We start from the raw sequence: 55,666 nt of genomic DNA on the forward strand, positions 1-55,666 counted from the left end.
GAGCGCCGTGGCGCTGTCGCTGTCCATCAGCCAGGCGTGGGAGAGTTTCATGCGCAGGGCGTCGTAGACGATATTGCCGATTGCGGCGCGATCGCCGGATCCGGCAAAACGGTGCGCCAGTCCCCAGTCCTTGAGGGCGTCGGCCACGGGACGCTTGCGCGCCTCAATATCGGCAAGAACCTCTATGGCTCCGGCGAGCCTGCCACCCAGTCGCATCTTTCAAACTCCATTTTCCGCCGTGGTAGCGGTGATGGCCGTCAAGAGCAAGCCGGGATGCGGCGGCAGGTGACGATTGCTGACCAGATGCGAGGTCGTGGCCGATACCGGAGGCAGAAGCGCCATTCCCGATCATGCCGGATCAAACCCGGCCGGAACAAACTCCGGACAGGCACGTTTTCGCCGTCAGCTGACGACGCGATAGCAGATGCTGGCGGTTCCCGAGCGGATCATGCCGATATGGGAGGCGGCAGCTTTGGAAAGATCGATGACGCGGCCGCGAATGAAGGGACCACGGTCGTTGATGCGGACGACAACCGTCTTGCCATTACGCTTGTTGGTGACGGCGACCTTGGTGCCGAATTTGAGGTTCCTATGAGCGGCCGTCAGATATTTGGCGTTCATCCGTTCGCCGGACGCGGTGCGCGAGGAAAGCGCGTACCAGGATGCACCGCCGCAGCCAGATCCTGCAGCGTGGCTTGGTGTTACCGATGTAAGAGTTGCCCCCAAGGCAAAAATAGCTGCCATTGCAGCAGACGCGAATTTGATCTTGATCAAATCGACGACCCCTTCGTTTGAAAATTAGTTAAGTCTTACGAAGTATCCGCTTGTCGGGGGAAAAGATGGCGAAAAAGTGCTTCAACCTTTAACGTTGCATTAGGAAATATTGACGATCTACAAAAAATTAAAACTGCGAAATTTTGAAATTCTGTCACATACTCGCAGAAGTGCTTTGAAATCAGGCGTTAGTCTGAAAACGCCGTGCCAGCGGGCTCCCAGCCCCGGCCGCGATATAAAAAATGATTCAATTTTTTTAAAAGCGCCTTAATTGGTCGATTTGAAAGCTAAAAAATCGTAATATCTCGTTCAGGTTGCATATCGACGCAAGAGCAAAGACTCATATTCTTGCCAATTTTTCAGATTAAAATCGCTGGAAATTAGCAATGTTTCAGCGTTTAAATCTTATACGTATCGGAATAGATCATAGTCTTTCCATGATCGCTTATACTTGAAAGATCATCCGCGCCAATGGCCGCCATTCCATAATTCCGCTAGCGAAATCCGATAGTCTGGAAACCGAAAGACGAAGCCGAGATCGCGCAGGCGCGCATTTGAAACCCGTTTGTTCTCGCCATAGAACGACCGCGCCATGGGAGATAGTTCGGCCTCCTCGAAGGGGATTTCGGGCGGCGCGCTGACACCCATCAGCCGTGCAGCCTCGGCAACGATATCTTGCGGCGGCGCCGGCTCATTGTCGGTGACGTTAAAGATGCCACCGATCGATTTCTCCGCCAGAAAGAGTGCCGCGCCTGCGATATCCTCCACCCGGATGCGGTTGAAAACCTGGTTTGGCTTGATGAGGCGGCGGGCCGTACCGGCTTCGAGATTGCAGAACGCATTGCGACCGGGGCCGTAGATACCTGCAAGCCGCAGCACCGCGACCGGGATATTGCTATCGCGGCCAAAGGCAAGCCAGGCCTTCTCCGCTGCCACACGCTCCACGGAGCGGGCGGAAACCGGCTCCAATGAAGTCTCCTCCGTGACCCATGCGCCGCCGTGATCACCATAGACGCCGACTGTCGAGAGATAGCCTGCCCATTTCAGGTTCGGCATCAGTTCGGCAAGCGGTGGCGTTTCGGGGCGCATCATCGGACCCCCCTCACGGCCCGGCGCGATGGACTGGATCAGGTGCGTCGTCCGCTTCATCACTGTGGCGAGTTCCGGCGAGATGTTGACGCCGTCATAGACAAGCGCATCGATGCCAAGCGCGCGAAGGCCGCCGAGTTTGTCTTCCGACCGCGTCGTTCCAGTGACCGATTGCGCCAAGGGCAAAAAGGCCTTGGCAATGGCCGAGCCGGAAAAACCGGCACCCAGGATCAGAACATGCATCAGACAACTCCTCCCAGTTTCCATTCGGCGAGCACCTCGTCGTCAGTCTCGCCTTGCCGTCTTGCCGCAAAATCCAAGAAATCGCCAGCCTTCATCAATCGTGAAAGCGCCCAGACCGCCATGCCGCGCACCGTTGGCGACGTATCCTTCGACAAAGTCGCGCAGACATCAATCAGCCCCGCATCGCCGGAATTGCCGGCGGCGATCAGACAGTTGCGCACGAACCGGTCGCGGCCGATGCGCTTGACCGGTGAGCCGGAGAAGAATGCACGGAATGAAGCATCATCGAGCATCAACAGGAAGGACAATGGCGGTGCCCTCAAATCTTCGCGCGCCTTCAGTTTCATCTCGGAGGCTGTGGCGGCGAACTTGTTCCACGGACAGACGGCAAGACAGTCGTCGCAGCCATAGATGCGATTGCCGATCAAAGGCCGCAGGGCCGGATCGATCGGCCCCTTGTGCTCGATCGTCAGATAGGAAATGCAGCGGCGCGCGTCGATTTTGTAGGGTGCAGGAAAGGCATTGGTCGGGCAGGCATCGAGGCAGGCGCGGCACGAGCCGCAATGATCCCGCTCGGGTTCGTCAATCAGCAGGTCGGCCGTGGTGAACAGGCTGCCGAGAAACAGCCAGGAGCCGAATTCGCGACTGACGAGATTGGTGTGCTTGCCCTGCCAGCCGAGCCCCGCCTGTTCGGCCAGCGGCTTTTCCATGACGGGCGCCGTATCGACGAAGACCTTGACGTCTTCGCCCGCCCTCGCGGCAAAACGCGTCGCCACCTCCTTGAGCTTGCCCTTGATGACGTCGTGATAGTCGCGGTTCTGTGCATAGACCGAAATGGCCCCACGATCGGACCGTTCGAGAATGGAGCGCGGGTCCTCCTCAGGCCCATAATTCATGCCGAAGAGCACGACGGAGCGCACATCGCTCCACAGCGCACGGGGATCGGCGCGGCGATCCGCCGTCTCCGCCATCCAGTCCATTGTGCCGTGATAACCCTGGCCAAGAAAATCGGCGAGCCGTTCCGGTGCCTGCGGAATGGAGTCCGGGCGCGTTATGCGGCAGACGTCGAAACCTTTGTCACGGGCCTCGTCCTTGAGGAAGCTGGTGAGCGCCCGGCGCCTCTTGTCGAGTTTTTCCGCCCGGAGCGCATCGCCGGGCACGGGGCTCTCTTGTCGCTGGCGCATGATATTGACCGAAAACCGATTCATGAGTTCCCGGCATCATGCCCTAAAAATCGAGATCAGCGTAGTGCGATACGGGGGTAACGCCGCGCACGCGCTCCGCAAGCAGCGGCCTGAAGGATGGCCGGGATTTCAGCCGCTGGTACCAATCCTTCACCGCCGGAACCTCCGCCCAATCGATCTCGCCGAGATAATCGAGCACGGAGATCGCGCTAGCGGCGGCAAGATCCGCATAGGACAGCCGGTCACCGGCCAGATAGGTGCGCGAGCCGGCAAGCCAGCCCAGATACTTCAGATGCTGGCGAATATTCGAACGCGAGGTGCGCAGCACCTTCGAATCCGGCGCGCCGCCGCCCTGGTCCGGCGTCATCTGCAGCTTGAAAATGCGTTCACGGACCAGCGGCCGCGTCACATCGGCTTCCATCTTCTGCAGGAACCATTCGGCGAGACGGCGGATTTCCGCGCGCTGGAACGGGTCTTCCGCCAGAAGCCTCCGGTCGCGCTTGAGAACACCATTGGTCTCGTCGAGATATTCGGAAATCACAGTCGCGCCACAGAGCGCCCGCATGCTGTCATCGACATAGACCGGCAGGGTGCCTGCGGGATTGAGCGTCAGGAAATCACGCCGCTTCTCCCAGGGCTGCTCCTCAGCCAGTTCCGTCTGATAACCGTATTCCGAAAGGATCAGGCGGACGAACCGTGAAGAGGTGGACATGGGGTGGTGGTAGAGAGTTGGCATGAGATATCGGGTTTCGTCAGTTCGATTGGGGGGGATGGTTTGTCGCGGCGGTTTGGTCTGGCCACGACGCGTTTGAAAAAGCTATAGGAACTTGCTGCCGCAAACACAAGCGAATCAGCCAATGCCCTTCGATGGTCCCAGACCTTAACCCCCAATGCTTCAGGGATACTTAATTCATGGCCGATCAATCGATCATCAGTGCGCTTGTTCTCGGTTTTGTCGAGGGCCTGACCGAATTCATTCCGGTGTCCTCGACCGCGCATGTGCTGCTTGCCGGGCATTTCCTCGGCTTCAAATCGCCGGGAAACACTTTTGCCGTCCTCATCCAACTCGGCGCCATCCTTGCGATCCTGCTCGTCTATTTCCAGCGGCTCCTGTCGATCGCGACAGCCCTGCCCTCGAGCGCCAAGGCACGGCAATTCGTCCTGTCGATCCTTCTCGCCTTCCTGCCGGCTGCCGTCATCGGCGCCTTTGCGCATGGTTTCATCAAGAGCGTGCTGTTCGAAACGCCGATGCTGATCTGCATCGTGCTGATCCTCGGCGGCGTCGTCCTCTTTGCGATCGACCGTTTGCCGCTGAAGCCGAGATATCACGACGTCATGGACTATCCGCCGTCGCTCGCCTTGAAGATCGGGCTTTTCCAATGCCTGGCGATGGTCCCCGGCACCTCCCGCTCGGGCGCGACGATCGCCGGCGCGTTGCTGATGGGGACCGACAAGCGTTCCGCTGCCGAGTTCTCATTCTTCCTCGCGATGCCCACCATGCTCGGCGCCTTCACGCTCGATCTCTACAAGAATCGAGCCGCGCTGAACTTCGATGACGTGTCGCTGATCGCCGTCGGCTTTATCGCCGCGTTCCTGGCGGCGCTGGTCGTCGTGCGCTCGCTCTTGAACTTCGTCTCCAGTCGCGGCTTTGCACCGTTCGCCGTCTGGCGCATCGTCATCGGCGCGGCTGGCCTCGTCGGCCTCTGGCTGGTCGGCTAACCGCAATAAAAAACCGCATGCATTCCCTTGCGAGACTGCATGCGGTTCCCTGGCCCCCGCCATAAAACTGCGCCGCCTCAAAATGAGACGGAAATTCCTATTCGGCGAGCTTGCCGATCGAGGCCGTGGTGCAGGGGTCGACGCCATAGGCCGGCGCACAGCTGTGATTGCTGGCGACCGTCTTCGGCGCAGCGAAGGATCCAGCCAGAACGATAAGTGCCGCGCACGCAAAGAAAATTGCGATCGACTTGCCCATGAAAAATGTGCCTCTCAAGATGATATAACGGCGCCGTTTCCTCTGAACCGAGGGGGGCGGCGCGGCTGTTGTCTATGCGCTGGAACAGCCGTTATCAATATCGATAGATGCTGAATCTACGGTAAAGAACAATCGCTTTTTTGAAGTGCGGCAGAACTGCAACGCTTTGGTTTGAGGCGGGCAAAAAGAAGCCGCCGGTGGGGCCGACGGCCTTCATTGCAACCCGATTTTGACGAGGTCAAGGCGCAGTCAAGCCGCGCCGCCGGACCGCGTATACTGTCCCTGAGGACGGTAGCGCACCATGTAGGATGGCAGGATCGCTTCGACCGACGTCGGCTCGATGTCGAAAGCCTGCAACGTTCGGCCTTCGGCCTGTGCACTATCGGAAACGACGTTGTCCCTCTTCAGCAGGATGACCTGGTCGGGCGTGATCGGCGGCGCCACGAAGGGCACCAGCGAGGCAATGGACCCCATCAGCGAGGCAATGCCGAAGGGAATCGGCAGCAGCGTGCGCTTGCGTCCGATGGTCTTCAGCATGATCTCGAGACAGTTTTTGAAGGTCAGGACTTCCGGCCCGCCGAGTTCATAGATTTTGCCCTTGGTAACCTTGCCCTCGATTGCCTTTGCAACCGCTTCGGCGACATCCGCGACGTAGACCGGCTGGAATGCCGTCTTGCCGCCGCCAACCAGCGGCAGGGCCGGCGAGAAGCGGGCCATTTCAGCGAACTTGTTGAAGAAACTGTCCTCGGGTCCGAAAATGATCGACGGACGCAGGATGACGGCTTCGGGAACGGTTTCCAGGATCGCCTTTTCGGCCCGGCCCTTGGATTTCGCGTAAAGCGATTCGGCATTGGCATCGGCGCCGATGGCGGAAATATGCGTCAATGTCGCGCCGACACCACGCGCGGCCTCGGCCACGGCGCGGGCGCCAAAATCCTGAACCGAATCGAAGGTATTGCGGCCGCTTTCGAACAGGATGCCGACGCAATTGACGACATGATCGGCGCCGTGCACCGCCGCATCGACCGATTGACGGTAACGCAGGTTGGCCTGAACCAATGAGATCTGGCCGACATTGCCGAGCGGCTGCAGGAAGCCGGCGAGATCCGGACGGCGGACCGCGACGCGGATGCGGAAACCGCGCTTTGCAAGCGCCCGCACAACATGACGGCCGACAAATCCGGACCCGCCGAAAACGGTAACGAGCGGGGGGAGATTGGACAAGGTCATGGCGCAGGCACTCCTGATCTTCAGCATGGCGTAGGTGAGCTACATAGCCCAATCATCGGGCGACGGGAAGGCTTATCGCAGCGGCTTTTCTGCCGCTTTCCGCCGCAGCATGGGACGCCGCTCAGACGCCTTCGACGACCACCATTTCGGCGTCGGCTACTTCCTGCCGGATCGCGGCGGCGATCTGGTATTCGGGGGAATTATAGCACTCTACGGCCGCCTGTAGCGACGGGAATTCGATCACCACGTTGCGGGCCCGAACATCGCCCTCCAGGCGCTGGAATGCGCCGCCGCGGGCAAGAAAATTGGCGCCGTATTTTTCAAAAGCCGGCTTTGCCGCCGCGACATAATCCTTGTAGCGCTCGGGATCGCGGACATCGACCCGCGCAATCCAGTACCCTTTCGCCATGACCGTCTCCCTATTTTCACCGCAACTTCCGCTTCTTCCGTCAATTCACTTGACCGGTCAAGGCGGGGGCTCTCTTTGCAGAATGGGACCTTCGAAGGCCGCTGCGCGAGAAGAAAGGCAAAGAATCCCGGCAGCCAAGTCCGCCGTCTGGCTCAACTCACGCAATGGTGCCCAGCGGTACTTGGCAGCAGGGCAACACGAATCGTTAGAGCGCGCCTCTCATTTCATCGAGAATGGCGAGCGCTGCTGCCCTTGGATCGGCGGCCTTGACGATGGGGCGGGCGACGACGAGGTGGCTCGATCCGGCGGCAAGCGCATCCGCCGGGGTCATGACCCGCTTCTGATCGCCCCTGTCGCTGCCGGCCGGACGGATGCCGGGGGTGACGATCGCCATGTCGGGACCGACGATCTTGCGCACCGCGGAGGCTTCCTCGGCCGAGCAGACGATACCGCCCATGCCGGCCACCCGCGCCTGTTCGGCGCGGCGAAGCACCAGTGCACGCGGATCATATTCATAACCGGCGTCGATGACGTCCTGCGCATCCATCGACGTCAGCACCGTAACGCCGAGCAAGCAGAGGTCCGAGCCGCGCGCGGCCTCGACGGCCGCCTTCATCGCTTTCGGATAGGCGTGCAGCGTCAGCATCGACATGCCCATCTTGACGATGTTCTCGACACCCTTGGCGACCGTGTTGTCGATGTCGAGCAGCTTCATGTCGAGGAAGACCTTCTTGCCGTCGGCGGCGAGGTCGCGGGCGAATTCGAGCCCTCCGGCGAAGGCCAGCTGATAACCGATCTTGTAGAACAGCACGTCATCACCGAGCGTTTTGACGATCGTCTCGGCTTCGCCGATGGTGGGGATATCAAGGCCGACAATCAGCCGGTCGCGCGCGCTTGCAGTCATTGTTGCCATCCTTGCCAGAGCTCAAACGGCCCCCAATCGCATGCAAGGGACCGGTCCGCAAGGGCAAATGCAAAGAGATTTCCGCCACCGCCTCGTTGGTCATGGCTACGCGCGATTGGCAGGCCAGCGAGATGGCATTTCAGCAATGTGCCGACGCCGCCGTGCCCGACGAAGGCGATCGGTTTGGAACAATCGTGCTGGTCAAGAACGGAATACACCGCCGAGACAATACGGGCTTGAGCGTCGACGGCGCGCTCCCAGCCGTGAAAACTCTGATCCGGATGGGCGAAGAACCGGTTGGCCGCCTTCTCGAATTCGTCCGGCACGAGAAATCCTGTCGCCGAGCGATCGTTCTCGCCGGCATGTTCCAGCACCTCGACCTCAATGCCGGCCGGCCTTGCGAGGATTGCCGCCGTTTCCAGCGCCTTGGTCTCGTCGCTCGACAGAATGCGCGTGAGCTGTATTGCCCAACCACATTGCGCGGCCATCTCCGATCGCGCTGCGCCAAGCTCGGACAATCCCCAACGCGGAACCGGCACATCCGGGTCGATGCGAACCTGCGGATGCGTGACGTAGATGCCGAACATCAATCTGTCTCAATGCGTCTTGCGGTAGACCCACAGTTGCGCAGGCGGAATGTTGCGCACGACGAAGTCATAGTGGGAGATCTGATAGCGATCCGGCATGGCGACGACCGGCGACAGCGGGCCATAGGAGATCTGGACGACCGGCCGACCAACCGGAATGCGTGACAGCAGATCCTCGATCAGCGACACCCTCATATGCATCGGGAAGTTCAGAAGCGGCACGGCGGAAACGACGCTGTCGAACTGCTGGTCCTTGCGCGCGCCCAGCGTCTTTTCGAGATCGAAGGCGTCGCCATTGATGAAATCGACGCCGGGATAGGTCTTGACAAGGTGCTGATAGAAATCCGTGGAGAATTCGACGGAGACCAGGCTCTGCGGCTGCACGCCATTCTGCAAGATCGCCTTGGTGATGACACCGGTGCCGGGGCCAAGCTCGAGAACGGGAAGGCCCGAATGCGGATTGACGACGCTTGCCATTCGTCGGGCGGTTATTCCAGATGTCGGCACAATCGAGCCGACTGCCTTCATATTGCTCCGCCATCCCTTGAAGAAACGAATTTCCTCGTCAAATTTCTTGCCAAGACGCTCTTTCAGACGAAAATTCATGCGCATCTCCACCAATACGTCGCCCGCGCCCTGAACAGTACATCATGCCTGTCGTTGCAGCGCAGCCGTCTTCAATCACGACTTGATTATGTGTCGCTGACTGCGACAAAAACAAGTCGTTTCGCGTCATTAAATCAACATGCCAACAGCTCACTTGCCCGCCAGCGCGTGAACACGCTGCAACAGCCTTGTGGCACCAACAGGTGCATGTCGACCCGGAACGACAACGGCCGGAAATCGTCCCGGCCGTCGCTTCAAACCTGAGATGGCTCTTGAGGCCTAGACGCGCATCGGCATCAGAACATAGAGCGCGTCGTCGCCTGCCATGTCACGGACCAGCGTCGGCGAGCCGGGATCGGCGAGCATGAAGACGGCGTCGGTGCCGGAAAGCTGCGCGGTGATATCGAGCAGATATTTGGCGTTGAAGCCGATTTCCAGAGGATCGCTATCATAGCCGACCGGCAGTTCTTCCGTCGCACTTCCCGAATCCGGGTTGTTGACGGTCAGCGTCAATTGCCCGTCCGAAAGGGCCAGCTTGACGGCACGGCCGCGCTCGGAGGAGATCGTGGACACGCGGTCGACGGCCTGGGCGAAGGACTGGCAATCGATCTTCAGTTCCTTGTCGTTGTTGGTCGGAATGACGCGCTGATAATCGGGGAAGGTGCCGTCGATCAGCTTCGAAGTCATGATAATCGAGCCGATGGTGAGCCGGATCTTGGCATCGGAGACCTCGACCGTGACAACCACATCCGGATTGTCGACCAGCTTCTGCAGTTCGCTGACGGTCTTGCGCGGGATGATGATGCCCGGCATGCCTTCGGAACCGGCCGGCGCTTCCAGATCGGCGCGGGCGAGACGGTGGCCGTCGGTGGCAACAGCGCGCAGCTTGAGCTGGCCCTTGCTTTCGATCGTGTGGATATAGATGCCGTTCAGATAGTAGCGGGTTTCCTCCGTCGAGATCGCGAACTGGGTGCGATCGATCAGCATCTTCAGGTCGGTGGCCTTGATGCGGAAGCTATTTGTGAACGTTCCGGCGGTGAGATCCGGGAAGTCGGACTGCGGCAGGCACTGCAGCGAGAATTTCGAGCGGCCGGAGGCGACCGTCATCGCCGTACCCTCGGCATTGGTCGCCAGCAGGACCTCGGAGCCGTCCGGCAGCTTGCGCACGATGTCATAGAGCAGATGCGCCGGAACCGTCGTCGCGCCAGCCTGCTCGACCTGCGCCGGCGTCGCTTCGGTGATTTCCAAATCGAGGTCGGTTGCCTTCATTTCGAGGCTTGCACCATCGGAGCGCAAGAGCACGTTCGAGAGGATCGGGATGGTGTTGCGCCGCTCGACCACGCGGTGAACGTGGTTCAGCGACTTCAGGAGATTGGACCGCTCGAGAGTAATGCGCATGGGATGCTACCGCTTTCAACCATCGCCGGAGTTCGCGTCCGGCTTCTACTTTTAGACTGCCCCACGGGCTGTAAAGATGTGGACAGGCAAAATGGCAGAAACAAGCCGTGAAAAGCAAGGGGTAACGGCGACCGGACCCCAGTAATGTTCGCCACGGCCGGAATTCGCCGCTCTTGCCGAAGCTCGACCGCTCACCCATAAAGGTCAGGCGCCGGTTTGACGGCGAACAGCGGTATAAGGGTACGCAGTTTTGGAAAAGCAGGCATCGGGCGAAACACAGGCAAGCGAGAAGCACAAAAGCTACCGGCTGCACACGATCACCGTTCCGGCCCGCCCGCTGGAACCGGCGCTCTATCTTGTCGCCACCCCGATCGGCAATCTCTCCGACATTACCCTTCGTGCGCTCGAAACGCTGGCCGGCGCCGATGTGCTTGCCTGCGAGGATACCCGCGTTACCCGCGTGCTGCTCGACCGTTACGGCATCGTCAACCGGCCCTATGCCTATCACGAGCACAATGCCAACGAGGTCGGTCCGAAACTGCTGGCGGCACTCGACGAGGGCAAATCGGTCGCTCTCGTCTCCGATGCCGGTACGCCGCTGGTCTCCGATCCCGGCTATCGTCTCGGCCAGATTGCTATCGAGGCCGGCCACCGCGTCGTTCCGATCCCGGGCGCTTCCGCCCCACTTGCAGCACTTGTCGGCTCCGGACTTCCCAATGATGCTTTCCTCTTCGCGGGCTTCCTGCCCTCCAAGGACAAGGCGCGCCGCGACAGGCTTGCGGAACTCGCCACCGTTCCTGCCACGCTGATGTTCTTCGAATCCCCGCATCGGATCGCCGCCACAATCGTTGCCGCCCATGACGTGCTTGGCGGCGAACGCCGCGCCGCCGTCTGCCGCGAACTGACCAAGACCTTCGAGGAGTTCCGCCGCGGCACGCTGGCCGAGCTCAAGGCCTTTTATGACGAAGGTGCCACCGTCAAGGGCGAGATCGTGCTTGTCATCGGCCCGCCGGACGCACCGGCGGCACCGGAGGCGGATGACGTCGATGCCATTCTCTTGAAACTGGTCAAGGATATGCCGACCGGCAAGGCGGCGACCGAGGCAGCCAAGCAGACCGGCCTCAACCGCAGGGACCTTTACGACCGATTGCTGGAGCTCAAGGGCCGGGATGAACCGTGAGCCGCCCGACAGGAAAAGATTGAAGGCGCTCAGGCGCGGCTCGCTCGCCGAGTACCGCGCGGCCCTGTCGCTCCTGATGAAAGGCTACCGCATCGTCGCCTTCCGCTATCGCACCAAACTGGGCGAGATCGACATCATTGCACGCAAGGGCAATCTGATCGCCTGCGTCGAGGTGAAGGCCCGCCGCTCGCTGAACGATTCCGTTTTTGCGGTTTCGGATTTTGCCCAGCGACGCATTCGCGCGGCAAGCGATCTGTGGCTGGCGAAACAGCCGGATTTTGCCCATCTTTCGGTTCGTTACGACATTATTTCCGTTATCCCCTGGCGTTGGCCGATCCACCTTCCCGATGCCTTTTGAACAGCTGCGCACAGTTGTAATTGAACCGACACAAAAGCGTTATCGCCACGTCATGAAAGGCCAGTAGCCGGTTCCTCACCTTAACCCTGGTGAAAGGAACTGCCATGATCAGGAAATTCACGATGACCGGCCTCGCGCTGGCCTTCTCCGCCACCTCCTCGCTCGCCGCGACCAACATCAGCTGGTGGCACGGCATGGCCGGCCGCAACGGCGAAGTCATCAACGAAGTCGCCCAGAAGTTCAATGCATCGCAGACGACTTGCGCGCTCACCCCGGTTTCCAAAGGCACCTACGAGGAAGCGCTTGCTTCCGGCATCGCCGCTTTCCGTTCGGGCGAACAGCCGAACATCCTGCAGGTTTTCGACGCCGGTGCAGCGACGATCATCAACGCCAAGGGCGCCGTCATTCCGGCTGAAGACCTGATCACCAAGGCAGGCTACACGTTCGACCGCAACGCCTTCATCGACGGCGTTCGCTATTTCTACGCCGACAGCGAAGGCAAGTTCGTCGGCATGCCGTTCAATTCTTCGGCCCCGATCATGTACATCAACGACGAAGCCCTGAAGAAGGCCGGCGTCGAAGCGCCGAAGACCTGGGAAGAATTCGAAGCCATCGCTCCGAAGCTCAAGGAAGCCGGCTTCATCCCGCTCGTCCAGTCGCAGCTGACCTGGCAGTTCACCGAGAACTTCTTCTCGCGCAACAACATCCAGTTCGCCACCAACAACAACGGCTATGACAGCGTCGTCGATACTGAGCTGAAGGTCACCGACCCGAACCTCGTCATGATGTTCGAGAAGCTGAAGGCCTGGAAGGACGAAGGCTATTTCGGCTTCTACGGCGCCGGCTGGAACGACAACCAGAAGATGTTTGAAGAAAACAAGGCGGCCCTCTGGATCGGCTCTTCGGGTTCCTTCGGCGGTCTGCAGAAGACGGCGCAGATGCCGTTCTCGGCAACCTTCCTGCCCTATTGGGGTTCGATCAAGGGTGCAGGCACCTCGTCCTTCATCGGCGGCGCTGCCCTCTTTGCAATGTCCGGCAAGTCGGATGAAGAAAACAAGTGCGTGGCCGACTTCTTCCAGTTCCTGACCTCGCCGGACGTGCAGAAGTTCTACCATCAGGCAACCGGCTACGTCGCCATCACCAAGGCGGCCTACGAGCTTGCCAAGGCTGAAGGCTACTACAAGGAGAAGCCGGCCGCCGAAATCGGCATCAAGCAGCTGCTGCTGCCGGCCGGCGAATGGTCGAAGGGCTATCGCCTCGGCTTCTACCCGCAGATCCGCGAAATCATGGAACGCGAATACGGCCGCATCTTCTCGGGCGAAGTCTCGGTCAAGGATGCCTTCGACACGATCGAGAAGGAAGGCAACGAACTTCTCGCGCGGTTTGCCAAGACGGCTGGCTGATCTCTGGGTTTAACCCTCCCCCCCTTTTTACATGAACTGGGTGGGGAGGGTCGGAGCGAAGCGACGGGAGGGGTTCTTCCTTCAAAGGAAGGCCCCTCCCCAACCCCTCCCCACAAGGGGGAGGGAGCTTCTTCCGCAAGCGCCGAAACATTTTCGCCATTCAAGGCCGCATCATGACGAACACGCCCTTACCCTCGGCAATGTCCGGAACAGTCCCCGCCCCTGCTGCAGGCGGGCTATCGGGTTTCTTCGGCCCGCGCGCATCCCGCAGCAAGCCACCGGAGGATACATCGGCAAAGCGCGTGCAATTTTCCTCGCCGCTGCTGCCCTATCTCTTCCTCGCGCCGCAGATGGCGATCATCTTCATCTTCTTCTACTGGCCCTCGGTTCAGGCGATCCAGTCGTCCTTCTACCTCGAGGACCCCTTCGGCTTCGGCTCCACCTTCGTCGGGCTTGCCAACTATATCGACGTGCTGAAATCAACCGAGTACCTTGGCATCGCCCGCTTCACGGCCGTCTTTACAGCCCTCGTCACCTTCTTTTCCCTGGCAATCGGCCTCCTGCTTGCCGTCAAGGCCGATGGCGTGATCCGCGGCAACGCCACCTACAAGACACTGCTGATCTGGGTCTATGCCATTGCGCCACCGGTCGCCGGCCTGATGGGCATGATGATGTTCGATCAGCATATCGGCCCGCTGGTGAAATTCGCCGCCTTCTTTGGCTGGGATATCAAGGTCGGCCTCGACTACTATGATACTGCGTTTGCGATGATCGCCGTCTCGGTCTGGAAGCAGATCCCCTACAATTTCATCTTTTTCCTGTCCGGCCTCCAGGGTATTCCGGTCTCGGTGCGCGAGGCAGCGCTGATGGACTGCCGTTCCGGCTTCCGCCGCTTCTGGACCGTCACCCTGCCGCTGCTGGCACCGACGGCCTTCTTCCTCCTGATCATCAACACGACCTACGCCCTCTTCGACACCTTCGGCGTGATCGACGTGATGGTGAAGGACAAGGCCGCCAACAACCCGATCACGCTGGTCTACAAGGTCTACATGGACGGCTTCCGCGGCAATGATCTCGGCGGCTCCTCGGCCCAGTCGGTCATCCTGATGATCATCGTCTTCGTGCTCACCATCTTCCAGTTCCGCTTCATCGAGCGGCGCGTCCACTACAGTTGAGCGGAGGCGAGACCATGCATCGCACGAAACTTTTCGATCACTTCATCCTGCTCTTCGGCGTCTTCATCATGGTCGGCCCGCTGCTGGTCGCGCTGATGACCTCCAGCCACGAGGCGGCCGACATCCATCGCAACGGCCTGCAGATTCTGCCCGGAGGGCATTTCGTCGACACCTACGAGACCGTTCTGACCAGGCAGGGTGGCTTCACCGGCCAGATCACCGGGCTCCGGATGATGATGAACTCGCTGATCCTCGGCCTCGGTTTCGCTGCCGGCAAGATCATCCTGTCGATGCTGGCCGCCTATGCGCTGGTCTATTTCCGCTTCCGCTTTGCGACAATCACCTTCTGGATGATCTTCACGACGCTGCTTTTGCCGCTCGAAGTGCGTATCCTGCCGTCCTACGAGGTGATGAACACGCTGAAGCTGACCAACACCTATACCGGCCTGATCGTGCCGCTTTTGGCATCGGCCACCGGCACCTTCTATTTCCGCCAGTTCTTCAAGTCGATCCCCGACGAACTACTGGAAGCTGCCCGCATCGACGGCGCCGGTCCGTTCAAGTTCTTCATCGACGTGATCGTGCCTTTGTCGAAAACGATGATGGCGGCAATCTTCATCATCATGTTCGTCTATGGCTGGAACCAGTATCTCTGGCCGACGCTGATGACGACCGACGAGAGCTTCTTCACCCTGGTGCGCGGCATCAAGCAGATCCTGCTGGTCTGGGTCGGCTCCAACATTCCCGATTACAATCAGGCCTTCGCCCTGGCGATCCTCGCCATGCTGCCGCCGGTGATGATCGTCATGATCTTCCAGCGCTGGTTCATCAAGGGCCTGACCGAAAGCGACAAATAAAGGAGACTTGGGCCATGGCAGCGATCAACATCTCGGGTGTCTCGAAGATCTACGCCGGCGGCGTCGAGGCGGTGAAATCCGTTTCGATCGACATCGCCGATGGCGAGTTCATCGTGCTCGTCGGCCCCTCCGGCTGCGGCAAGTCCACCCTTTTGCGCATGGTGGCCGGGCTCGAGGCGATCTCGAAGGGCACGGTGGAAATCGGCGATCGCGTCATCAACAATGTCGAACCGGCCGAGCGCAACATCGCCATGGTCTTCCAGAACTATGCGCTCTATCCGCATATGACCGTCTACAACAACCTCGCCTATGGCCTTAAAAACCGCGGCACGCCGAAGGCCGAGATCGATGCCCGCGTCGCCGAAGCCGCCCGCATGCTGGAGATCGAGCAATACCTGACCCGCAAGCCGCGTGCGCTGTCCGGCGGCCAGCGCCAGCGCGTCGCCATGGGCCGTGCCATCGTGCGCAAGCCGGCTGCCTTTCTGTTCGACGAACCGCTCTCCAACCTCGATGCGAAACTGCGCGTTTCCATGCGCGGCGAGATCAAGCAACTGCAGAAGCGCCTCGGCACGACCTCGCTCTACGTGACCCACGACCAGCTCGAAGCGATGACGCTGGCAGACCGGCTGGTGGTGCTGAACGGCGGCCAGATCGAACAGATCGGTCGGCCGCTCGACGTCTATCACACGCCGGCCTCCACCTTCGTCGCCAGCTTCATCGGCTCTCCCGCGATGAACCTTCTGCGCGGCACCCGCGAAGGCGGCCGCCTGCATTTCGGCTCGCAGGTGCTGGAAACCGGCGGCCTGTCCGCCCTGCCCACCGAACTCACCGTCGGCATCCGCGCCGAAGACCTGCGTCTCGCCCGCGCGGGCGAACGGTCGCTGACTATGAAAATCGATTACATAGAGGAACTCGGCGCCCAGCGACTGGTCCATGGCACCGTGGACGGCAAGAAACTGACGGCGGCGCTATCGCCGGAAATCGAACTCGCCGACACCATAGCCCTGACGATCTCCCCGTCGCGCCTGCATTTCTTCGACACCGCGACTGGCAGGAGGCTGGCGCAAGCCCTCGATGGTCTCGGTGGCAGGCGCGAGGTTGCGAGCGCGCTGGAGGCGGCTGTCGGGCGATGGTGAGACGGCAAATGCTGCAATGGCCGCTTACGGCCCTTAGCTGCCATTCAGATGCTGCGGCAAGAACACCGGATTGCCTAGCTCTCAAGCCGTCCTGAGGGCAGTGAGGTCGCAGTTTTCAAGGAAGGCCAAGTTCGCTTCGATTTTGTCTAAGGGCCAATCCCACCAAGCAATATCGAGAAGTTCGTTAATTATCTCGATGGGATAGCGCATCCGAATGACGGTGGCCGGGTTTCCTCCAACAACTGCGTAGGGTGGAACGTTGCGAGCAACGACCGACGCAGCAGCTACGATCGCGCCTGCACCGATTTGCACACCCGGCATGATCGCTGCGTCGTGGCCAATCCATACATCGTGACCGACAACTGTATCCCTCACTGGCAGGTCTTTGTAGCCGAAGGTCTCGGGTTTGAAGATGCGGAATGGATAGGTGCTGAAGCCTGTCATCGGATGATTGGCTGAACTTGTGATAAAGTAACTTCCCCGAGCGATCTGGACAAATTTACCGATTACTAGGCGCTCGCGGACGCTATGACCCAGATAGGGTGCGAGTATTTTGGCAGTGTCCTCCGGTTTCCCAGAGTGAGTGTAATAGCTGTATTCGCCGATCTCCATGCGCGGATGGTCAATAACGTTCTTCAGATAGACCGTGTCGCTATAAAGCGTGCCGTCCGGCAGAGTGATTGGATGAGTTGCATTCGCATCGAGAAGAGGCATGAAGAACACTTTTCAGAAGAAGGCCAGCGCAATTACACGGCCGAAGCTAGTCCGGAAGAGCGATGGAATCCATCGCGCTACCCAAACGCTTTCATCAATAATTTGAATGGCGATACTCTCAACGCTTTTCGGGTAGCATCTGCGATGACCGCTCATGGCGCAAAGCCGCCGCCTGCACCACCTCGAAACGGCTGATGGCATTCGCTTCAAAATCCCCAAAAATTTTCCCCGTCCATCCCCGCCTTTTGCACCCGTGCCATACTCCCTTTCGTCCCGCCATCGGATACACCGGAAAGCGTTGCCGGCGAGGCGGGGCCGGTGCCTTCGGTCTGTGTTTGAAACGCAGGCGCGGCCGCGGGGGCCTGCAGAAAATGGTTTCCCTCTCGCTTGAAAAAGAGCGGGGCGTGCCTGTGAGGCACACATGAGGACCGGCGACTGGTATGTCGGAAGACAGGCCTTTCGTGGCGCGGCGGAAATTCCGCGAGCGCCACCCTGGTAAAGGTGCCGACCATCCGCGCAGAGAAACCGCAGTTGCAGGCAAAAACCACCGAGACGGGGCACGTCGCGTGTCACCTACACTTAACTACCTGAGGCACCCGACGTGCCCCGGCCGATCCCGCCTGGCCCTTGAGGCCGGCGAACCGAAAATGACTAGGCCACGGGCGAAAGCCGCCGCGTGAAGGCCTCGCCGCGCCAAGTGGGGAAGTCGACAGAAATCTGTAGGCTTCCGCAGACGCGATTTGATATAGACAGGCCTGTTCTACAACGACGCCCACGATCAACAGGAAACGACCCATGGCGAAGATCATCAATGTCGCGATCCAGATGGATCACGTGTCTGGCATCAACATCGCGGGTGACAGTACCTTCGCCATGGGCCTCGAGGCGCAGGCGCGCGGCTACAAGCTGTTCCATTATACGCCGAACCAGCTTTCGCTGCGCGACGGCCAGATCTTCGCCACCGTCCAGCCGATGACGCTGCGCGACGTCAAGGGTGACCACTATACGCTTGATGACGCCGAACGCATCGACCTGTCGACCATGGACGTGGTGCTTTTGCGCCAGGACCCGCCCTTCGACATGGCCTACATCACCTCGACGCACCTGCTCGAGCGCGTCCACCCGAAGACCTTGGTGGTCAACGATCCGGCCTGGGTGCGCAACTCGCCGGAAAAGATCTTCGTCACCGAATTCCCCGACCTGATGCCGAGGACGCTGATCACCCGTGATCCGGCCGAGATCGCCAGCTTCCGCGCCGAGATGGGCGATATCATCCTCAAACCCCTCTACGGCAATGGCGGCGCCGGCGTGTTTCATTCGACAAGGGACGACCGCAACCTCTCGTCGCTTCTGGAAATGTTCGGCCAGATGTTCCGCGAGCCCTTTATCGCGCAGGAATATCTGCCGGCCGTGCGCAAGGGCGACAAGCGCATCATCCTCGTCGACGGCGAGCCGGTCGGCGCCATCAACCGCGTTCCGGCCGACCACGACGCCCGCTCCAACATGCATGCCGGCGGCAAGCCGGAGCCGACCGAACTGACGACGCGGGAAAAGGAAATCTGCGCCCGCATCGGGCCTGCTCTGCGCGAGCGCGGCTTCCTGCTGGTCGGCATCGACGTGATCGGCGACGTCATGACCGAGATCAACGTCACGTCGCCCACCGGCCTTCGCGAAGTGAAGAAATTCGGCGGCGCCGATATCGCCGCCTTGCTCTGGGACGCGATCGAGCGCAAGCGCGCCTGACACAGCAGATCCAACCGAGGCGTTCACCTGCCTCGGTTGCGCATGGATACAACCCGATTTCATCCCACGGATGTTCACGGTTGTTCCGCTTCGTTCGCGAAATACAACCTGACTCAACCTCGCCGATTATCGCCGTCGAGTATGTTCGATAATTGTTCTTGTTTTATTCCGTTATTCGTGCAAGATTTTCCACCACAACCGGCGAAGGTTGTGGTGGCAGGGATTGAGCCTGCCTCGCGGCAAGAGGGGCAATCATGGTCGCGCGTGTCAGTACGGTTGCATTTCAGGGCATCGAAGGCGTGCCGGTCGACGTTCAGGTCATGGTCGCGCCTGGAAAAGTTGGCATGCAGATCGTCGGGCTTCCCGACAAGGCAGTGGCCGAAAGCCGGGAGCGGGTCCAGGCGGCACTGCATGCCTCGGGGCTATCGCTGCCCGCCAAGAAAGTCACCATCAATCTCGCGCCGGCTGACCTGCCAAAGGAAGGCAGCCACTTCGATCTTCCCATCGCGCTCGGCCTGATGGCGGCGCTTGGCGCCATTCCCGCGGATGCGCTTGGCGGCTACGTCGTCATCGGTGAACTCAATCTCGACGGCACGATCGCCGCCGTCGCCGGCGCGCTCCCCGCCGCGATCGGCGCCAACAGTCTCGGCAAGGGGCTGATCTGCCCGTTCGACAGCGGCGCGGAAGCCGCCTGGGCCGGTAGCGAAATCGATATCCTGGCGCCGCGCAGCCTGATCTCGCTCGCCAATCATTTTCGCGGAATCCAGGTCTTGTCGCGGCCGGAGCCTGCGGTGCGTGCCAGCGCCGCCAACATGCCGGATCTCGCCGACATCAAGGGCCAGGAAAGCGCCAAGCGGGCGTTGGAGGTGGCCGCGGCCGGAAACCACAATCTCCTGATGGTCGGACCGCCCGGCTCGGGCAAGTCGATGCTTGCCGCCCGCCTGCCCTCCATCCTGCCGCCGCTCTCTCCCGCCGAGCTGCTCGAAGTCTCGATGATCCACTCGATCGCCGGGCAACTGCCGGGCGGCAAGCTGTCGGACCGCCGCCCCTTCCGCACGCCGCACCATTCCGCCACCATGGCGGCGATGATCGGCGGTGGCCTGCGCGCCAGGCCCGGCGAAGCCTCGCTTGCCCACAACGGCGTGCTCTTCCTCGACGAATTTCCGGAGTTTACCCCGCAGGTGCTTGATGCGCTGCGCCAGCCGCTCGAAACCGCCGAATGCATCATTGCCCGCGCCAATCACCGCGTGACCTACCCCGCCGCAATCCAACTGGTGGCGGCGATGAACCCTTGCCGCTGCGGCATGGCGGGCGAACCCGGTCATACCTGCGCCCGCGGCCCACGTTGCGTCTCCGACTATCAGGGGCGCATTTCCGGGCCGTTGATGGACCGGATCGATATCCGCATCGATGTGCCCTCCGTCACCGCCGCCGACCTCATCCGCCCGGCGCCGGCCGAGCCGAGTGCCGTCGTCGCAAGACGCGTAGCCCGCGCCCGGGAAATCCAGGCGGATCGCTTCATCGCTTTCGGCATGCCGGAAATCCTCTCGAACGCGCGTTGTTCGACATCCATGATCGAGAAGATGGCCGAGCCGGATGCCGGCGGCCTGCAATTGCTGCGCGACGCTGCGGAAAAAATGAAATTTTCGGCGCGCGGCTACCACCGCGTCCTGAAAGTCGCCCGCACACTCGCCGACCTCGACGAAAAGCTGACGGTTGGGCGCATCCATCTGGCCGAGGCGATTTCCTACCGCATTGCCGGTGAACGCTTGACGGCCGCGGCATGAGCAGGCGTAAAAACCACCCTCATGCGGAGATGAGAGTGGTTTTTTTGGGGTTGGAAAACCGCGCGGGATCAGCCGACGAGGTGTTCGAACAGGACCGTCGACAGGTAGCGCTCGGCGAAGGACGGAATGATGACGACGATGTTCTTGCCTTCGTTTTCCGGGCGCTGGCCGATCCTGATCGCAGCCGCCAGCGCGGCACCGGAGGAGATGCCGACCGGCACGCCTTCGAGCTTCGCTACCTGCCGCGCCGTTTCCACGGCCTGGGCGCTGTTGACCGTGATGATCTCGTCGTAGATTTTCGTATCGAGGATGGCAGGCGCGAAGCCCGCGCCGATGCCCTGGATCTTGTGCGGGCCGGGAGCGCCACCGGAAAGGACGGGCGATTCCTCCGGCTCGACGGCGATAACCCTGATCGACGGTTTACGGCCCTTGAGCACCTGGCCGGCGCCGGTGATCGTGCCGCCGGTGCCGATACCGGAAACGAGGATGTCGATGCTGCCGTCGGTGTCGTTCCAGATTTCCTCGGCCGTCGTCTTGCGGTGGATTTCCGGGTTCGCCGGGTTTTCGAACTGCTGCGGAATGATCGCGTCAGGCAGGGTCGACGCCAGTTCTTCCGCCTTGGCGATGGCGCCCTTCATGCCCTTCGGGCCTTCCGTCAGCACCAGTTCGGCGCCGAGCAGCGCCAGCATCTTGCGGCGTTCGACCGACATGGTTTCCGGCATGGTGAGGATCAGCTTGTATCCCTTGGCGGCGGCGGCGAAGGCGAGCGCGATGCCGGTATTGCCCGACGTCGGCTCGACCAGCGTCGTCTTGCCGGGCGTGATCTTGCCCTGTGCTTCCAGCGATTCAATCATCGCAACGCCGATACGATCCTTGACCGAGGCGATCGGGTTGAAGAACTCCAGCTTCGCCAGAAGATTGGCCTTCACCCCGTTTTCCTTCGCCAGCTTGTCGAGGCGAACAATCGGTGTATCGCCGATGGTCTCGGTGATCGAGGAATAGATGCGGCCACGGCCGGGCTTGCGCTGATCTGACATGGTGTTCTCCCTTTTTGCCAAGTTGCAGGGACAATAGGATCAAACCAACCCGCTTGCCAGAGTACTATTCTCCAACCGCTTGATCCTCATTGGAAAAAACTGTTGCGGAACCGCCGGCTGCCGAATGATTATTTCAGGCTGCTCGCGTGGCGATATAGGCGGCGGTGGTGCCGAGAATACCGGCCGCGATCCGGTTCAGCGATTTCAGCGCACGGGGTTGTTTCAGAAGCAGCCGGGCGCGGGAGGCCAGCAGGATATAAGGGATCAGAACCGCCATCAGGACGAGGAAGGTCGAGCCGACAAGGGTGGCATACTCGTTGAGGCCGATCGCATGCACATCGATCAGCGTCGGCACCAGCGCCACATAGAACAGCATCGTCTTCGGGTTGCCGAGCGTGACCAGCAGTCCGGACAGAAAGGACAGGCCCACGCTTGCGCTTTTCTTCGCCTGGATATCCTGCGGCAGCAGCCCGGCGGTCCAGAGCTTGTAGGCGATATAGACGAGATAGAGGGCGCCGAGGATCTTGATGACCATGAAAGCGGCGGTGAAGGTCTGCGCCACGAAGGCAAGACCGAGGATGACGGCCGTCAGATAGATCAGGTCGCCGAGCACGAGACCGAGCCCCATGAAGAATGTTTCGCGAAAGCCTGAACCAAGCGCACGCGCGACGATCGCCGTCACGCCCGGACCGGGGATCGCCGCCGCGATGAAGAGGGCAGTGCAATAGGCGAAGAGGGTGGCGAGGCTCATTATCGGCTCCGGAGATTTGCGAGCGCGAACATTTAGCTGTTTTTTTTGAGCCGGGCAATCTGGCTGCATTGATCGAAGCGGCTGTTCCGGCTAATGCATTGCTCCGGCACAAACCTTCGCCTTACACCGCCCGGAACTGGAGAGGCCGTTCATGCCTGGAACCGCAAGCCTGGCCGCCTTCGCCCTTGTCGCACTTGGCATGGTGCTGACGCCCGGGCCGAACATGATCTATCTGATCTCCCGCTCGCTCTGTCAGGGGCCGGTGGCGGGATTGGTCTCGCTTACCGGCGTCGGTCTCGGCTTCCTGGTCTATATGCTCTCGGCCGCCTTCGGCATCACCGCGCTGCTCTTGGCGGTACCCTATGCCTATGACGCGCTGCGGTTTGCCGGCGCGCTCTATCTCCTCTATCTCGCCTGGCAGGCCCTGCGTCCCGGCGGACGCTCGGCTTTCGAAGTTCGCAACCTGCCGGCAGACAGTCCGCGCCGCCTGTTTTTCATGGGCTTTGCCACGAGCCTGTTGAACCCGAAGATCGCCGTTCTCTATCTGTCGCTGCTGCCGCAGTTCATCGATCCGGCCCTGGGCCAGGTCTTTTCCCAGTCCGTCGTTCTCGGCACGGTCCAGATTTTCACCAGCCTTTCCGTCAATGCGCTGATCGTGTTGACGGCAGGCTCCATCGCCACGTTCTTCGCCGGCCGGCCGGGCTGGCTTTCCATGCAGCGCTGGCTGATGGGCGGCGTGCTCGGCGCGCTTGCCCTTCGCATGGCGATGGAAAGCCGCCGCTGAAACGGTTTTTCCTTCCTCCCAACCAAGACTTGAGCATGCCATGACAACAGCACTTCTTATCATCGACGTTCAGAACGCCATCCTCGAGGGCGAAGGCACACCAGAGCGCCAGCCTGCCATAAACGCGGCCCTCAACGAGACCGTCGGCCGGCTGCAGTCGATCCAGGCGCGCGCCCGTGCCGCCCATGTCCCGGTCATTCTCGTGCAGCATGACGGCGGCCCGGGAGACCCGCTCGCGCGTTCGTCCAAGGGCTGGGGCCTGCGCCATGAGATTGCGCCGGTTCTCGGCGAGACTGTCGTCCACAAGACGAGTTGTGACAGCTTTTTCCAGACCGATCTTGAGGAACAGCTGGCAAAACGGTCCATCACCCATCTCGTCATCGGCGGCTGTCAGACACAATTCTGCGTCGATACCACTGCGCGCCGCGCCGTGTCGCTCGGGTATGATGTAACGCTGCTTTCCGACGGCCATTCGACCGGCGACATGGGCGAGCTGATGTTTCCGCAGATCATCGCCCACCACAATGCCGTGCTCGGCGGGTTCAACGCCGGCGGACATGCCATCGAGCTACGCCGATCGGACGAGATCACCTTCTGAGGATTACTCAAGGACCGGTCGCATGAAGCTGCGTTCGTAACTCAGGATGCAGCGGCTGTTCTCGGCAAGCGCAAAGGCTGCCTGGCATTCGGCATCCTTTGCCATGCGCTCGCGATAATCCTCATAAGCCGCAAGGCTCGGAAAGCTGAAGAGGGCGAGCGCGACATTGTTCGCCCCTTCATGCGGCATGAAATAGCCGTGATGCGTGCCGCCTAGCCGGTTGACCAGCGGGATCCAGAGCTTTGCGTATTCCTCGAACGCGGCGAGCTTGTAAGGGTCGATGATGTAGCGAAGATAGCAGGTGATCATGCGGGGCTCCATGGATGTCTCAGCCCGCCTGATGCCGCACCCGACGGGGTAATGTCCAGCCGAATGTCATGCCGCCAGCCGCAATCAGAATCGCCGCGGAGCCGAGAAGCTGCGCCGGCTGCAGCTGATGCCCGAAGGCGATGCGATCGACCGCAAGGGCGGCAACCGGATAAATGAAGGACAGCGCACCGGTGAGGTGCGTCGGCAGCTTCTGGATGGCGCCGTAGAGCAGCACATACATCAGCCCCGTATGGACCGCGCCCATGGCAACCAGCAGCGCCCATTGATAGGCCTCAGTCGGCAGCCCGGAGGCGCCGGCGAAGGGTGCCAGCATCAGAAGGCCAGTGACAACCTGGATCAGCGCGATCAGATGCGGCGGCGTTCCCTTCAGCCTTTTCGCCACAAGCGCGGCCAGCGCGTAGAAGAACGCAGCGCCCAGCGCCATGGCGATCCCCGTCAGATAGTCACCGCCGCTGAAATCGCCCGAAGGTTTCGCCTCGACGATCGCAACCATGCCGGCGAAGGCAACGCCAAGCCAGGCGAGCTTCGTGGCGGTGATCTTTTCCTGAAAAAACAGCCCGCCGATCGCCAGCAGCATGAAAGGCTGGGTGTTGTAGACCATCGTGGCGATCGAGATAGAGGAGCGTGAATAGGCGCCGAACAGAAGCAGCCAGTTGACGACAATGGCGACGCCGCCCAGCACGGCAAGACCGAACAGCCGCCATGTGAGGATACCGCTGCGGAAATGACCGAGCGAGGCGCAAATGGCCAGAAGCGTCAGCGCCCCGAACAGGCAGCGCCACAGCACCACATCGATCACCGGCTGCCCGGACATCAGCACGAACCAGCCGATCGTGCCCGAAATCAGCATGGCGGCGGTCATTTCGATGCTGCCGCTTTTGACATCCTTTTCCATCACTTCCACTCCTTTGAACCTAATGGAAAGATAGTCGGCGGAAATGCCTTTATATATGGATATTAAAAGGATGATGCGGTATTATTCCTAACGATGAAAGGCAAATTGCCAATTATTCCTAACGGAGGCTCCCTTGCTTGACGACCTCGACCGGCGTCTTCTCGACATCCTTTCGGTTAACGCCCGCATCTCCTTGAAAGAGCTGGCGCAGGAGGCGGGCCTGTCCTCCCCCAGCACGGCGGACCGGCTGCGGCGGCTGGAAGATCGCGGCGTGATCACCGGCTTCACTGTCGGCGTCGATCCGGCAGCCCTCGGTTATGCCCTGCAGGCGGTCGTGCGGGTACGGCCGATGCCGGGCATGCTGCATATCGTCGAGAAGCTGATCCAGGACACGCCGGAATTCGTAGAATGCGACAAGGTGACGGGCGACGACTGCTTTATCGCCAAGCTGCTGGTGCGGGACATGGAACAACTCGACACCATCCTCGACAAGGTCGCCGAACGCGCCCAGACCAATACCTCGATCGTCAAGTCAACGCCGGTGAAACGCCGGCTGCCGCCGCTCAAGGGTGAAAAGTGAGCATCAAAACTCGGCCATCGGCGAAAGCATAACGGGCCCGGCCAGACGGTCAGCAGCAGCTCCCCGAACCATCAAACTGGTATGTGAGGCAAACGGCTCCGGGTTCCCTTGCCAATCAAGCCGATCGGGCGGAAAGCAAACTTCGACACAGCTCGGACGCTGATCGAGCACGGCAAGAAGGACGGAGAGCGGCGGGATAATCCTGCCGGCAATATCCAGAAGCTGAAAGCAATCCGCCTCAGTAGATTTCCACGCAACGACAAGCTCTGGATGATCCAGATAACTAAGCCGGATGCCGGCATCGAAGCAGCTGTTGAGCAGAAACATTTCCATCTGCGCCGCGACTGCGAAAATCGAAGAAACCGGCGTCCTTTCACCCAACAGCCGCTTTACCAGGGCTAGGTCGCCGGAATTGTCGAGCGAGAGCGTGCGCGACGAGCCGATTGGCTGCACGGCCACTGGTGGCGGGCCCGAGAACTGGTGTTGCGGCAAAATCTTGAACTCACAGGGCTCATACAGTGCCGGCTTGTCTGTCAGGAGAAGACCGCGTTCGAAACCCTGTGCGTCGCACCAGTTGAATGCCCGCCTCATCAGATCGCGGTAAAGTCCCCGGCCTCGCCACTCAGGCCGAACTGCGCCGGACTGGAAACCAGCCGCCGCGACAAGCCGGCCATCGATCATCATCGGCATGGAAAAGGCGCTGAAATTGGCAACGCAGATGCCGTTCTCATCAAAATACGCGAACGGCATGCTGGTTGGATCGGGTCCGCCGAACCGATCCTGAATGCTGACATCGATGCCGAACGTATCGTGCAGCAGCGCCACCAGCCCAGCCCAGGCGGCGGGATCTCCGAAATAGTCCTGCCGGAACGTCAGGCCAGTGGACGCGACAGGCACCTAAACGCCCGTCGAGCCAAACCCACCGGCGCCCCGCGCGGTTTCGCTGGCATCCGGCGCCTCGCGAACGGAAACCTGCGTCACCGGGGCGATCACCATCTGGGCGATGCGCATGCCGCGCTCGATGACGAAATTCTCCTCGCCGAGGTTGACCAGAAGCACCTTCACCTCGCCGCGATAATCGCTGTCGATCGTGCCGGGAGTATTGAGGCAGGTGATGCCGTGCTTGAAGGCAAGGCCGGAGCGTGGACGGATTTGCGCCTCGTATCCGGCCGGGATTTCGAAGATGAAGCCCGTCGGCACCAGTGCCCGCTTGCCCGGCGCGAGTGTCATCGGCTGATCGGCCTCGACGGCGGCGCGCAGGTCCATGCCGGCGGCGCCTGATGTCTCATAGGCGGGCAGATCGACGCCTGCTCCGTTCGGCAGCCGAACGAGGTTCAGGGTCGGGCGGATCTCAGCGTGTAGGGTCATGGCCGCATTACTTTGCCTCCGGCGACCGCGGGTCAATTGCAAAGTCGGGCTGAAATCGCTAGATAGCCCGCAACTCACAGGAATCTTGACATATGGCCGAAAGTCTCGCCGAGGCGGTTTCCCGCCGCCGCACCTTTGCTATTATTGCACACCCGGACGCGGGCAAGACCACGCTCACCGAAAAGCTGCTGCTGTTCGGCGGCGCGATCCAACTCGCCGGCGAGGTGAAGGCGAAGAAGGACCGCATCCAGACGCGGTCCGACTGGATGAAGATCGAGCGCGAGCGCGGCATCTCGGTCGTTACCTCGGTGATGACCTTCGAATATCACGGCAATGTCTTCAACATCCTCGATACGCCCGGCCACGAAGACTTCGCCGACGATACGTATCGCACGCTGACGGCCGTGGATGCAGCCGTCATGGTGATCGACGCCGCAAAGGGTATCGAGCCGCGGACGCTCAAGCTGTTCGAAGTCTGCCGCATGCGCGACATCCCGATCATCACCTTCATCAACAAGATGGACCGCGAAAGCCGCGACCCGTTCGAGATTCTGGATGAGGTCGAGGAAAAGCTGGCGCTCGACTGCGCCCCGGTGACCTGGCCGATCGGCCGTTCGAAGACCTTCTGCGGCTCCTACCATCTCGCCGACAACACCGTGCGCGGTTCCGACACCCAGGAAATCCTCACCAAGGTCAACGGGCCGGAAATGGCCGCCCATCGGCTGCCGGAAAACGAGCGCGACGCCTTCATCGACGAGTTGTCGCTGGCGATCGAGGCCTGCAAACCGTTCAACAAGAAGGCTTTCCTCGAAGGCCACCTGACACCTGTCTTCTTCGGTTCGGCGCTCAGGAATTTTGGCGTGCGCGACCTCATCAACGCGCTCGGAGACTTCGCCCCGCCGCCACGCGATCAGGTGGCCGATGTTCGGACGGTCCAGGCGACCGACGACAAGATGACCGCCTTCGTCTTCAAGATCCAGGCGAACATGGACCCGAACCACCGCGACCGCATCGCCTTTGCCCGCATTTGCTCCGGCAAACTGGAGCGCGGCATGAAGGCGCGTCTGTCGCGCACCGGCAAGCAGTTGGGCCTGACAGCACCGCAGTTCTTCTTCGCCTCGCAGCGTCAGCTTGCCGACACCGCCTATGCAGGCGATGTGGTCGGCATTCCGAACCACGGCACCCTGCGCATCGGCGACACGCTGACTGAAGGCGAACAGCTGGTGTTCCAGGGCGTGCCGAACTTCTCGCCGGAAATCCTGCGCCGCGTGCGGCTCGAAGATGCGATGAAGGCCAAGAAGCTGAAGGAAGCCCTGCAGCAGATGGCAGAGGAAGGCGTCGTGCAGCTGTTTTCTCCGGAAGACGGCTCTCCGGCCATCGTCGGCGTCGTCGGCGCGCTGCAGCTCGACGTGCTGAAGGAACGGCTGCAGTCGGAATACGGTCTGCCGGTCTCCTTCGACGTGGCGCGTTTCTCCGTCTGCCGCTGGATTTCGGCCGATCAGCCAGCGGACCTGGACAAATTCATCAACGCCCGGCGCGGCGATATTGCCCGCGACCTCGACGGCGACCCGGTCTTCCTGGCACAGGATTCATTCTCGCTGCGCTATGAAGCGGAACGTTACCCGGCTATCAAGATGGTCGCCATCAAGGAGTATCACGTCGCCAAGGCGGCGTGATACTCGCTGTCCGCGCCCCTTCCTTCAGAAGAGGCTGCGGACAATGAGCCATGAGCCCACTGCCACGAGGATTGCCCCGGCGGCTCGCGAGAGCCGCCGCCCACCGGGCACGACTTTTTCGGCAAGCACGAAGATCGCGAGCCCGGCGATCCAAAGGATGTTCATGACCCCGCCGACGAACAAAAGCGCCATCAGCGGCCAGCAGCAGCCGACGCAATAAAGGCCGTGGCGCAGCCCCATCCTGAAGGCACCCCACGGCTCACGGCGAAATCCCCCCTCGCTCTGGATGAAGGCGACCGGCGCACGGCACTTGCTGAGACAGGCATGCTTGAGCGGCGTCCACTGATAGAGGCCGGCGACGAGGAGCAGTATCCCGCTGAACAGGCCACTCGCGCTGTCCAGCATCGGTGTCAGCAGCAGGGCGCGTTCGAGCAGCCACTGTCCGATGGTTGCCGCTAGCGAAAACACGAACCAGGCCGCGACATAGCCGCTGCCGAAGACGCCGGTGGCCGCGAAGGGCGCGCCCTGGCTTACGGCATGCCGGCCGACGCGCGCATAGAGCAGTATCATCGGCGCCGCCGACGGAAGCATCATGCCGACCATCATCACTGACCACATCGCAAAAACGAGCAGCGCCTCGCCAAGGCTCCACGCATGCGGCGTCAGCATGGCCTCGGGCATCCCGGGCATGCCGTCCATGGCTTCCATCGGCTTTTCGCCCGCCGCCATCGTGTCACCGAGCGAAAGCAGATAGGCCCAGGCAAGCAGGGTCATGGCGGCCAGGCTGGCGAGTATGATGATCCGGTCCCGCTTCAGCAGGGCGTCGAGCGTGGTTCCAGGCATCATCCTGGGCCCTAGCGAACGACGCCGCTCTCGGTCATGTGCAGGCGGGCAAAATGAGCGTGCGAATCCTTGGTGGATAGAGCGATCGGCCCCTTCGTCTCGGCCCATCCGCGCCCGGCCTCGCATGTGTCGTATTCGAAGCCACCCGGCAGATTGATGCGAACCCGATGCTCTTCGCCGGTAACGGGATTGCGGATCGGTTCGCCACGCGCTTCGATCCAGCCTGGAATGTCGACCTTGGCCGTGCGCCCGTCCATGTCCAGATCGAAATCGATCCGAGTGAAGACCGGCTCGTACACCGTATCGTATGTGGTGGCGAACACGGCGAAGAAAGTGGCGCCCGGCTCGGTGTCGAGCCCGCTCATGATCCGCAGCAATGCCTCGCGCTGCGCCGGCGAAGCGCGCTCGTCGATGATCGGCACGCACGCGCCATGCCCTTCGTGGATGGCTCCCGGCCATGACACGATCATGCCGATACGCAAGCCATCAAGCCGCGTTTCGCCATGAAAGCCGTCCTCGACCTCGATGACGCCGATCGCGTGGCATTTGCCCTGGGTGGGGAGTGCGTTGAATTGGCAGGGGCAACCATAGGCGCAGTTGCAGTGGATGAACTCGCGCCCCTGAAGCTTCCATCTGACGCTGGTCATTCCATCCTCCATTGAACGGGGAATGCGTCTAATATAGGAATTTCATGCGGTGCTGATTAAATACCCGCGCCTTTGGCTTGTCCAGTGAGCTCGGAGTTTCCGCGGGTTGCCGGCTGCCCGGAAAGACGGCGGGCGTATCGGCAATCCAGATCCGCACGCCGGACAACCAAGTCGTGCACCTTGCCCTATCGGCGATCGATCAGCGTCAGATCGCCGTTTTCATCGACCGAAACCTCGATGCCGATATAGCCGGGGATTTTCGGATGTGAGGTCTCGAAGGGGTGCGTATGCGTGGCGGTGATGACCATCACGTCTGAACCCGCCGATTCTCCCGCAATGACACCGGCAGCGACATCCTCGAACACCAGGCAATGCTTCGCATCGAAGCCGACGCGCTTGGCGCCGAGCAGATAGCATTCCGGGCTCGGTTTGCCGCGCGAGACATCTTCGGCGATGACGATGAAGCGCGGTTCCGGCAGGCCGGCGGCGACAATGCGGACCTTGGCGAGTTCGCGCGGCGACGAGGTAACGATCGCCCAACGCTCCGGTGGCAGGCTTTTCAGGAATTCGATCGCGCCCGGAAGCGGCTTCACACCTTCGACATCCTCGATCTCGCCCTGGCAGATGATCGCCGCTTCCGCCTCCGGATCGACCCCGGGCAGGCCCAATTGCCGGATCGTATCGACGCCGCGCTTGCCGTGCATCGTCGGCAGGAATGTCGCGACATCAAGTCCATGGCCCTCGGCCCACCGTCCCCACACGCGCTCCGCTGCTTCGATAGAGCTCAGCAGCGTTCCATCCATGTCAAACAGGAAAGCGGAATATTTCTTGCCGAACACCGGCGACGACGCGAAAGACAAGGGGCGGACTCCTTCTGGCTGCCCGCCTCTATGCGAGCGATGACGTACTTGTTCGATACGGGGATTCCCACCGCAGATCAAACCAATATCGGCCTCGCAACGCTGCCCTGTGACGTTTCTTGCGGCTTCATTGCGCGGAGAAGGCGAGCCGTAAACCCATGACGCCGAAGGCACCGGCAAAACCGCGCCGAAGCCACGTTGTCACGCTCGGCCTTGCAATCACTTGGCGCCGCGCCGCCGAGGCGAAGACGCCATAGACCACGAAGACGATGAAGGTCAGCGCCATGAAGACGGCGGCAAGCCCCAGCATGAACAGCGTCGGCGAAGGCGTGCCGTTGGGCACGAATTGCGGCAGGAAGGCGAGGAAGAACAGCGACAGTTTCGGATTGAGGATATTGAGCAGAAAGCCGGTAGTGATCACCCGTAGCACAGGTACCTGGCTGTCCCGCTCGGCGATGCGCAGTGCCTCGCTGTCCTTCAGGACACTCCAGGCCATGTAGAGCAGATAGGCAACGCCGAGATATTTGATCATCTGGAACGCGAGTGCGCTCGTATGCAGGAGGGCGGCCAAGCCCGCGATACTGGCGGCAATATGCGGCAGGATGCCGAGCGTGCAGCCGAAGGCGGCAAGGATGCTGGCGCGGGTGCCCGCATTCAGGCCCATCGCCAGCGTATAGAGCACGCCGGTGCCGGGCAGGAGGATGACGATGATGGATGTCAGCAGATATTCGAGGGTCACGGCGCTCTCCATTCGATGAGGAAAGCCTCAGCTAAACGGATCGCCGCCGGCCGGTCTTGAACGGAATTGCAGGCTGTCAACCAAAGGCCAGCGCATAGGCGCCGGGCGTAACGCCGTAGGCGCGCACGAAGGTTCGCGTCATATGGCTCTGATCGGCGAACCCGCCTGCAAAGGCGGCATCGGCGAGAGGCGTACCTTTCGCAATCATCCGGCGGACAATGCCGATACGGCGCTGGACGAGGTAGGCATGTGGTGTCATTCCGGTCGCCTGGGCGAAGGCGCGCACCACCTGAAACCGGCTGAACCCCGTTGCCGCGGCGAGATCGGCCAGAGTGACGGCCGCGACGGGGTCATCATCCATCAGAGCTTTCGCCCGATGGATGGACGGCGACACAAAGCGGATTCGCGGGTGGCGACCCATCAGCGATGCGATCAGTTGGAAAAGGCCGCTTTCGCCCGCCAGCGCTTCGCGCGTCTCCGTCATCGCCGCATAGACGCGCGCAAACCCTTCGACGGCGCTGCGGTCGCTCATCACGGGCCGGGAAAACACAAAATCCTCCGCCCGCCCCTCGGCGATGTCGAGCACTGTATCGGCAATCAGGCCGGGATCGAAATAGAGCATGCGCCAGGATCGCCCCGCATCGCCGATCGGATGGCCGTCATGCACTTCGCCGGGGTTGACGGTGATCATGTCGCCCGGGCCTGCCTCGACCGGTCCTCGCCCGCTGGCTGATTTCTGCGCGCCGCGCATGATGACGCCGATGCCGAACTGGTCGTGCGTATGCCGGCCGAAGCTATGGGCCGTGTCGGCCTCGACCGCCTCCACGCCTTCGATCGCGCATCGCTTGATTCGGAACTGACCGGTCTTCATTGCCTGGAACGCTCCTCAATCCCGCTCCCGGCCAGGCAGGGCATCGCGTTCGCCGAACCAGTTCGCCGCCGAAGAACACCAGATCTGATGTCTGGGCGCAAGTTCGCTCCGTTGCCGGATATTGCCCCAGCGGATGCCGATTTCCTCGGCGTCCTCGTCCGTGCCCGTCGTAAAGATCGGGGAGCCACAATTGCTGCAGAACATCTGGAAACGCGTCCGGCCGTTGTCGCCGGTTTTGACGTAGGTCTTCGGCTCGCCGGCCGTGATCCGAAAATTCTCTTTCGGCACGGCAACCGTGACACGATAGACCGAGCCCGTCAGATGCTGGCAGTCCGTGCAATGGCAGATACCGACCTCGTCGGGGTCGATCTCCGCCTCATACCTGATCGCGCCGCAATGGCAGTTTCCGTCGATGTGCATGCCCGTTCCTCCGAGTTCCAAGAGGAACCTAGCGCATTAGACGCCGGTGAACAGCCAGGCATGTTCCTTGGCGTTGTTGAATTTCCAGATGCGCGACGGGCCGGCCATGACGTTGAGGTAATAGAGATCGTAGCCGTGGATCGCCGCGACCGGATGATAGCCCTTCGGGACCAGCGTCACGTCGCCATCCTCGACGGCCATGGCTTCGTCCAGCGAGCGGTCGTCAGTATAGACGCGCTGCATGGCAAAGCCTTGGCTCGGGTTCAGGCGGTGATAGTAGGTCTCCTCCAGGAAACTTTCGGCCGGTAGATTGTCCTCGTCATGCTTGTGCGGCGGATAGGACGAGGTATGGCCGCCGGGCGTTATGACTTCCACGACGAGCAGCGAATGCGCCGCATTGTCATCTTCCGGCATGATATTGGTAACGTAGCGCGTGTTCGTCGCCTTGCCGCGCGTCATCTGAGGGTGTGTGCCCGGACGGATCACCTGCGTCTTGTAGCCTTCGCCGCCAGGCGCCGAGCACACCGCCAGATCGAGCGCTGTCGTCGCCGTCGCCTGCCAGCGGCTGCCCTTCGGTATATAGACCGCATAGGGCTGCCCCTCGAACGGCGTCATCCGCTCGCCAAGTTCGCCGAAATCCTCGCCATCGACGGAGATCTTCGCCTTGCCGACGACGAGCACGAGGCAGGTTTCCCTGTCGGCGCTTTCGCCAGCCACGTTTTCGCCCGCCTTCAGCCGGTTCAACCCGAAACCGACATAGGTCCAGCCGGCAGATTCGGGCGTGATGTCGTGAACGAGGCCCGAGTTGCCTTTGGGTTTGACGAGAAGGTTTGGCATGGTGTGGCTCCTATTTCAGTTTTCACCCTCCCCTCGAGGGGGAGGGTCGGCACGCAGTGCCGGGGTGGGGTGATGCGTCACAACAAGAGGGATCACCCCCACCCGCAGCTTCGCTGCGACCTCCCCCCTCAAGGGGGAGGTAAGGGCCTCAGCCCCGATCCAGTCCTGCTTCCCGCGCAAATGCCTTCAGCGATTTCAGACCCAGCGACTGATATTCCAGCGGATTGCGCACGGCGGAATCCTGCTCGGCCTCGATCACAAGCCAGCCATCATAGCCATGCTCTGCGGCAACTTTCAGCACCGGCACGAAATCGACGCCGCCTTCGCTGTCGCCGGGGACGGTGAAGACGCCACGCCGCACGCCTTCGAGGAAGGACAGGCTTTCACGCTCCACCTCTTCGCGGATTTCGGTCCGCACGTTCTTGGCGTGGATGTGGCGGACGCGGTGCATGTACTTCTTCGCCACTTCAACAGGATCCGAGCCGCCGAACCAGGCATGGCCGGTGTCGAGCAGCAGCTTGGTCGCCGGGCCGGTGTTCTGCATCAGAAGATCGATTTCTTCTCCGGTCTGAACGATCGTGCCCATATGGTGGTGGTAGACGAGATCGATACCCTGATCGGCGCAATACTGCGCGATCGCTTCGATATCGGCGCCGAATTTCTTCCACTGGTCGGCAGGCAGGACCGGCTTGTCCTTGACGACCGATTTCGTGTCGTCGCCATGGATGGCGTTGGAGGTTTCGCAGACGATGCAGACCTTGCAGCCATTGTATTTCAGGAGATCGAGGTGCGGCTGGATCGCCTTCTTCTCGGCCTGGACATCATGCGTCAAGAGGTTGGTCGAATGCCAGCCCGAGACAAAGACGAGATCGTAGGAGGCGAGCTTCGCCTTCAGCTCGGCGGGATCGGTCGGCATCTTGTGGCCCTTCTCGATGCCGTCGAAGCCGATCGTCTGGCAATCGGAGAGGCAGTCCTCAAGGGTGAGATGCGCACCGAGCGTCTGGTCGTCGTCGTTGCTCCAGGCGATGGGATTGGTTCCGTAGCGGATCATGATGTTCTTCTCTGATCAAGTGTTTTCAAGTCGTGCGAAAGCCCGCGACGATAGCGCGGGCTACATGTCGTTTGTTTAACCGAAGCGCTGGGCCGAAAGCGCTTTCTCGTAGCCCTTGCGGGCCTCGTTGACCTTCGAGCGCTCGGAAACTTCCGGCACCGCGACATCCCACCAGTGACCGCCCTCATCCGTGGTGATGAGCGGGTCTGTGTCGATAACGATAACCGTCGTGCGGTCTTCGCCGGCTGTTTCCTTTAGCGCGATTTCCAGCTCGGCGATCGACGAAACCTTGCAGGTCACGGCGCCCATGGCAGCGGCGTGGGCTGCAAAATCGATGGCTGGCAGCGTGACGTGACGCGTGTCCCTCAGCAGATTGTTGAAGTTCGCGCCGCCGGTGGCCATCTGCAGCCTGTTGATGCAGCCATAGCCGGCATTGTCGAGCAACACGATGGTGATCTTGGCGCCGAGCATGATCGACGAGGCGATCTCGGAATTCAGCATCATGTAACTGCCGTCGCCGACCATGACGATGACGTCGCTATTCGGTTTGGCGAGCTTGACCCCGAGACCGCCGGCGACTTCATAACCCATGGTCGAAAAACCGTATTCCATGTGATAGCTGCCGGGGGAATCCGCCTGCCAGAGCTTGTGCAGCTCGCCCGGCAGACCGCCGGCGGCGCAAACCACCGTGGTATTCTCCGTGCGGGCACGCTGGACGGCACCGATCACCTGCGCATCGGACGGCAGCGCGGCATTGGTGGTCGCCATTGCCTTGTCCGCTGCCTTCAGCCACTCCGCCTTGCCGTCGATCGCCTTCTTCGTCCAGGCCTCATCGGCCTTGTGCGAACCAAGCCCGGAGCTCAGCGCCTCCAACCCGACGCGGGCGTCGGATACCAGCGGCAGGCCCTCATGCTTGGCAGCGTCGAATGCCTGCACGTTGAGGCCGATGATCTTCAGGTCATCGTTCTTGAACAGCGCCCACGAGCCGGTGGTGAAATCCTGGAGGCGCGAACCGACCGCCAGCACGATGTCGGCCTCTTCGGCAAGCTGGTTGGAAGCCGACGTGCCGGTGACGCCGACCGACCCCATGTTGAGCGGATGGCGGTGCGGTAGCGAGGACTTGCCTGCTTGGGTCTCGACAACCGGGATTCCGTGCCGTTCGGCAAAGGCTGCAAGCGTCTTGCTGGCCTCAGAGTAGAGCACGCCACCACCGGAGATGATCACCGGCTTTTTGGCAGCCTTCAACGCCGTGATAGCATGGGCCAGTTCATCGGCATCGGGGTGGAGGCGCCGGGTCGTCCAGACTTTCTCGTCGAAGAAATTCTCCGGATAATCATAGGCTTCCGCCTGCACATCCTGGCAGAGCGCCAGTGTCACCGGGCCGCAGTCGGCGGGGTCGGTCAGCACCTGCATGGCGCGGCGCAACGCCGGGATGATCTGTTCCGGACGGGTGATGCGATCGAAGTAGCGCGAGACGGGCTTGAAGCAGTCGTTGACGGTCATGGTGCCGTCGCCGAAATCCTCGATCTGCTGCAGCACCGGATCCGGGCGGCGATTGGCAAAGACATCGCCGGGAAGGAAAAGAACGGGCAAGCGGTTGACGTGCGCGAGCGCCGCGGAAGTCACCATGTTCAGCGCACCGGGGCCGATCGACGTCGTGCAGGCCATGAAGCGGCGGCGGAAGCTTGCCTTGGCAAAGGCGATCGCGGCATTCGCCATGCCCTGCTCGTTCTGGGCGCGATACGTCGGCAGCGTGTCCTTGATGCCGTATAGCGCCTCGCCGACGCCGGCGACGTTACCGTGACCGAAAATGGCAAAGACGCCGCCGAAGATCGGCAGTTTCTCGCCATCGATCACGGTCATCTGCCGCGTCAGGAACCGCGCCACGGCTTGCGCCATGGTCAGGCGGACTGTTTTCTCGCTCATTGTTTCCTCCTCGAACGAGGACATTGCCTCGCATCAACTCCGCATACGAGGAGAGTTTTACCCCCCTCTGTCCCGTCGGGACATCTCCCCCTCAATGGCGGAGATCATTGTTTTCTCTCATCTGCGCGCTGTTGTCAGCAAAGACACTCTCGCTAATCTCCTCTTTGAGGGGGAGATCAGCGAAGGGACAGAGGGGGGAGGGCCGCATACTCGGCACTCACCGGATTTTTCAAGCCGCTTTCGTCTCCGCCAAGCCGAGCCACAGATTGACCAGAGCCTCGAACTTGCCCGCCATGTCGGCGATCGCCTGCTCGTCGGTCATCTCGCCTGCGAGCCACGCTTTGCTGGCATCGGCGAAGATCGTGCGGCCAACGGCAAACCCCTTGACCGTCTTGGAGGTGCGCGCCGCAGCAAAACCTTCCTTGAGCACATCATATGGCGCTTCCAGTCCGAGCAGAACCACGCCGCGGCAGAGCGGATCGCGCTTTTCGATGACGGCATCGATCGCGGCCCAGGCGTTGCGGCTTGCTTGTGGCTCAAGCTTCCACCAATCGGGTTTCAGCCCGGCATCGTAAAGCTCGTTCAGGGCGCGGGGAATGGTCTGGTCGTCGAGCTTGCCGTGTTTGCTGGCGATGATCTCGATCAGGATTTCGCGGCCGACTTTGCGCGCCGCCTCGAAGGCGGAGCGCAGCTTGGCGACCTGGGCGGCCTTCATCTCGGACGGATCGTCCGGATGGTAGAAGCTCAAGACCTTGATGCAGTGATCGACCGGCCAATCGATAAGCCGGCTACCGAGATCCTGGCTGAACTCGAACTGCAGCGGCCGCGAACCCGGAAGCTCGATCGGCTTGGCGATCCAGAAATCCTTGTTCTTGGCGGCGGCAAACAGGGCCTCGCGGCCGTATTTGTCATCGATGAGCATGCCGAAGCCGGGGCGGCCATTCGCAATACGCTCGGCCGCCCTGACGGCCAGCACCTTGAAGGCCGGGATGCGGGCCAGCAGATCGGGATTGCCATCGGCCAGATCCTCGAGCTGGCTACGGTGATCAATGGCGAGCGCCATCAGTTGCGGGATCTCGCGGCGGCGGGTTGTTGCCCAATGGACGTGGTTGATCGCCTCATCCTTGCGCAGCGCCCTTTCCTTGCTGCCGTTTTCGAGGAAAAACTGCAGCTCGGTCCAGGTCGGAATTTCCGGCGCACAGAGCAGACGCGAGACAGCAAAGGCGCCGCAGGCATTGGCCCAAGTGGCCGATGTCGCATGTGGTTCGCCGGTGAGCCAGCCGCGCAGGAAGCCGGACATGAAAGCGTCGCCGGCGCCGAGAACGTTGTAGACCTCGATCGGGAAGCCCTTGCCGACGATACCGTCTTCGAGATTATCCGAAATCGGACCATCGTAGACGATGCAGCCCATCGGACCGCGCTTCAGCACGATCGTCGCCTTGGAATTGGCGCGAATAGTCTTGAGCGCTGCAAGCAGATCGCTATCACCCGAAGCGATCAGCACCTCTTCCTCGGTGCCGACGATCAGATCGCAATCGGCCAGAACCGTCTTCAGATGCGTCGAAACCTTTTCCGATGCGATATAGCGATTGTCGCCCGCATCATGGCCGGCAAGGCCCCAGAGATTCGGCCGGTAGTCGATATCGAAGACGACCTTGGCACCGCTCTCCTTGGCGATGCGGATCGCCTTGCGCTGCGCGGCGTCGGTGTGCGGCTTGGAGAAATGCGTACCGGTGACCAGGATGGCACGGGCGGAGCGGATGAAATCTTCGGCGACATCGTCTTCGCACAGTGCACTGTCGGCGCAATTGTCGCGGTAGAACAGCAACGGGAAGGAATGATCGCTTTCGACGGAGAGAATGGCGAGCGCGGTCAGCCGCTCGGGATCGGTAACAATGCCCTTGGTTTCGACGCCTTCGCGCTCCAACTGCTCGCGGATGAAGCGGCCCATCTGCTCCTTGCCGACACGGGTCAGAAGCGCCGATTTCAGGCCGAGGCGCGCCGTTCCGACGGAAATATTGGTGGGGCAGCCGCCAACGGACTTGGCGAAACTGGCGACGTCCTCGAGCCGCGTTCCGATCTGCTGGCCGTAAAGATCGACCGAGGCTCGGCCGATGGTGACGAGGTCAAGCGGCTTGTCTGCCTGCATCCTGTTGGTCTGGCTCACTGCTTCCTCCCGGCGGGCGCTTGCGTCGCGCCGACATTCTTATTGTCAATGGGTGATCACTTCATGAAACATAAATTCCGACAGTTCGTCAATATGGAATTTTCATTCTATTCGTACTCCTGCGCATTCCGCCGCCGCTTTTCAGCGACCGCCACGGTCAGCGCCATGGCAAAAGCCATGCTGGCCGAAAGGGAGCGGAACCCGGCATGATCTGCCTCAACTAACTCAAACCAGACCTTGGAGGATTCCGCCAGCGGTGAAAATGCCGAATCGGTCAGCGAGACGACCGGAACCTTGCGGCTGGCGAGCAGCTTTGCCTGATTGACGCTTTCCGACGCATAGGGCGAGAAACTGACGGCGAAGGCGGCATCGTTAGGGCCGGCCATCGCCAGAATATCGTCATCGATGCCGGCCGCAGTGCCAACCGTCTGGTATTTCACCTTCAGTTTGCCGAAAGCATAGGCCATGTAGCCGGAGATCGGATAGGAGCGGCGCTTGGCGACAAGATAGATCGTCTCGGCTCCGGCGAGGATATTGACGGCACGCTCGAAGGCTTCGGGCTCGACGGAGGTGGCGATATTGTCGAGCGATCGGTGCGCCGCGGCGACGAAGCCGTTGAAGATCGATCCGCTTTCGAGCTTGCTGTGATCGTTGGCGCTCAGTGCCTTGAGACGCTCGTCATAACCCGGTGTGCGTTCACGCAGGCGAGCCCGGAAAATCTGCTGCAGACTGGAGAAACCCTCAAAACCGAAATGCTGGGCGAAACGGACCAGCGTCGAGGGCTGAACATCGGCCGACGTGGCGATACTCGCTGCCGTACCGAACGCGATCTCGTCCGGATGGTCCAGCGCGTAAGCCGCGACCTGACGGAGACGCTTCGGCAATTGCGCCTTCCGCTCCAGGATCATCACCTTCAGGCCGTCGAAATCCTGCGGAATATCGATGCTGTTTTCCGTTTCGGCCATCGGCTTCGGTCTCTTCCTGCGTCTGCGCTGTTTTCAAGACCTTACGCAAAGAATGGGGCGGAGAATAGAATATTCATTCCACCGTTCCGATTTTTTGCGCGCTCGTCAACTGGTTCCGATGTGCACCCACTCATTGGTTTTCGCCGATTGGTAGGTGGCCGAAACGACCTTCTGGACCTCGTAGCCTTCCCGGAAATCGGTCCCGGGTCTGCCGCCAGTCGCGATCGCCTGCAGGAATTCATTCGCCTCGATCGCCTTCAGGTCATTGAAGCCGATCTGGTGGCCGGGCGCGACGCAGAAGGCGCCGTAGGGCGGATGCTCGGGGCCGGCCCAGATGGTACGATAGCCTCTGGTGCGGATGTCGTCGCCGGCGAGCCAGACCTTGAGTTCGTTCATCCGCTCCTGCGTGAAGACGATGCTGCCCTTCGATCCGTAGATTTCGAAGTCATGCTGCATCTTGCGGCCGGTGGCACTCCAGTTGGCCTCGAAACTGCCGGTGGCGCCGCCTTCGAAGCGCACGAAGGCGCGGGTGATGTCGTCCACCTCGACGGCGCGCATTTCACTCGAGCCGCGTGCGACGGGACGTTCGGGCACCTGGATGATCGTCTCGGCCAATACCGAGGAGATGGGACCGACGAGATGGCGAAGGGAAGCAATAATGTGGCTGCCAATGTCGGCAAGCGCGCCGCCGCCGCTCTTCGGGTCAAGCCGCCAACTCCAGGGCGCGGACGCGTCCATCATGAAGTCTTCGGCATGGATGCCACGCACAGAGCGTATCTCGCCGATCTCGCCGCTTTCGATCAGGTCCTTCGCAAGGAAGATCATCGGGTTCTTCAGGTAATTGAACCCAACCTGCGTGACGACGCCGGCCTTTTCCGCCGCGGCGACCATTTCGGCGCATTCGGCAACAGTCGGCGCCAGCGGCTTCTCGCAATAGACATGTTTGCCGTGGGCGATCGCGGCCAACGCCATCTCCTTGTGCAGCAGATTTGGCGTGGTGATGTCGATGATGTCGATATCCGGGTCGCTCAGCAACTCGCGCCAGTCGGCCGTCGCCTTGCGAAAGCCCAAATTGCGGCGGGCCTTTTCCGCCCCATCGAGCGAGACGTCGGCGACAGAAACCAGGTCGAGTTCGAACGGCAGGTCAAACACCCTTGCCGCGATCGTGAAGCCCAGCGCATGCGCCTTGCCCATGAAACCAGTGCCGATCAAGCCGACGCCGATCCTGCGTTTGCCACTCATATGTCAATCCTCCCAGCACCGCGTTGCGGCTTCGGCGCCAGATGAAATGATTTTTACATTGCTTGTCAATATGGAATGTTTGTTCGAATATTGCGAAAGCCCGTTCCAAGGGGAACAGAAACACCGGGGGAAAAAGCGCTAGATTTTGCGGGAAGATGTGGAAATGATCCTGTTCGTTAACGCATTTTTACCATGTTCGGCCGGATGATCGGCCCATATCATGGTTAACGAACCATCAAGGCGGGCCATCCCCGCGACCTGGAGTATAATGCATGTGCCGCTGGGCAGCCTATCGCGGAGAGCCGCTTTATTTGGAAGAACTGGTCTCGTCTCCGGCGCATTCCTTGATCGAGCAATCGCACTGCGCCACCCGCGCCAAGACGGCGACCAATGGTGACGGCTTCGGCATCGCCTGGTACGGCGATCACCCGGAACCCGGCCGCTACCGCGACATCCTGCCCGCCTGGTCCGACTGCAACCTCAAAAGCATCGCCCGGCAGATCCGCTCGCCGCTGTTTCTCGCCCACGTGCGGGCCGCAACCGGCGGCGGCACACGGCGCGACAATTGCCACCCTTTCATCCACGGCCGCTGGTCCTTCATGCACAACGGCCAGATCGGCGATTTTGACCATCTGCGCCGGCCGATGGAGGCGATGCTCGACAACGATCTCTACACCGCCCGCACCGGCTCCACCGACAGCGAGCTTTTGTTCCTGCTGGCGTTGCAATTCGGTCTTGACAGCGATCCGCTCGGTGCTATCGCCGAGACGCTGGCCTTCGTCGAGCGATTGGCCGAACGTCTGGAGCGCAAGGTTCTCGTCCGCTTCACGGCTGCTCTTTCGGACGGCCAAGATCTCTACGCCGTGCGCTACGCCTCCGACTGGAAGGCGCCGACGCTTTACGCCGCCCCGATGGGACCGAGCGGCGGCTATTGCCTCGTTTCCGAGCCGCTCAACGATGATGACAACGCCTGGGTGGAAATTCCGGACGGCACGGCGGTCATCGTTGGCGAAAACGGCGTCGATGTCCGCCTGTTCGGGACGCAGGGTGCCGCGCAGAGCGCTGATCGCATGGGCCGGGTAGCGTCAGGAAAAATGTGAGGCGATCAGCCGGCCGAGCCGTTCGGCCACCGCCTGCTTGTCCAGGTCCGGCCAGTCCTCGTCACCGGTCTTGCCGATGACCTTCACGGTGTTGCGGTCGCCGCCCATGATGCCGGTGTGGGGCGAGACGTCGTTGGCGATGATGTAATCTGCCCCCTTCCTCTCCAGCTTGGAACGGCCATTCTCGGCAACATTCTGCGTTTCAGCGGCAAAGCCGACGACCAGCTTTGGTCGCTTGGCATGGTGACCGACGGTCTTCAGGATATCGGGATTTTCGGCCAGTTGCAGTGGCGGCGGCGCTTCGCCGGGCTTTTTCTTGATCTTGTTGCCGGCAGCACTCACTACCCGCCAGTCGGCGACGGCGGCGACCATCACGGCAATATCGGCGGGCAGCGCTGCAATGACGGCGTCGCGCATTTCTTCCGCGCGCTCGACACGGATGACCGACACGCCCTTCGGATCGGCGATCGTCACCGGGCCGGAGACCAGCGTCACATCGGCACCGAGCCGGGCCAGCTCTGCGGCAATCGCATGCCCCTGCTTTCCTGACGAGCGGTTGGCGATGTAGCGCACCGGGTCGATCGGCTCATGTGTCGGACCGGAGGTGACGATGGCCTTCTTGCCCGCCAGTGGTTTCGGACCGGTGTCGAGCAAAGCCTCGACGGCAGCGGCGATCTCCAGCGGTTCGGCCATGCGGCCTTCGCCCTTTTCGCCGCTTTCGGCCATTTCGCCGGAGGCCGGGCCAATAAAGCGGATGCCGTCGGCAACAAGTGTCGCGTGGTTGCGGCGGGTGGCCGGATGCGACCACATCTTCGGGTTCATGGCGGGGGCAACAAGAACCGGTCTGTCCGTTGCGAGAAGAATGGTGGAGGCCAGGTCGTCGGCAAGGCCGTGCGCCATCTTCGCCATCAGATCTGCGGTGGCGGGCGCGATCAGGATCAGATCACAATCGCGGGCAAGCCGGATATGGCCGACATCCTGCTCGTCCTCGCGGGAAAACAGATCGGTGAACACCTTGCCAGCGGCGAGCGCACCAACGGCAAGCGGCGTGACAAAGGCCTGCGCACCAGCCGTCATCACCGGGCGGACCGAGGCACCGCGTTCCCGCAGCCGGCGGATGAGATCGAGGCTCTTATAGGCCGCGATGCCGCCGGAGATGATGAGCAGGATGCGTTTTCCCTGAAGTGTCATGACGCCCGTCTTTTTCTGCCGTGTTTATGGCCGGACCGTAGCCGAGAGGCATGCTATGCGCAATCGGCCGTACCATTTCCGAAACTCAATGGCCGTGATGCGTGCACTGGCCGTGATCGGCAAGTACCTCGATGACCCGGCACTGATCGACCCGGCCATGGCCGCAGCCCTCCACCATCATCTCGAGTTCGGCCTTCAGTGCCGTCAGGCTGCGAATACGCTGCTCCACCTCGACAAGACGCGCCTTGGCAATGGCATCGGCGGAGGCGCATGGCTGCAAGGGGTTGTCCTGCAGGCTCAGAAGCGTGCGGATCGCCTCGACCTCGAAGCCGAGTTCGCGTGCATGGCGGATAAAGGTGAGGCGGTCGAGATCGGAATGCTCATAGGAGCGCTGGTTGCCCTCGCTGCGGCTGGGCGTCCGAAGCAGGCCAATGCCCTCATAATAGCGGATCGTCGGCACCTTGACGCCGCTTTGGCGAGCCGCCTCGCCGATGGTGATCTTTTTCATGATTTTCCTCTTGCACCTCTAGTCGCTAGAGGATGTAGGAAAGATGCCACGGTTTGACAAGCAAGCGAGCAGGAAGCGGATCATGGCAGAGGCGACACAGACGCGGTACCGGGTTGAAGGCATGGACTGCGCCAGTTGCGCGGCCAAGATCGACACTGCGGTACGACGGATGCCGGGCGTCGAAGACGTGTCCGTTTCCGTGACCGCCGGGACGATGACCGTGCGGCACAACGGGGCGAGCGATCTGTTGGCTATCGCGAAGAAGGTGACGGGTCTCGGCTATTCGGTCTCTCAGCTGGCGGGAAAATCGACAGCGCCGCTTCCGGTACCCGAACATGCGTCCTGCGGGCATGACCATGGACATCATGCGGGTCATGGTCACCCGAACCCTACGGGCCACACCCGTTCGGATCACAGCCACGCGGATCATAAGCACACCGCTTCGGAAGATCTCCACGGTCACCACAGGCCGCCAACCGGTCACTGGTGGGCAAGTAGGAAGGGTAAGCTGACCATTTTCTCTGGCGCGGCGCTCGTCGTCGCCTATGCGGCCGGACATCTCGTTCCGTCGATCGCGCCTTACGCTTTCATCGTTGCCATGCTGATCGGGCTTGTGCCCATTGCCCAGCGCGCTGTCATGGCGGCAATGGCGGGCACGCCGTTTTCCATCGAGATGCTGATGACCATCGCCGCCGTCGGCGCTGTCATCATCGATGCCGGTGAAGAGGCGGCAGCGGTCGTGTTCCTGTTCCTGGTCGGCGAACTGCTGGAAGGCGTGGCGGCAGGCAAGGCGCGCCAGAGCATCCAGTCCCTGACGGCGCTAGTGCCGAAGGAGGCGTTGCTCGAAGAAAACGGGAAGATGCGCACGGTTCCGGCCGAAAACCTGGCCGTGGGCGCCACCATTCTCATCCGCCCCGGCGACCGCCTCTCTGCCGACGGGGTGATCCTTGCGGGCGAAAGCGCCATCGACGAAGCGCCGGTGACTGGCGAAAGCACACCGGTGCGCAAGAGCGTTGATGACAAAGTTTTCGCGGGCACGATCAACGGCGACGCCGCCTTGCGCGTCCGGGTCACGGCAACTGCCGCCGACAACACCATTGCCCGCGTCGTCAAGCTGGTCGAAGAGGCGCAGGAATCCAAGGCCCCGACGGAGCGCTTCATCGACCGGTTCTCTCGCTACTATACGCCGTGCGTCGTGATGGTCGCTGTGCTGGTTGCGATTATTCCGCCGCTGTTTCTGGCAGGAATCTGGGGTGAATGGATCTACAAGGGACTTGCAATCCTGCTCATCGGCTGCCCTTGCGCGCTGGTCATCTCGACGCCGGCGGCCATCGCCGCCTCGCTTTCTGCCGGTGCACGGCGCGGCCTGCTGATGAAGGGCGGAGCGGTGCTGGAGACGCTGGGCGCGATCAATGCGGTAGCGCTCGACAAGACCGGCACGCTGACGGAAGGTAAGCCGAAGGTGACTGATATCATCGGTTTCGGCCATTCGCAGACCGAGGTCCTGACCTTCGCGGCGGCACTGGAAACCGGATCGAGCCATCCGCTCGCCAAGGCGATCCTCCACCGGGCAGCGGTGGACAAGCTGCAGCTTCCCACCGCTTCCGAGGCCAAGGCGCTGGGCGGCAAAGGCGTGACAGCGACTGTCGACGGCAGATCGGTCTTCCTCGGTTCGCCGCAGGCAGCCGGCGAATATGCGGCGCTTTCGGCCGAGCAGACAGCGCGCATCGCCGCACTCAATGACGAGGGAAAGACAGTCTCCGTTCTGATCGTTGGCGAGGCGTTGGCAGGCGCCATTGCCATGCGCGACGAGCCGCGCGCGGATGCGAAATCCGGGTTGAAGGCGCTGACTGATGCCGGTGTCCGGATCGTCATGCTGACGGGCGACAACAGGCGGACGGCATCGGTAGTCGGTCAACAGCTCGGCATCGAGGTGCGCGCGGAGTTGATGCCGCAGGACAAGCAGCGGATCGTCGGCGAGTTGCAACAGCAGGGCCTCCTTGTGGCCAAGGTCGGCGACGGCATCAATGATGCACCGGCGCTGGCAGCGGCCGATATCGGCATCGCGATGGGCGGCGGCACCGACGTGGCGCTCGAAACCGCCGATGCCGCTGTCCTTCATGGAAGGGTCGGCGATGTCGCGGAGATGATCAAACTCTCCAAACGCACCTTGGGCAATATCCGCCAGAACATCACCATCGCGCTGGGCTTGAAGGCCGTGTTCCTGGCGACGACGATTGCCGGCATCACCGGGCTCTGGCCGGCAATCCTCGCCGATACGGGTGCGACGGTGCTGGTGACGATCAACGCGCTCAGGCTGCTGGCGCCGGCGCGGAGCGCCTGACGGGCGCTGCCGGCTGCATCAGCCCTTCGGTATCCCGCCGGGCTCATAGATATCCTCTTCGCTCTCGGGCCGAACGGGACGATAGACGAAACGCGCCTGCTGTTCAGCGAACGGTTTTCTGAGGTCCCCATTGAGCGGTGCCGTCGTTACTGCATAATTCCTTAAATCGGATTCGATTTAAGGAAAAATTATGCAGCAGATCAAAGTGATACAGCGACCTTTGCGCGTCTGAAAAGACGCGCGGCGCTGTAGCGGAGCGGTCAGGCCGACGCCAGCGCCACGGCCGGTTGCAGACGGGAGGCGTTATAGGCGGGCAGGTAGCCGAAGACGAGGCCTGTCAGGAAGGCGCTGGCGAAGGCGAGGATGACCGGACCCGGCGCGAAGCTGACGGCGATGCCGAAAGCCTGCGCGACGGCGCCGATGGAGAGGCCGAGACCCACGCCGATCAGTCCGCCGAGCGCGGAGACGACCAGAGCCTCGACGATGAACTGGGTGAGGATATCACGGGCCCGCGCGCCGGTTGCCATGCGAATACCGATCTCGCGGGTGCGCTCGGTGACGGAGACAAGCATGATGTTCATCACGCCGATGCCGCCGACCAGCAGCGAGATGGCCGCGATCGAGCCAAGGAAGACCTTGAGGATGTTCGAGGTCTCGGTAAAGGTCTCGCGGATCGCGGCCATATTGACGATCTGCGTATCCTGCCGCTTGTGGCGCTCGTCAAGAAGCGCCTGGATCTGGTCCTGTGTCACGTTGATGCCGCTGTCGTCCTTCACCTGCACGGTGATGGAGCGGACGTTTTTCGCGCCGAACAGGCGCAGATTGCCCGTCGAGAGCGGCACCAGAACGGTGTCGTCCTGGTCGTTGCCGCCAGCGCTCGCGCCCTTCTTCGACATGACGCCGATGACCTGGAACGGGATATTCTTGATGAGGATATACTGGCCGAGCGGATCAGCTCCGTCTGGAAACAGGGTATCCGCGACCGTGCGGCCGAGAACAGCGACGGTCCCGTAGGCGTCCATGTCGGACTTTTCGAGGAAGGCGCCCTCCTCCACCGTCCAGGACTTCGCCTCCGGGAATTGCGGCACCGTGCCGTTGACGGTCGTCTGCGTATCGAGATTGCCGGCGCGTACGGTCAGTGTGCTCGACATTTCCGGTACAGCAAAGCTGATGTTCGGCAGCTCCAGAATGGCATCGGCATCGGACGGGATCAGCGAGACGATGCTGCCCCCTTCCCCACCGCGGAAATTGGCCATGTTCGGCCGCACCACAAGAAGATCCGAGCCCATGGCGGCGATGCGGCTCAGCACCGAATCCTGCGCCCCGGTGCCGATGGCGAGCATGGCAACGACGGAACTGACGCCGATGACGATGCCGAGCAGCGTCAGAATGGTGCGGAAAAGATTGGCCCTGAGCGCACGGAACGACATACGCACGGCTTCCGCCACGTCGGTGACGATCGCGGCCTTGCCTGCGGCGTTTGACGATATCTGTGGGCTGCCACGGCCGATACGCCTGATATTGCCGGCAATGCGGTCGGCGACGATCAGGCCGTCGCTGATCTCAATGACGCGGTCGGCGGATTCGGCGAGTTCCGGCGCATGCGTGATGATGATGACGGTGTGGCCCTCATCGTTCATCTGCCGCAACGTGGTCATCACCTCCTTGCCGCTCTGGCTGTCGAGCGCGCCGGTCGGCTCGTCGGCTAGAATGATCTGGCCGCCATTCATCAGCGCACGGGCGATCGAGACGCGCTGCTGCTGGCCGCCGGAGAGCTGGTTGGGCAGATGGTCGAGCCGGTCGCCAAGCCTGAGTGACGTGAGCAGCGTCTCGGCCCGGTCGCGTCGGTCACGCGATGGCATGCCGGCATAGATGGCGGGGATCTCGACATTCTCTCGGGCGGTTGCCGTCGGCACCAGATTGTAGCTCTGGAAGACGAAGCCGAACATTTGGCGGCGGCGCGCGGCCAGCTGGTCGGCGTTGAAGTCCGAGACATCCTCGCCTTCCAGCAGATATTGGCCACCCGTCGGCGTATCGAGGCAGCCGAGGATGTTCATCAGCGTCGACTTACCCGAGCCGGAAGCGCCGACGATGGCGACGAACTCGCCCGGCTGGATATCGAGCGAGACGCCGCGCAGCACCTCGACGGCGACATCGCCATTGACGAAGGTCTTGCGGATATCCTTGAGCGAAATCAGGGCGGTCATCGACACGGCCTCAGAACATCGGCGGCATGCCGCCCATGCCGCGTCGGGAATTGGACTGGTTGGATGAGGATGCCGGCTTGTCCGCCGAACCGGCGCCGACCACGACGGCGTCGTTTTCGGAAAGACCCTGCTTGATCTCGACACGCACGCGGTTGCGGATGCCGGTCTCGACCTTGCGGGTCTCGCGGGCGCCGGAGGCGGTGACGACGGTGACTTCGCCGGACTTGTCGTCAGCACCGGAGCGGACCGCTGCGACGGGGATCGTCAGCACGTTCTTGGCCGACGACTGCACGAAGAAAACCTGCGCCGTCATGTTCATCATCAGCGTCCCCTCCGGATTGGGCACGTCGAACAGGGCGTAATAAAGCACGACGTTGTTTTCCGTCGACGGCGTCGGCTTGATCTGGCGCAGTTCACCGGGGTAGCGCTTGCCGGGCTGGCCGAGTAGCGTGAAATAGGCGTCCATGGCGATCTTCAGCTTGCCGACGTCTGCTTCCGACACCTCCGCCTCGACCGTCATCGTCGAAAGATCGCCAATCGTGACGATCGTCGGCGCGGTCTGGTTGGCGTTCAGCGTCTGGCCCTCCGTGGCCGATGTGTCGACGACGGTGCCGGTCATCGGCGCATAGATCTTGGTATAGCCGAGGCTGATGCGAGCGTCCTTCAGTGTCGCTTCCTGCTTACGGATCTGGGCCTTCAGCGCATCCACATTGGCCTCGGCAGTCGCAAGTGCCGCGACCGCCTCGTCGAGCGCCGACTGGGCGGCACTGTTACCGGCGACCAGGGCGCGCTGACGCGTCAGGTTGGCGGCGGAGAGGACGACCTGCGCGTTCTTGTCGATCATCTGGGCCTTGAGATTGGCAAGCTCGGCCTCGGCGATCTCGATCTGCGTCTCGATCGAGGCGCTGTCGATCTCGGCGATCAACTGCCCCTGCTTCACTTGATCGCCAATTTCCACCTTCAGGCTTTTCAGCTGGCCGGAGACCTGGGCGCCGACATCGACATCCTTGATCGGGCTCAGGAGCCCTGTTGCCGTGACGCTGTTTTCGATATCGCCGCGCAGAGGCGTCTCGGTGACGACCGTGTCGGTGGTGCTCTGTTTGCCATAGGTCGACCAGCCGTACCAGCCAGCGCCGACGGCAACGATCAGAACCGGCAGGATCAGCCACCACCGCCTCGATCGGGCGCGTTTCTTCGGCGCCGGCGCAGGCTGAACAATGGGTTCCTCATCCTCGACGATCGCGGGGGCAATTTTCCGGGTGGCATCCGCCATTCAAGCAACTCTCAGATTATTTTGACATCGGGCCGAACAATTCCCGAACTAACTAGGTTGCAACTACGCCTTAATGAAGTCCAACGGCATGAAATCTTTGTAATGTTTCCTGTTTTTCGTTTCATAATGTTTCCGCGGCCAACCTCTCGTCTTCAGAGCAAGCCATGCAACGAAAAAACCGGCGGTGGGAACCGCCGGTTTCGCCAGTGCTGCTCTGCCGGGGAGGCCGGATCAGTTGCAGACCCTGATGCGCTTGACGACCAGATTGCCGTAATAGTCGTACTCGCGGACCTTCTTGATCCAGCAATGGGGCTCGTAATAGCTCTTGTAGTAGTGGCGCTTGTGGCCGTAGTGGTGGCCGCCGTAATAGCCGCCGTAATCGTGATAGCCGCCGCCGTAGTAACCGCCAGCCTGGGATGGGGCCGCGAAAGAAAGAGCCGCGCCAGCGGCAACGATGGAAGCGATGATCAGTTTACGCATGGTTGTCTCTCCTTGAGTGATTGGCTGGATGAGCCCGCCTCATCCTTGAGAAGGACAATCTCACGGCTGCGGAAACCGCGCAGTTCCCAATGGAACAGGGTGCCGGGATTATGATTTTCTGATCCGGGCCATAGCCACCACATCCGCGAATTTCCCATCGCGGAAGGCATAAGCCCTGTGAATGCCTTCGGCCTCGAAGCCGAACGCGTCATACAGCGCGATCGCCGCTGCATTGTCGGTAAAGACGGTCAGTTCGATGCGCGTGATGTTCAGCCATTTGTCCGCGGCATCGATGATCTCCTGCAGGAGGGCTTTTCCGATACCCTGCCTTCGGTGATGATCGTGGACGCTCATTCCGAGCATCGCTGCGTGGTGGCGCCGTCCCGTTTGCCGGTGAAGCCCGGCGGCTCCAAGGATGGCGCCTTTTCGCTCAGCAACGATCCGCAATCCGCCATCCGGCGGCGCCTCCAGCCACGTGCGGGTCTGCTCGGGCCTGGTATGGGGTAGGCGCAAAGTGCCATACCGCACACCCGGCAGGTTCATGATGGCAGCAATCTGCTCATAGTCGCCGGGACGCGAGGCACGAATATGCAGAGCGTCGGTCAACGGCGGAGCGGGTGTTGGTTCAGTTTGCTTCATGACGATCCTCGTCTTTGATGCGAGGAAGGAAGAAGTGCCGCGACCCTACCTGCCTCGGCAGGGTCCACAGGATGAAAGCGCTCTTAGCCCAGCACCGATCCTGCGCACCCCTGAGGGTACGTGCAGGTCATAAGAAGGTGCATGGTCGGGCGTTTCATGATCCAGACTTTAACCGCTCTCACCGCAAAGGCAAGGACCGGCGCTCAGAAGGCCTGCCAGGCGATATAAAGCAGCGTCAGCGCGATGACCCACAGCGCCAGGCGACCGGAGCGGCTGTGCCGCGCTTCCGCACGGCCGATCGCCTCGGCGGTCTCCTCATCAAAGCGAAGGCCGTTTTCGGCCATGCCCGTCAGGTCGCGAGAGAACTTCTCCGTTTTCGCCGCTATCTCGGGTGCTGCCTCCGCAAGCCTGAGGGCGGCATGCAGCCCTTCCCGCACATCGGAGACGATACGTTTGGGTCCGAGATTGTCGCGGATCCAGGCGCCGACCACGGGCTCGGAGGCCTTCCACATGTTGAAGCGCGGATTGAGCGTGCGAGCGACGCCTTCGACAACGACCATGGTTTTCTGCAGCATGACCAGTTCCGGCCGGGTCTGCATGTCGAAGAGCTCGGTCACTTCGAAAAGCAGCGTCAGCAGCTTGGCCATGGAGATGGTTTCGGCCGGCTGGCCGTGGATCGGCTCACCGATGGCGCGGATCGCCTGGGCAAAACTTGCGACATTGTGATGACCGGGCACATAGCCGGCCTCGAAATGCACGTCGGCGACACGGCGATAGTCGCGGGTGATGAAACCATAGAGGATTTCGGCGAGGAAACGGCGCTCTTTCTTGCCGAGACGGCCAACGATACCGAAATCGACGGCGACGACCATGCCCTTCTGATCGACGAAGAGATTGCCCTGATGCATGTCGGCATGGAAGAAACCGTCGCGCAGCGTGTGACGCAGGAAGGACTGGATCAGCGTGTCGGCAAGCCCGTTCAGGTCATGCCCCGCGCGGCGCAGGCCCTCGACATCCGACATCTTGATGCCGTCGATCCACTCCATCGTCACGACGTCGCGGCCGGTGCGCTCCCAATCGACCTTCGGCACGCGGAAACCGGGATCATCGGCCGCGTTCTCGCCAAGCTCCGACAGGGCCGCCGCCTCAAGCCGCAGATCCATCTCGACCTTGGTGGTCTGCTCCAGCGTCTTCGTCACCTCGACCGGACGAAGCCGGCGGGTATTGGGCAGGAAACGCTCCTGCAGGTGCGAGACGAGGAACATCGCCTCCAGATCATGGGCAAAACGCTGGCGCACGCCGGGGCGGATCACCTTGACGGCGACCTTTTGCTGGACGCCGTCGCGCAGAACCATGGCAGGATGAACCTGGGCAATCGAGGCGGCGGCGATCGGATCGCCGAAATCAGAATAGAGATCGGCAACCGGGCGGCCGAGCGAACCCTCGATAGCAGCACGCGCCTCCTCCACCGGGAAGGTCGCCATGCGATCCTGCAGGAAGGAAAGGTCTTCGGCGAAATCGGCACCCACGACGTCCGGGCGGGTGGCCAGGAACTGGCCGATCTTCACATAGGACGGGCCGAGCCGCTCGATGGCGCGGGCGAGCCTGTCGCTGCGGCCTTCGTGCCTTGCACGGCGGCGGGCAAAAAGACCGGCAAAGGATTGCGCGACGCCGATCAGAGGCGGCAGGTTTTCAGACGGCAGGGCGGAGATAACGCCTTCGCGCACCAGCACCCAGCCGATCCGGACCAGTCGTCCATAGGCTCCGGGTGTACTCATGATGCCTTGCCGCTGCGCAGGGCGAGGCGCTCAGCGCGCTTCACGAAAGTGGACATCATGCGTCAGATCTTCCAGGCGGAGTGCAGCGCGGCGATACCGCCGGTGTAGTTGGTGAAATTGACGCGGGAGAAGCCGGCCGTGGTGATCATCGCGGCGAAATCGCGCTGGTTTGGAAACTTGCGGATCGATTCCACCAGATACTGGTAGGGCTCGGCGTCGCCGGTGACCATCTTGCCGAATTTCGGGATCGCGTTGAACGACCAGGTGTCGTAGACCTTGTCGAGCAGCGGCATATTGACCTCGGAGAACTCCAAAACCAGAAGCCGGCCGCCGCGCTTCAGGACGCGATAGGCTTCCGACAGGGCGACATCGATGCGCGGCACGTTGCGGATGCCAAACGCGATCGTATAGGCGTCGAAGCAATTGGCCTCGAAGGGCAGTTCCTCGGCATTGGCCTCGACGAAGGTGAGATTGGGCGTCAGCCCTTTCTTTTCGGCGCGCTCGGCGCCGACAGCGAGCATCGAGCCGTTGATGTCGAGCACGGTTGCATGCGCCTTGCGGTCAGAGGCTTCGACGATGCGGAAGGCGATATCGCCGGTACCGCCGGCCACGTCGAGAACCTTGTAGTCCTCGGAGCGGCGCGGGTTGAGCGCCGAGATCATCGCATCCTTCCAGGCCCGGTGCAGGCCCATGGACATGACGTCGTTCATGATGTCGTAGCGCTTGGCGACCTTGTGGAAGACATCGTTGACGAGCGCCTGCTTCTCGCCCTGGCCAACCTGGCGAAAACCGTAGGAGGTTTCCATGCCGCCATCGGCAGACGTGCGCTCACCTGTCATTCCGAAATACTCCGTTCAATCGCTGTTGCGCCGACCATAGCGAATTCGCTTCATCCACGCTATCTCTGCGGCAGACGCCCACCTGCGGCATTCCAGCCCTTATAGGCCTGCTATAGGATATGTGCGCGGCGATTGGAATTGCCAAATAAGTTCATTCATTTGGCGTGAAGGAGATATTGATGCCGGAACTTCCCGAGGTGGAAACCGTGAGGCGGGGCCTCACGCCAACAATGGAAGGCGCGCTCCTGGTGCGGGCGGAGCTGCGGCGACCGGACCTGCGCTTTCCCTTCCCGGCCGATTTTTCCACGCTCGTTTCCGGCCGCCGCATCCTGTCGCTTGGGCGGCGGGCGAAATATCTTCTGATAGACCTCGAGGGCGGGGATGTCATCATTGCGCATCTCGGCATGTCCGGCTCCTTTCGCGTCGAGGAAGGAGCGGGCACCGAGACGCCAGGCGATTTTCATCATCCGCGCGGCAAGGATGAGAAGCACGACCATGTTGTCTTTCATCTTGTGAGCGCCAAGGGGCCGGCCCGCGTGATCTATAACGACCCGCGCCGCTTCGGCTTCATGGACATCACCAGGCGCGACACGCTCGCGAGTCACGTCTTTTTCCGCGATCTTGGCGAGGAGCCGACCGGCAACGTGCTCGACGCCGCCTATCTCGCCGCGCGCTTCGCCGGCAAGGCGCAGCCGCTCAAATCCGCGCTGCTCGACCAGAAGAACATTGCCGGGCTCGGCAACATCTATGTCTGCGAGGCGTTGTGGCGCTCCGGTCTCTCACCGATGAGGGCCGCCGGCGCGCTGGTCGACACCAGGGGAAAACCGAAGAAGGCGCTGACGCTCCTGACCGAGGCGATCCGCGCCGTGATTGCCGATGCGATCGCGGCGGGCGGCTCGTCATTGCGCGATCATATTCAGACGGACGGTACGCTCGGCTATTTCCAACATTCATTCTCGGTCTATGATCGCGAGGGTGCGCCTTGCCGGACACCAGGTTGCGGCGGGACCATCGCGCGTTTCGTCCAGGCGGGACGCTCGACATTCTATTGCCCGAAATGCCAGAGGTAGCGGCGTCGGCGGTCTCAGCCCTGCGGCCGTGTTTTCAAAAATAGCGCGTTGACTGAGGCGGTGTTTAGGGTTATATGCCGCCCTCAGTTTGGAAAGCCGCTCCAAGGTTTTCCGATATTGCTCCCGAATTGCTTGGATGACAGGTCGCAGTGACCCGGCACGGCGAATTGGGAGTTTTTGTCAGATTTCGAAGAGAGACACCAAATGGCCAATACAACTTCGGCGAAAAAAGCGACCCGCAAGATCGCCCGCCGCACGGAAGTCAACAAGTCCCGCCGTTCGCGCGTTCGCGGTTTCATCCGCAAGGTCGAAGAAGCCATTGCTTCCGGCGACCAGGCCCTTGCCCAGGCAGCCCTGAAGGCCGCCCAGCCGGAACTGATGCGCGCCGCCACGAAGGGCGTGCTGCATGCCAATACGGCATCGCGCAAGGTGTCGCGTCTCGCCAACCGCGTAAAGTCGCTTTCGGCCTAAGCCGGCTTACTAAAATTTCATCAATGATTTAGCCCGGTCCTGCGACCGGGCTTTTTCGATTCGCACTGCTCGCCCGTCGATGCTTAATCCTTGAGCAGAACACCATGTCAGCACAATGACATATTTTTCTGAACAAAATCAACTGGTTGCAAGAGGACGCGCGACCGCATGCCGGTCCGGCCAAAGCCCGTTAGGGTGTGCGGCGAGTCAAGAAATTTTTTATTTTTTTTGTTTTTCGCCAGCTAACTTCCGGGTCAAAAATCAAAGCCCTTGATTCAAAAGCGATTCTCTTCCGCAGGCCTCCGGCCGATGCAGGACACGCTATGAGAGTCAACGCCCAGCTCTTACCGAACCGCAAAAAACACGATTGATCTTGTGCCATGATCCTGCCTAAATGCCTCCCACAGAAGGCGCAGGGGATACCTGC

57 protein-coding genes (1 of these 57 cut by a window edge) are annotated in these 55,666 nt (G+C 61.4%); 17 read left to right on the plus strand and 40 right to left on the minus strand.

Annotated elements, in window-relative coordinates; genetic code table 11:
* The 6 genes from ACSQ3F_RS04505 to ACSQ3F_RS04530 form a co-directional block, all read right to left on the minus strand.
* A protein-coding gene (locus ACSQ3F_RS04505; RefSeq protein WP_436099127.1) for an RsmB/NOP family class I SAM-dependent RNA methyltransferase crosses the window boundary here: on the minus strand, positions 1–216 show its beginning. Its footprint begins 1,074 nt before the window's first position; only the first 216 of its 1,290 coding nucleotides appear in the window; it begins with the start codon at positions 214–216; its stop codon lies off the left edge, out of view.
* Positions 217–219: 3 nt separating this feature from the next.
* On the minus strand, positions 220–342 hold the full coding sequence (locus tag ACSQ3F_RS04510; protein ID WP_436099128.1) for a hypothetical protein: 123 nt from the start codon (positions 340–342) through the stop codon (positions 220–222).
* 60 nt (positions 343–402) lie between these two features.
* Entirely contained in the window at positions 403–744 is a 342-nt protein-coding gene (locus ACSQ3F_RS04515; protein WP_436102037.1) for a septal ring lytic transglycosylase RlpA family protein, read from the minus strand.
* Positions 745–1,233: 489 nt separating this feature from the next.
* Positions 1,234–2,106: an SDR family oxidoreductase gene (locus ACSQ3F_RS04520; protein WP_436099129.1), complete on the minus strand. Its 873-nt coding sequence runs from the start codon at positions 2,104–2,106 to the stop codon at positions 1,234–1,236.
* Complete coding sequence (queG, locus tag ACSQ3F_RS04525; protein ID WP_436102038.1) at positions 2,106–3,266, minus strand: tRNA epoxyqueuosine(34) reductase QueG; 1,161 nt, start codon at positions 3,264–3,266, stop codon at positions 2,106–2,108. The genes ACSQ3F_RS04520 and queG overlap by 1 nt, the downstream gene beginning before the upstream one ends.
* 67 nt (positions 3,267–3,333) lie before the next feature.
* The gene (locus ACSQ3F_RS04530) at positions 3,334–4,026 is read right to left on the minus strand and encodes a glutathione S-transferase family protein (protein ID WP_436099130.1); all 693 of its coding nucleotides are present in this window, start codon (positions 4,024–4,026) and stop codon (positions 3,334–3,336) included.
* Positions 4,027–4,202: 176 nt separating this feature from the next.
* Between ACSQ3F_RS04530 and ACSQ3F_RS04535 the strand changes: the two genes are divergently transcribed.
* Positions 4,203–5,009, plus strand: coding sequence for an undecaprenyl-diphosphate phosphatase (locus ACSQ3F_RS04535; RefSeq protein WP_436099131.1), 807 nt, complete (start codon positions 4,203–4,205; stop codon positions 5,007–5,009).
* Between the two features lie 97 nt (positions 5,010–5,106).
* Here the strand turns inward: ACSQ3F_RS04535 and ACSQ3F_RS04540 are convergent, their stop codons facing one another.
* The 7 genes from ACSQ3F_RS04540 to dnaN all read right to left on the minus strand — a co-directional run bounded on the left by ACSQ3F_RS04540 (position 5,107) and on the right by dnaN (position 10,399).
* Positions 5,107–5,265 carry a hypothetical protein gene (locus tag ACSQ3F_RS04540; protein WP_018323843.1) on the minus strand — a complete coding sequence of 53 codons (159 nt, stop codon included), beginning with the start codon at positions 5,263–5,265 and terminating at the stop codon, positions 5,107–5,109.
* Positions 5,266–5,514: 249 nt separating this feature from the next.
* Positions 5,515–6,495 carry a complex I NDUFA9 subunit family protein gene (locus tag ACSQ3F_RS04545; protein ID WP_436099132.1) on the minus strand — a complete coding sequence of 327 codons (981 nt, stop codon included), beginning with the start codon at positions 6,493–6,495 and terminating at the stop codon, positions 5,515–5,517.
* A 121-nt stretch (positions 6,496–6,616) separates the two neighbouring features.
* Entirely contained in the window at positions 6,617–6,904 is a 288-nt protein-coding gene (locus ACSQ3F_RS04550) for a DUF1330 domain-containing protein (RefSeq protein WP_436099133.1), read from the minus strand.
* Positions 6,905–7,109: 205 nt separating this feature from the next.
* Positions 7,110–7,808, minus strand: a complete 699-nt coding sequence (gene pyrF / locus ACSQ3F_RS04555) for an orotidine-5'-phosphate decarboxylase (RefSeq protein WP_436099134.1) — start codon at positions 7,806–7,808, stop codon at positions 7,110–7,112.
* A complete protein-coding gene (locus ACSQ3F_RS04560; protein WP_436099135.1) occupies positions 7,805–8,395 on the minus strand; it encodes a histidine phosphatase family protein in 591 nt (196 codons plus the stop codon). The genes pyrF and ACSQ3F_RS04560 overlap by 4 nt, the downstream gene beginning before the upstream one ends.
* A 9-nt stretch (positions 8,396–8,404) precedes the next feature.
* Positions 8,405–9,001, minus strand: coding sequence for a phospholipid N-methyltransferase PmtA (gene pmtA / locus ACSQ3F_RS04565; protein ID WP_436099136.1), 597 nt, complete (start codon positions 8,999–9,001; stop codon positions 8,405–8,407).
* Positions 9,002–9,280: 279 nt separating this feature from the next.
* The gene (gene dnaN, locus ACSQ3F_RS04570; RefSeq protein ID WP_349436928.1) at positions 9,281–10,399 is read right to left on the minus strand and encodes a DNA polymerase III subunit beta; all 1,119 of its coding nucleotides are present in this window, start codon (positions 10,397–10,399) and stop codon (positions 9,281–9,283) included.
* 250 nt (positions 10,400–10,649) lie between these two features.
* On the opposite strand from dnaN, the gene rsmI reads away from it, so the two are divergent.
* The 6 genes from rsmI (at position 10,650) to ACSQ3F_RS04600 (ending at position 16,508) form a co-directional block, all read left to right on the plus strand.
* Positions 10,650–11,579, plus strand: a complete 930-nt coding sequence (gene rsmI, locus ACSQ3F_RS04575) for a 16S rRNA (cytidine(1402)-2'-O)-methyltransferase (protein ID WP_436099137.1) — start codon at positions 10,650–10,652, stop codon at positions 11,577–11,579.
* Positions 11,569–11,937 carry a YraN family protein gene (locus ACSQ3F_RS04580; protein WP_436099138.1) on the plus strand — a complete coding sequence of 123 codons (369 nt, stop codon included), beginning with the start codon at positions 11,569–11,571 and terminating at the stop codon, positions 11,935–11,937. Before rsmI ends, ACSQ3F_RS04580 begins: the two co-directional genes overlap by 11 nt.
* A gap of 104 nt (positions 11,938–12,041) precedes the next feature.
* A complete protein-coding gene (locus tag ACSQ3F_RS04585) occupies positions 12,042–13,340 on the plus strand; it encodes an extracellular solute-binding protein (protein ID WP_436099139.1) in 1,299 nt (432 codons plus the stop codon).
* A gap of 350 nt (positions 13,341–13,690) precedes the next feature.
* Positions 13,691–14,515 (plus strand): ABC transporter permease subunit, encoded by an 825-nt coding sequence (locus ACSQ3F_RS04590; protein ID WP_436102039.1) that lies wholly within the window; start codon positions 13,691–13,693, stop codon positions 14,513–14,515.
* 14 nt (positions 14,516–14,529) lie between these two features.
* Positions 14,530–15,372: a sn-glycerol-3-phosphate ABC transporter permease UgpE gene (gene ugpE / locus ACSQ3F_RS04595; RefSeq protein WP_436099140.1), complete on the plus strand. Its 843-nt coding sequence runs from the start codon at positions 14,530–14,532 to the stop codon at positions 15,370–15,372.
* A 14-nt stretch (positions 15,373–15,386) separates the two neighbouring features.
* A complete protein-coding gene (locus tag ACSQ3F_RS04600) occupies positions 15,387–16,508 on the plus strand; it encodes a sn-glycerol-3-phosphate import ATP-binding protein UgpC (RefSeq protein ID WP_436099141.1) in 1,122 nt (373 codons plus the stop codon).
* Positions 16,509–16,589: 81 nt separating this feature from the next.
* Here the strand turns inward: ACSQ3F_RS04600 and ACSQ3F_RS04605 are convergent, their stop codons facing one another.
* Entirely contained in the window at positions 16,590–17,222 is a 633-nt protein-coding gene (locus tag ACSQ3F_RS04605; protein ID WP_436099142.1) for a CatB-related O-acetyltransferase, read from the minus strand.
* Positions 17,223–18,017: 795 nt separating this feature from the next.
* On the opposite strand from ACSQ3F_RS04605, the gene gshB reads away from it, so the two are divergent.
* Together gshB and ACSQ3F_RS04615 are read left to right on the plus strand one after the other, a co-directional pair.
* The gene (gene gshB, locus ACSQ3F_RS04610; RefSeq protein WP_436099143.1) at positions 18,018–18,965 is read left to right on the plus strand and encodes a glutathione synthase; all 948 of its coding nucleotides are present in this window, start codon (positions 18,018–18,020) and stop codon (positions 18,963–18,965) included.
* A gap of 254 nt (positions 18,966–19,219) precedes the next feature.
* Positions 19,220–20,752, plus strand: a complete 1,533-nt coding sequence (locus tag ACSQ3F_RS04615) for a YifB family Mg chelatase-like AAA ATPase (protein ID WP_436099144.1) — start codon at positions 19,220–19,222, stop codon at positions 20,750–20,752.
* 68 nt (positions 20,753–20,820) lie between these two features.
* Here the strand turns inward: ACSQ3F_RS04615 and cysK are convergent, their stop codons facing one another.
* Entirely contained in the window at positions 20,821–21,789 is a 969-nt protein-coding gene (gene cysK / locus ACSQ3F_RS04620) for a cysteine synthase A (RefSeq protein ID WP_436099145.1), read from the minus strand.
* Positions 21,790–21,922: 133 nt separating this feature from the next.
* Positions 21,923–22,540 carry a LysE family translocator gene (locus ACSQ3F_RS04625; RefSeq protein ID WP_436099146.1) on the minus strand — a complete coding sequence of 206 codons (618 nt, stop codon included), beginning with the start codon at positions 22,538–22,540 and terminating at the stop codon, positions 21,923–21,925.
* 151 nt (positions 22,541–22,691) lie between these two features.
* Here ACSQ3F_RS04625 and ACSQ3F_RS04630 point away from each other — a divergent pair, with 151 nt between their 5' ends.
* Both ACSQ3F_RS04630 and ACSQ3F_RS04635 read left to right on the plus strand, forming a co-directional pair.
* On the plus strand, positions 22,692–23,324 hold the full coding sequence (locus ACSQ3F_RS04630; RefSeq protein WP_436099147.1) for a LysE family translocator: 633 nt from the start codon (positions 22,692–22,694) through the stop codon (positions 23,322–23,324).
* 40 nt (positions 23,325–23,364) lie between these two features.
* Positions 23,365–23,922, plus strand: a complete 558-nt coding sequence (locus ACSQ3F_RS04635) for a cysteine hydrolase family protein (RefSeq protein WP_436099148.1) — start codon at positions 23,365–23,367, stop codon at positions 23,920–23,922.
* Between the two features lie 3 nt (positions 23,923–23,925).
* Here the strand turns inward: ACSQ3F_RS04635 and ACSQ3F_RS04640 are convergent, their stop codons facing one another.
* Both ACSQ3F_RS04640 and ACSQ3F_RS04645 read right to left on the minus strand, forming a co-directional pair.
* Positions 23,926–24,231, minus strand: a complete 306-nt coding sequence (locus ACSQ3F_RS04640; protein WP_436099149.1) for an NIPSNAP family protein — start codon at positions 24,229–24,231, stop codon at positions 23,926–23,928.
* 19 nt (positions 24,232–24,250) lie between these two features.
* On the minus strand, positions 24,251–25,147 hold the full coding sequence (locus ACSQ3F_RS04645) for a DMT family transporter (RefSeq protein ID WP_436099150.1): 897 nt from the start codon (positions 25,145–25,147) through the stop codon (positions 24,251–24,253).
* Positions 25,148–25,280: 133 nt separating this feature from the next.
* On the opposite strand from ACSQ3F_RS04645, the gene ACSQ3F_RS04650 reads away from it, so the two are divergent.
* Positions 25,281–25,727, plus strand: coding sequence for an Lrp/AsnC family transcriptional regulator (locus ACSQ3F_RS04650; protein WP_436099151.1), 447 nt, complete (start codon positions 25,281–25,283; stop codon positions 25,725–25,727).
* A 3-nt stretch (positions 25,728–25,730) separates the two neighbouring features.
* On the opposite strand, the gene ACSQ3F_RS04655 is transcribed toward ACSQ3F_RS04650, so the two are convergent.
* Together ACSQ3F_RS04655 and dut are read right to left on the minus strand one after the other, a co-directional pair.
* A complete protein-coding gene (locus ACSQ3F_RS04655; RefSeq protein WP_436099152.1) occupies positions 25,731–26,552 on the minus strand; it encodes a GNAT family N-acetyltransferase in 822 nt (273 codons plus the stop codon).
* 72 nt (positions 26,553–26,624) lie between these two features.
* The gene (gene dut / locus ACSQ3F_RS04660) at positions 26,625–27,095 is read right to left on the minus strand and encodes a dUTP diphosphatase (RefSeq protein WP_436099153.1); all 471 of its coding nucleotides are present in this window, start codon (positions 27,093–27,095) and stop codon (positions 26,625–26,627) included.
* A gap of 92 nt (positions 27,096–27,187) precedes the next feature.
* Here dut and ACSQ3F_RS04665 point away from each other — a divergent pair, with 92 nt between their 5' ends.
* On the plus strand, positions 27,188–28,771 hold the full coding sequence (locus tag ACSQ3F_RS04665) for a peptide chain release factor 3 (protein WP_436099154.1): 1,584 nt from the start codon (positions 27,188–27,190) through the stop codon (positions 28,769–28,771).
* A 24-nt stretch (positions 28,772–28,795) separates the two neighbouring features.
* Here the strand turns inward: ACSQ3F_RS04665 and ACSQ3F_RS04670 are convergent, their stop codons facing one another.
* The 12 genes from ACSQ3F_RS04670 to ACSQ3F_RS04725 all read right to left on the minus strand — a co-directional run bounded on the left by ACSQ3F_RS04670 (position 28,796) and on the right by ACSQ3F_RS04725 (position 41,339).
* On the minus strand, positions 28,796–29,617 hold the full coding sequence (locus tag ACSQ3F_RS04670) for a DUF2182 domain-containing protein (RefSeq protein ID WP_436099155.1): 822 nt from the start codon (positions 29,615–29,617) through the stop codon (positions 28,796–28,798).
* A gap of 8 nt (positions 29,618–29,625) precedes the next feature.
* A complete protein-coding gene (locus ACSQ3F_RS04675) occupies positions 29,626–30,261 on the minus strand; it encodes a DUF1326 domain-containing protein (protein WP_436099156.1) in 636 nt (211 codons plus the stop codon).
* A gap of 185 nt (positions 30,262–30,446) precedes the next feature.
* Entirely contained in the window at positions 30,447–31,121 is a 675-nt protein-coding gene (locus tag ACSQ3F_RS04680) for an HAD-IA family hydrolase (protein ID WP_436099157.1), read from the minus strand.
* A gap of 127 nt (positions 31,122–31,248) precedes the next feature.
* Positions 31,249–31,860 (minus strand): LysE family translocator, encoded by a 612-nt coding sequence (locus ACSQ3F_RS04685; RefSeq protein ID WP_436099158.1) that lies wholly within the window; start codon positions 31,858–31,860, stop codon positions 31,249–31,251.
* A 76-nt stretch (positions 31,861–31,936) separates the two neighbouring features.
* Complete coding sequence (locus ACSQ3F_RS04690) at positions 31,937–32,731, minus strand: AraC family ligand binding domain-containing protein (protein WP_436099159.1); 795 nt, start codon at positions 32,729–32,731, stop codon at positions 31,937–31,939.
* 15 nt (positions 32,732–32,746) lie between these two features.
* A complete protein-coding gene (locus ACSQ3F_RS04695; RefSeq protein ID WP_436099160.1) occupies positions 32,747–33,151 on the minus strand; it encodes a GFA family protein in 405 nt (134 codons plus the stop codon).
* Between the two features lie 36 nt (positions 33,152–33,187).
* Positions 33,188–33,988, minus strand: coding sequence for a 5-deoxy-glucuronate isomerase (gene iolB / locus ACSQ3F_RS04700; RefSeq protein ID WP_436099161.1), 801 nt, complete (start codon positions 33,986–33,988; stop codon positions 33,188–33,190).
* 148 nt (positions 33,989–34,136) lie between these two features.
* A complete protein-coding gene (iolE, locus tag ACSQ3F_RS04705; RefSeq protein ID WP_436099162.1) occupies positions 34,137–35,039 on the minus strand; it encodes a myo-inosose-2 dehydratase in 903 nt (300 codons plus the stop codon).
* Between the two features lie 75 nt (positions 35,040–35,114).
* Positions 35,115–36,965 carry a 3D-(3,5/4)-trihydroxycyclohexane-1,2-dione acylhydrolase (decyclizing) gene (gene iolD / locus ACSQ3F_RS04710; protein WP_436099163.1) on the minus strand — a complete coding sequence of 617 codons (1,851 nt, stop codon included), beginning with the start codon at positions 36,963–36,965 and terminating at the stop codon, positions 35,115–35,117.
* A gap of 229 nt (positions 36,966–37,194) precedes the next feature.
* Positions 37,195–39,114 carry a bifunctional 5-dehydro-2-deoxygluconokinase/5-dehydro-2-deoxyphosphogluconate aldolase gene (locus tag ACSQ3F_RS04715; protein WP_436102040.1) on the minus strand — a complete coding sequence of 640 codons (1,920 nt, stop codon included), beginning with the start codon at positions 39,112–39,114 and terminating at the stop codon, positions 37,195–37,197.
* A 125-nt stretch (positions 39,115–39,239) separates the two neighbouring features.
* Positions 39,240–40,097, minus strand: coding sequence for a MurR/RpiR family transcriptional regulator (locus tag ACSQ3F_RS04720; protein ID WP_436099164.1), 858 nt, complete (start codon positions 40,095–40,097; stop codon positions 39,240–39,242).
* Positions 40,098–40,202: 105 nt separating this feature from the next.
* Positions 40,203–41,339 carry a Gfo/Idh/MocA family protein gene (locus ACSQ3F_RS04725; protein WP_436099165.1) on the minus strand — a complete coding sequence of 379 codons (1,137 nt, stop codon included), beginning with the start codon at positions 41,337–41,339 and terminating at the stop codon, positions 40,203–40,205.
* A gap of 272 nt (positions 41,340–41,611) precedes the next feature.
* On the opposite strand from ACSQ3F_RS04725, the gene ACSQ3F_RS04730 reads away from it, so the two are divergent.
* Positions 41,612–42,439, plus strand: coding sequence for a class II glutamine amidotransferase (locus tag ACSQ3F_RS04730; protein WP_436099166.1), 828 nt, complete (start codon positions 41,612–41,614; stop codon positions 42,437–42,439).
* On the opposite strand, the gene coaBC is transcribed toward ACSQ3F_RS04730, so the two are convergent.
* Together coaBC and ACSQ3F_RS04740 are read right to left on the minus strand one after the other, a co-directional pair.
* Entirely contained in the window at positions 42,425–43,630 is a 1,206-nt protein-coding gene (coaBC, locus tag ACSQ3F_RS04735) for a bifunctional phosphopantothenoylcysteine decarboxylase/phosphopantothenate--cysteine ligase CoaBC (protein WP_436099167.1), read from the minus strand. The genes ACSQ3F_RS04730 and coaBC overlap by 15 nt on opposite strands.
* Before the next feature lie 85 nt (positions 43,631–43,715).
* Positions 43,716–44,138, minus strand: a complete 423-nt coding sequence (locus ACSQ3F_RS04740) for a MerR family transcriptional regulator (RefSeq protein ID WP_436099168.1) — start codon at positions 44,136–44,138, stop codon at positions 43,716–43,718.
* A gap of 82 nt (positions 44,139–44,220) precedes the next feature.
* On the opposite strand from ACSQ3F_RS04740, the gene ACSQ3F_RS04745 reads away from it, so the two are divergent.
* Complete coding sequence (locus ACSQ3F_RS04745) at positions 44,221–46,482, plus strand: heavy metal translocating P-type ATPase (protein ID WP_436099169.1); 2,262 nt, start codon at positions 44,221–44,223, stop codon at positions 46,480–46,482.
* Between the two features lie 260 nt (positions 46,483–46,742).
* Here ACSQ3F_RS04745 and ACSQ3F_RS04750 read toward each other — a convergent pair whose 3' ends face one another.
* From ACSQ3F_RS04750 to ubiE, 6 genes are all read right to left on the minus strand, one after another.
* Entirely contained in the window at positions 46,743–48,689 is a 1,947-nt protein-coding gene (locus ACSQ3F_RS04750) for a MacB family efflux pump subunit (RefSeq protein ID WP_436099170.1), read from the minus strand.
* Between the two features lie 10 nt (positions 48,690–48,699).
* Positions 48,700–49,962 carry a macrolide transporter subunit MacA gene (gene macA / locus ACSQ3F_RS04755; protein WP_436099171.1) on the minus strand — a complete coding sequence of 421 codons (1,263 nt, stop codon included), beginning with the start codon at positions 49,960–49,962 and terminating at the stop codon, positions 48,700–48,702.
* Positions 49,963–50,193: 231 nt separating this feature from the next.
* Positions 50,194–50,442, minus strand: a complete 249-nt coding sequence (locus tag ACSQ3F_RS04760; RefSeq protein ID WP_349436881.1) for a hypothetical protein — start codon at positions 50,440–50,442, stop codon at positions 50,194–50,196.
* A 108-nt stretch (positions 50,443–50,550) separates the two neighbouring features.
* Entirely contained in the window at positions 50,551–51,081 is a 531-nt protein-coding gene (locus ACSQ3F_RS04765) for a GNAT family N-acetyltransferase (RefSeq protein WP_436099172.1), read from the minus strand.
* A gap of 203 nt (positions 51,082–51,284) precedes the next feature.
* Positions 51,285–52,859 (minus strand): 2-polyprenylphenol 6-hydroxylase, encoded by a 1,575-nt coding sequence (ubiB, locus tag ACSQ3F_RS04770; RefSeq protein ID WP_436099173.1) that lies wholly within the window; start codon positions 52,857–52,859, stop codon positions 51,285–51,287.
* A gap of 62 nt (positions 52,860–52,921) precedes the next feature.
* Positions 52,922–53,698 (minus strand): bifunctional demethylmenaquinone methyltransferase/2-methoxy-6-polyprenyl-1,4-benzoquinol methylase UbiE, encoded by a 777-nt coding sequence (gene ubiE / locus ACSQ3F_RS04775; RefSeq protein WP_436099174.1) that lies wholly within the window; start codon positions 53,696–53,698, stop codon positions 52,922–52,924.
* A gap of 179 nt (positions 53,699–53,877) precedes the next feature.
* On the opposite strand from ubiE, the gene mutM reads away from it, so the two are divergent.
* Together mutM and rpsT are read left to right on the plus strand one after the other, a co-directional pair.
* Entirely contained in the window at positions 53,878–54,768 is an 891-nt protein-coding gene (gene mutM / locus ACSQ3F_RS04780; protein ID WP_436099175.1) for a bifunctional DNA-formamidopyrimidine glycosylase/DNA-(apurinic or apyrimidinic site) lyase, read from the plus strand.
* Between the two features lie 204 nt (positions 54,769–54,972).
* Positions 54,973–55,239, plus strand: coding sequence for a 30S ribosomal protein S20 (rpsT, locus tag ACSQ3F_RS04785; protein ID WP_037125743.1), 267 nt, complete (start codon positions 54,973–54,975; stop codon positions 55,237–55,239).
* Positions 55,240–55,666: the final 427 nt, after the last annotated feature.

This window comes from Pararhizobium sp. LjRoot238, from assembly GCF_964252955.1.
GTDB lineage: Bacteria > Pseudomonadota > Alphaproteobacteria > Rhizobiales > Rhizobiaceae > Pararhizobium.

Bases quoted from the DNA above. Each gene is read 5' to 3' on its own strand.
- ACSQ3F_RS04615 (WP_436099144.1), top strand. From the start codon at position 19,220: ATGGTCGCGCGTGTCAGTACGGTTGCATTTCAGGGCATCGAAGGCGTG.
- ACSQ3F_RS04625 (WP_436099146.1), bottom strand. From the start codon at position 22,540: ATGAGCCTCGCCACCCTCTTCGCCTATTGCACTGCCCTCTTCATCGCG.
- ACSQ3F_RS04760 (WP_349436881.1), bottom strand. From the start codon at position 50,442: ATGCGTAAACTGATCATCGCTTCCATCGTTGCCGCTGGCGCGGCTCTT.
- ACSQ3F_RS04725 (WP_436099165.1), bottom strand. From the start codon at position 41,339: ATGAGTGGCAAACGCAGGATCGGCGTCGGCTTGATCGGCACTGGTTTC.
- ACSQ3F_RS04530 (WP_436099130.1), bottom strand. From the start codon at position 4,026: ATGCCAACTCTCTACCACCACCCCATGTCCACCTCTTCACGGTTCGTC.
- ACSQ3F_RS04640 (WP_436099149.1), bottom strand. From the start codon at position 24,231: ATGATCACCTGCTATCTTCGCTACATCATCGACCCTTACAAGCTCGCC.
- ACSQ3F_RS04535 (WP_436099131.1), top strand. From the start codon at position 4,203: ATGGCCGATCAATCGATCATCAGTGCGCTTGTTCTCGGTTTTGTCGAG.
- ACSQ3F_RS04590 (WP_436102039.1), top strand. From the start codon at position 13,691: ATGGCGATCATCTTCATCTTCTTCTACTGGCCCTCGGTTCAGGCGATC.
- ACSQ3F_RS04740 (WP_436099168.1), bottom strand. From the start codon at position 44,138: ATGAAAAAGATCACCATCGGCGAGGCGGCTCGCCAAAGCGGCGTCAAG.
- ACSQ3F_RS04675 (WP_436099156.1), bottom strand. From the start codon at position 30,261: ATGACCAGCGTCAGATGGAAGCTTCAGGGGCGCGAGTTCATCCACTGC.
- ACSQ3F_RS04750 (WP_436099170.1), bottom strand. From the start codon at position 48,689: ATGACCGCCCTGATTTCGCTCAAGGATATCCGCAAGACCTTCGTCAAT.
- ACSQ3F_RS04690 (WP_436099159.1), bottom strand. From the start codon at position 32,731: ATGAAGACCGGTCAGTTCCGAATCAAGCGATGCGCGATCGAAGGCGTG.
- ACSQ3F_RS04605 (WP_436099142.1), bottom strand. From the start codon at position 17,222: ATGCCTCTTCTCGATGCGAATGCAACTCATCCAATCACTCTGCCGGAC.
- ACSQ3F_RS04540 (WP_018323843.1), bottom strand. From the start codon at position 5,265: ATGGGCAAGTCGATCGCAATTTTCTTTGCGTGCGCGGCACTTATCGTT.
- mutM (WP_436099175.1), top strand. From the start codon at position 53,878: ATGCCGGAACTTCCCGAGGTGGAAACCGTGAGGCGGGGCCTCACGCCA.
- ACSQ3F_RS04695 (WP_436099160.1), bottom strand. From the start codon at position 33,151: ATGCACATCGACGGAAACTGCCATTGCGGCGCGATCAGGTATGAGGCG.
- coaBC (WP_436099167.1), bottom strand. From the start codon at position 43,630: ATGACACTTCAGGGAAAACGCATCCTGCTCATCATCTCCGGCGGCATC.
- ACSQ3F_RS04560 (WP_436099135.1), bottom strand. From the start codon at position 8,395: ATGTTCGGCATCTACGTCACGCATCCGCAGGTTCGCATCGACCCGGAT.
- ACSQ3F_RS04520 (WP_436099129.1), bottom strand. From the start codon at position 2,106: ATGCATGTTCTGATCCTGGGTGCCGGTTTTTCCGGCTCGGCCATTGCC.
- ACSQ3F_RS04635 (WP_436099148.1), top strand. From the start codon at position 23,365: ATGACAACAGCACTTCTTATCATCGACGTTCAGAACGCCATCCTCGAG.
- iolD (WP_436099163.1), bottom strand. From the start codon at position 36,965: ATGAGCGAGAAAACAGTCCGCCTGACCATGGCGCAAGCCGTGGCGCGG.
- ACSQ3F_RS04670 (WP_436099155.1), bottom strand. From the start codon at position 29,617: ATGATGCCTGGAACCACGCTCGACGCCCTGCTGAAGCGGGACCGGATC.
- ACSQ3F_RS04630 (WP_436099147.1), top strand. From the start codon at position 22,692: ATGCCTGGAACCGCAAGCCTGGCCGCCTTCGCCCTTGTCGCACTTGGC.
- pmtA (WP_436099136.1), bottom strand. From the start codon at position 9,001: ATGAATTTTCGTCTGAAAGAGCGTCTTGGCAAGAAATTTGACGAGGAA.
- ACSQ3F_RS04665 (WP_436099154.1), top strand. From the start codon at position 27,188: ATGGCCGAAAGTCTCGCCGAGGCGGTTTCCCGCCGCCGCACCTTTGCT.
- iolE (WP_436099162.1), bottom strand. From the start codon at position 35,039: ATGATCCGCTACGGAACCAATCCCATCGCCTGGAGCAACGACGACGAC.
- rpsT (WP_037125743.1), top strand. From the start codon at position 54,973: ATGGCCAATACAACTTCGGCGAAAAAAGCGACCCGCAAGATCGCCCGC.
- ACSQ3F_RS04510 (WP_436099128.1), bottom strand. From the start codon at position 342: ATGGCGCTTCTGCCTCCGGTATCGGCCACGACCTCGCATCTGGTCAGC.
- ACSQ3F_RS04580 (WP_436099138.1), top strand. From the start codon at position 11,569: ATGAACCGTGAGCCGCCCGACAGGAAAAGATTGAAGGCGCTCAGGCGC.
- pyrF (WP_436099134.1), bottom strand. From the start codon at position 7,808: ATGACTGCAAGCGCGCGCGACCGGCTGATTGTCGGCCTTGATATCCCC.
- cysK (WP_436099145.1), bottom strand. From the start codon at position 21,789: ATGTCAGATCAGCGCAAGCCCGGCCGTGGCCGCATCTATTCCTCGATC.
- ACSQ3F_RS04730 (WP_436099166.1), top strand. From the start codon at position 41,612: ATGTGCCGCTGGGCAGCCTATCGCGGAGAGCCGCTTTATTTGGAAGAA.
- gshB (WP_436099143.1), top strand. From the start codon at position 18,018: ATGGCGAAGATCATCAATGTCGCGATCCAGATGGATCACGTGTCTGGC.
- ACSQ3F_RS04765 (WP_436099172.1), bottom strand. From the start codon at position 51,081: ATGAAGCAAACTGAACCAACACCCGCTCCGCCGTTGACCGACGCTCTG.
- ubiB (WP_436099173.1), bottom strand. From the start codon at position 52,859: ATGAGTACACCCGGAGCCTATGGACGACTGGTCCGGATCGGCTGGGTG.
- ACSQ3F_RS04545 (WP_436099132.1), bottom strand. From the start codon at position 6,495: ATGACCTTGTCCAATCTCCCCCCGCTCGTTACCGTTTTCGGCGGGTCC.
- ACSQ3F_RS04550 (WP_436099133.1), bottom strand. From the start codon at position 6,904: ATGGCGAAAGGGTACTGGATTGCGCGGGTCGATGTCCGCGATCCCGAG.
- ACSQ3F_RS04585 (WP_436099139.1), top strand. From the start codon at position 12,042: ATGATCAGGAAATTCACGATGACCGGCCTCGCGCTGGCCTTCTCCGCC.
- iolB (WP_436099161.1), bottom strand. From the start codon at position 33,988: ATGCCAAACCTTCTCGTCAAACCCAAAGGCAACTCGGGCCTCGTTCAC.
- ugpE (WP_436099140.1), top strand. From the start codon at position 14,530: ATGCATCGCACGAAACTTTTCGATCACTTCATCCTGCTCTTCGGCGTC.
- dnaN (WP_349436928.1), bottom strand. From the start codon at position 10,399: ATGCGCATTACTCTCGAGCGGTCCAATCTCCTGAAGTCGCTGAACCAC.
- ACSQ3F_RS04720 (WP_436099164.1), bottom strand. From the start codon at position 40,097: ATGGCCGAAACGGAAAACAGCATCGATATTCCGCAGGATTTCGACGGC.
- ACSQ3F_RS04645 (WP_436099150.1), bottom strand. From the start codon at position 25,147: ATGGAAAAGGATGTCAAAAGCGGCAGCATCGAAATGACCGCCGCCATG.
- ACSQ3F_RS04715 (WP_436102040.1), bottom strand. From the start codon at position 39,114: ATGCAGGCAGACAAGCCGCTTGACCTCGTCACCATCGGCCGAGCCTCG.
- macA (WP_436099171.1), bottom strand. From the start codon at position 49,962: ATGGCGGATGCCACCCGGAAAATTGCCCCCGCGATCGTCGAGGATGAG.
- ACSQ3F_RS04515 (WP_436102037.1), bottom strand. From the start codon at position 744: ATGGCAGCTATTTTTGCCTTGGGGGCAACTCTTACATCGGTAACACCA.
- ACSQ3F_RS04600 (WP_436099141.1), top strand. From the start codon at position 15,387: ATGGCAGCGATCAACATCTCGGGTGTCTCGAAGATCTACGCCGGCGGC.
- ubiE (WP_436099174.1), bottom strand. From the start codon at position 53,698: ATGACAGGTGAGCGCACGTCTGCCGATGGCGGCATGGAAACCTCCTAC.
- ACSQ3F_RS04745 (WP_436099169.1), top strand. From the start codon at position 44,221: ATGGCAGAGGCGACACAGACGCGGTACCGGGTTGAAGGCATGGACTGC.
- dut (WP_436099153.1), bottom strand. From the start codon at position 27,095: ATGACCCTACACGCTGAGATCCGCCCGACCCTGAACCTCGTTCGGCTG.